59 protein-coding genes and 1 riboswitch (2 of these 60 only partly in view) are annotated in these 55,058 nt (G+C 69.1%); of the genes, 20 read left to right on the forward strand and 39 right to left on the reverse strand.

Annotated features, from left to right (window positions below):
- Both AC3ERS_RS13645 and AC3ERS_RS13650 read left to right on the forward strand, forming a co-directional pair.
- Positions 1-81 carry the 3' end of a metal ABC transporter permease gene (locus tag AC3ERS_RS13645; RefSeq protein ID WP_431967226.1) on the forward strand. The gene continues 789 nt to the left of window position 1, outside the view, so only the last 81 of its 870 coding nucleotides appear in the window; its start codon lies beyond the left edge, outside the window; it ends in the stop codon at positions 79-81.
- Positions 82-264: 183 nt separating this feature from the next.
- On the forward strand, positions 265-885 hold the full coding sequence (locus AC3ERS_RS13650) for a maleylpyruvate isomerase family mycothiol-dependent enzyme (RefSeq protein WP_431967228.1): 621 nt from the start codon (positions 265-267) through the stop codon (positions 883-885).
- A gap of 153 nt (positions 886-1,038) precedes the next feature.
- Here AC3ERS_RS13650 and AC3ERS_RS13655 read toward each other — a convergent pair whose 3' ends face one another.
- Positions 1,039-4,218, reverse strand: a complete 3,180-nt coding sequence (locus AC3ERS_RS13655; RefSeq protein WP_431967230.1) for an AfsR/SARP family transcriptional regulator — start codon at positions 4,216-4,218, stop codon at positions 1,039-1,041.
- A gap of 299 nt (positions 4,219-4,517) precedes the next feature.
- Positions 4,518-5,054 carry a hypothetical protein gene (locus AC3ERS_RS13660; RefSeq protein WP_488186843.1) on the reverse strand — a complete coding sequence of 179 codons (537 nt, stop codon included), beginning with the start codon at positions 5,052-5,054 and terminating at the stop codon, positions 4,518-4,520.
- Between the two features lie 229 nt (positions 5,055-5,283).
- On the opposite strand from AC3ERS_RS13660, the gene AC3ERS_RS13665 reads away from it, so the two are divergent.
- Entirely contained in the window at positions 5,284-6,453 is a 1,170-nt protein-coding gene (locus AC3ERS_RS13665; RefSeq protein ID WP_431967234.1) for an acyl-CoA dehydrogenase family protein, read from the forward strand.
- A 250-nt stretch (positions 6,454-6,703) separates the two neighbouring features.
- Positions 6,704-7,513: an enoyl-CoA hydratase/isomerase family protein gene (locus AC3ERS_RS13670; protein WP_431967236.1), complete on the forward strand. Its 810-nt coding sequence runs from the start codon at positions 6,704-6,706 to the stop codon at positions 7,511-7,513.
- Positions 7,514-7,546: 33 nt separating this feature from the next.
- Here the strand turns inward: AC3ERS_RS13670 and AC3ERS_RS13675 are convergent, their stop codons facing one another.
- The 6 genes from AC3ERS_RS13675 to carD all read right to left on the reverse strand — a co-directional run bounded on the left by AC3ERS_RS13675 (position 7,547) and on the right by carD (position 12,105).
- Positions 7,547-7,825 carry a DUF4190 domain-containing protein gene (locus AC3ERS_RS13675; protein WP_431967238.1) on the reverse strand — a complete coding sequence of 93 codons (279 nt, stop codon included), beginning with the start codon at positions 7,823-7,825 and terminating at the stop codon, positions 7,547-7,549.
- A 161-nt stretch (positions 7,826-7,986) separates the two neighbouring features.
- The gene (gene rlmB, locus AC3ERS_RS13680) at positions 7,987-8,970 is read right to left on the reverse strand and encodes a 23S rRNA (guanosine(2251)-2'-O)-methyltransferase RlmB (RefSeq protein ID WP_431967240.1); all 984 of its coding nucleotides are present in this window, start codon (positions 8,968-8,970) and stop codon (positions 7,987-7,989) included.
- Complete coding sequence (cysS, locus tag AC3ERS_RS13685) at positions 8,970-10,373, reverse strand: cysteine--tRNA ligase (RefSeq protein ID WP_431967242.1); 1,404 nt, start codon at positions 10,371-10,373, stop codon at positions 8,970-8,972. Before cysS ends, rlmB begins: the two co-directional genes overlap by 1 nt.
- Positions 10,374-10,440: 67 nt before the next feature.
- A complete protein-coding gene (gene ispF / locus AC3ERS_RS13690) occupies positions 10,441-10,908 on the reverse strand; it encodes a 2-C-methyl-D-erythritol 2,4-cyclodiphosphate synthase (RefSeq protein WP_431967438.1) in 468 nt (155 codons plus the stop codon).
- 13 nt (positions 10,909-10,921) lie between these two features.
- Complete coding sequence (gene ispD, locus AC3ERS_RS13695) at positions 10,922-11,614, reverse strand: 2-C-methyl-D-erythritol 4-phosphate cytidylyltransferase (protein WP_431967244.1); 693 nt, start codon at positions 11,612-11,614, stop codon at positions 10,922-10,924.
- A gap of 2 nt (positions 11,615-11,616) precedes the next feature.
- Positions 11,617-12,105 carry an RNA polymerase-binding transcription factor CarD gene (gene carD, locus AC3ERS_RS13700; protein ID WP_040686206.1) on the reverse strand — a complete coding sequence of 163 codons (489 nt, stop codon included), beginning with the start codon at positions 12,103-12,105 and terminating at the stop codon, positions 11,617-11,619.
- Between the two features lie 367 nt (positions 12,106-12,472).
- Between carD and AC3ERS_RS13705 the strand changes: the two genes are divergently transcribed.
- The 3 genes from AC3ERS_RS13705 (at position 12,473) to disA (ending at position 15,849) form a co-directional block, all read left to right on the forward strand.
- A complete protein-coding gene (locus AC3ERS_RS13705) occupies positions 12,473-13,189 on the forward strand; it encodes a copper chaperone PCu(A)C domain-containing protein (protein WP_431967247.1) in 717 nt (238 codons plus the stop codon).
- A 114-nt stretch (positions 13,190-13,303) separates the two neighbouring features.
- A complete protein-coding gene (gene radA, locus AC3ERS_RS13710) occupies positions 13,304-14,704 on the forward strand; it encodes a DNA repair protein RadA (protein WP_431967249.1) in 1,401 nt (466 codons plus the stop codon).
- A 23-nt stretch (positions 14,705-14,727) separates the two neighbouring features.
- A complete protein-coding gene (gene disA, locus AC3ERS_RS13715; protein WP_431967441.1) occupies positions 14,728-15,849 on the forward strand; it encodes a DNA integrity scanning diadenylate cyclase DisA in 1,122 nt (373 codons plus the stop codon).
- A 6-nt stretch (positions 15,850-15,855) separates the two neighbouring features.
- Here disA and AC3ERS_RS13720 read toward each other — a convergent pair whose 3' ends face one another.
- Positions 15,856-16,512 carry a DUF7974 family protein gene (locus AC3ERS_RS13720; RefSeq protein ID WP_431967251.1) on the reverse strand — a complete coding sequence of 219 codons (657 nt, stop codon included), beginning with the start codon at positions 16,510-16,512 and terminating at the stop codon, positions 15,856-15,858.
- Between the two features lie 123 nt (positions 16,513-16,635).
- A complete protein-coding gene (locus AC3ERS_RS13725; RefSeq protein WP_431967253.1) occupies positions 16,636-17,259 on the reverse strand; it encodes a carbonic anhydrase in 624 nt (207 codons plus the stop codon).
- Positions 17,260-17,358: 99 nt separating this feature from the next.
- On the opposite strand from AC3ERS_RS13725, the gene AC3ERS_RS13730 reads away from it, so the two are divergent.
- Positions 17,359-18,285 carry an HhH-GPD family protein gene (locus tag AC3ERS_RS13730; protein WP_431967255.1) on the forward strand — a complete coding sequence of 309 codons (927 nt, stop codon included), beginning with the start codon at positions 17,359-17,361 and terminating at the stop codon, positions 18,283-18,285.
- A gap of 24 nt (positions 18,286-18,309) precedes the next feature.
- On the opposite strand, the gene AC3ERS_RS13735 is transcribed toward AC3ERS_RS13730, so the two are convergent.
- Positions 18,310-19,053: an alpha/beta fold hydrolase gene (locus AC3ERS_RS13735; protein WP_431967257.1), complete on the reverse strand. Its 744-nt coding sequence runs from the start codon at positions 19,051-19,053 to the stop codon at positions 18,310-18,312.
- 71 nt (positions 19,054-19,124) lie between these two features.
- On the opposite strand from AC3ERS_RS13735, the gene mhuD reads away from it, so the two are divergent.
- From mhuD to AC3ERS_RS13755, 4 genes are all read left to right on the forward strand, one after another.
- Positions 19,125-19,442, forward strand: a complete 318-nt coding sequence (mhuD, locus tag AC3ERS_RS13740; protein ID WP_431967259.1) for a mycobilin-forming heme oxygenase MhuD — start codon at positions 19,125-19,127, stop codon at positions 19,440-19,442.
- Positions 19,443-19,496: 54 nt separating this feature from the next.
- A riboswitch (cobalamin riboswitch) is annotated at positions 19,497-19,678 on the forward strand.
- Between the two features lie 67 nt (positions 19,679-19,745).
- Positions 19,746-19,940, forward strand: a complete 195-nt coding sequence (locus tag AC3ERS_RS13745; protein ID WP_068055493.1) for a CbtB domain-containing protein — start codon at positions 19,746-19,748, stop codon at positions 19,938-19,940.
- Positions 19,931-20,764 (forward strand): CbtA family protein, encoded by an 834-nt coding sequence (locus AC3ERS_RS13750; protein ID WP_431967261.1) that lies wholly within the window; start codon positions 19,931-19,933, stop codon positions 20,762-20,764. The genes AC3ERS_RS13745 and AC3ERS_RS13750 overlap by 10 nt, the downstream gene beginning before the upstream one ends.
- A 35-nt stretch (positions 20,765-20,799) precedes the next feature.
- A complete protein-coding gene (locus AC3ERS_RS13755) occupies positions 20,800-21,264 on the forward strand; it encodes a hypothetical protein (RefSeq protein ID WP_431967263.1) in 465 nt (154 codons plus the stop codon).
- A gap of 46 nt (positions 21,265-21,310) precedes the next feature.
- Here the strand turns inward: AC3ERS_RS13755 and AC3ERS_RS13760 are convergent, their stop codons facing one another.
- The 4 genes from AC3ERS_RS13760 to AC3ERS_RS13775 form a co-directional block, all read right to left on the reverse strand.
- A complete protein-coding gene (locus AC3ERS_RS13760; RefSeq protein WP_431967265.1) occupies positions 21,311-21,751 on the reverse strand; it encodes an OsmC family peroxiredoxin in 441 nt (146 codons plus the stop codon).
- A gap of 90 nt (positions 21,752-21,841) precedes the next feature.
- Positions 21,842-22,297 carry an SRPBCC family protein gene (locus tag AC3ERS_RS13765; RefSeq protein WP_431967267.1) on the reverse strand — a complete coding sequence of 152 codons (456 nt, stop codon included), beginning with the start codon at positions 22,295-22,297 and terminating at the stop codon, positions 21,842-21,844.
- Positions 22,298-22,357: 60 nt separating this feature from the next.
- Positions 22,358-22,678 (reverse strand): DMT family transporter, encoded by a 321-nt coding sequence (locus AC3ERS_RS13770; RefSeq protein WP_431967269.1) that lies wholly within the window; start codon positions 22,676-22,678, stop codon positions 22,358-22,360.
- 1 nt (position 22,679) lies between these two features.
- Positions 22,680-23,327 (reverse strand): FMN-dependent NADH-azoreductase, encoded by a 648-nt coding sequence (locus AC3ERS_RS13775; RefSeq protein WP_431967271.1) that lies wholly within the window; start codon positions 23,325-23,327, stop codon positions 22,680-22,682.
- Positions 23,328-23,428: 101 nt separating this feature from the next.
- On the opposite strand from AC3ERS_RS13775, the gene AC3ERS_RS13780 reads away from it, so the two are divergent.
- Positions 23,429-24,037: a TetR/AcrR family transcriptional regulator gene (locus tag AC3ERS_RS13780; RefSeq protein ID WP_431967273.1), complete on the forward strand. Its 609-nt coding sequence runs from the start codon at positions 23,429-23,431 to the stop codon at positions 24,035-24,037.
- Positions 24,038-24,194: 157 nt separating this feature from the next.
- Here AC3ERS_RS13780 and AC3ERS_RS13785 read toward each other — a convergent pair whose 3' ends face one another.
- Positions 24,195-25,043 carry an ABC transporter permease gene (locus tag AC3ERS_RS13785; RefSeq protein ID WP_431967275.1) on the reverse strand — a complete coding sequence of 283 codons (849 nt, stop codon included), beginning with the start codon at positions 25,041-25,043 and terminating at the stop codon, positions 24,195-24,197.
- Complete coding sequence (locus AC3ERS_RS13790; RefSeq protein ID WP_431967277.1) at positions 25,040-26,125, reverse strand: ABC transporter ATP-binding protein; 1,086 nt, start codon at positions 26,123-26,125, stop codon at positions 25,040-25,042. The genes AC3ERS_RS13785 and AC3ERS_RS13790 overlap by 4 nt, the downstream gene beginning before the upstream one ends.
- A gap of 169 nt (positions 26,126-26,294) precedes the next feature.
- Between AC3ERS_RS13790 and AC3ERS_RS13795 the strand changes: the two genes are divergently transcribed.
- Positions 26,295-28,616: a sensor histidine kinase gene (locus tag AC3ERS_RS13795; RefSeq protein ID WP_431967279.1), complete on the forward strand. Its 2,322-nt coding sequence runs from the start codon at positions 26,295-26,297 to the stop codon at positions 28,614-28,616.
- A gap of 31 nt (positions 28,617-28,647) precedes the next feature.
- A complete protein-coding gene (locus AC3ERS_RS13800) occupies positions 28,648-29,310 on the forward strand; it encodes a response regulator transcription factor (protein WP_431967281.1) in 663 nt (220 codons plus the stop codon).
- Between the two features lie 33 nt (positions 29,311-29,343).
- On the opposite strand, the gene AC3ERS_RS13805 is transcribed toward AC3ERS_RS13800, so the two are convergent.
- Positions 29,344-29,961, reverse strand: coding sequence for a TetR/AcrR family transcriptional regulator (locus AC3ERS_RS13805; protein WP_431967283.1), 618 nt, complete (start codon positions 29,959-29,961; stop codon positions 29,344-29,346).
- 305 nt (positions 29,962-30,266) lie between these two features.
- Between AC3ERS_RS13805 and AC3ERS_RS13810 the strand changes: the two genes are divergently transcribed.
- The 3 genes from AC3ERS_RS13810 to AC3ERS_RS13820 all read left to right on the forward strand — a co-directional run bounded on the left by AC3ERS_RS13810 (position 30,267) and on the right by AC3ERS_RS13820 (position 31,992).
- Positions 30,267-30,521 carry a hypothetical protein gene (locus tag AC3ERS_RS13810; RefSeq protein WP_431967285.1) on the forward strand — a complete coding sequence of 85 codons (255 nt, stop codon included), beginning with the start codon at positions 30,267-30,269 and terminating at the stop codon, positions 30,519-30,521.
- Between the two features lie 11 nt (positions 30,522-30,532).
- On the forward strand, positions 30,533-31,339 hold the full coding sequence (locus AC3ERS_RS13815) for an LLM class flavin-dependent oxidoreductase (protein WP_431967287.1): 807 nt from the start codon (positions 30,533-30,535) through the stop codon (positions 31,337-31,339).
- 185 nt (positions 31,340-31,524) lie between these two features.
- Positions 31,525-31,992 carry a YfbM family protein gene (locus AC3ERS_RS13820; protein ID WP_431967289.1) on the forward strand — a complete coding sequence of 156 codons (468 nt, stop codon included), beginning with the start codon at positions 31,525-31,527 and terminating at the stop codon, positions 31,990-31,992.
- 64 nt (positions 31,993-32,056) lie between these two features.
- On the opposite strand, the gene AC3ERS_RS13825 is transcribed toward AC3ERS_RS13820, so the two are convergent.
- From AC3ERS_RS13825 to ftsH, 19 genes are all read right to left on the reverse strand, one after another.
- Positions 32,057-34,615, reverse strand: a complete 2,559-nt coding sequence (locus AC3ERS_RS13825; RefSeq protein WP_431967291.1) for an ATP-dependent Clp protease ATP-binding subunit — start codon at positions 34,613-34,615, stop codon at positions 32,057-32,059.
- Positions 34,616-35,283: 668 nt separating this feature from the next.
- Complete coding sequence (locus tag AC3ERS_RS13830; protein WP_431967293.1) at positions 35,284-36,228, reverse strand: esterase/lipase family protein; 945 nt, start codon at positions 36,226-36,228, stop codon at positions 35,284-35,286.
- A gap of 105 nt (positions 36,229-36,333) precedes the next feature.
- Entirely contained in the window at positions 36,334-36,915 is a 582-nt protein-coding gene (locus AC3ERS_RS13835) for an anthrone oxygenase family protein (protein ID WP_431967295.1), read from the reverse strand.
- 135 nt (positions 36,916-37,050) lie between these two features.
- Positions 37,051-37,674 carry an FHA domain-containing protein gene (locus tag AC3ERS_RS13840; protein WP_431967297.1) on the reverse strand — a complete coding sequence of 208 codons (624 nt, stop codon included), beginning with the start codon at positions 37,672-37,674 and terminating at the stop codon, positions 37,051-37,053.
- 292 nt (positions 37,675-37,966) lie between these two features.
- Complete coding sequence (locus tag AC3ERS_RS13845) at positions 37,967-38,326, reverse strand: histone-like nucleoid-structuring protein Lsr2 (RefSeq protein ID WP_357461563.1); 360 nt, start codon at positions 38,324-38,326, stop codon at positions 37,967-37,969.
- A gap of 154 nt (positions 38,327-38,480) precedes the next feature.
- On the reverse strand, positions 38,481-39,986 hold the full coding sequence (gene lysS, locus AC3ERS_RS13850; protein ID WP_431967443.1) for a lysine--tRNA ligase: 1,506 nt from the start codon (positions 39,984-39,986) through the stop codon (positions 38,481-38,483).
- Between the two features lie 298 nt (positions 39,987-40,284).
- A complete protein-coding gene (locus AC3ERS_RS13855) occupies positions 40,285-40,707 on the reverse strand; it encodes a rhodanese-like domain-containing protein (RefSeq protein ID WP_431967445.1) in 423 nt (140 codons plus the stop codon).
- 85 nt (positions 40,708-40,792) lie between these two features.
- Entirely contained in the window at positions 40,793-41,389 is a 597-nt protein-coding gene (locus AC3ERS_RS13860; protein WP_431967300.1) for a cysteine dioxygenase, read from the reverse strand.
- Between the two features lie 190 nt (positions 41,390-41,579).
- On the reverse strand, positions 41,580-42,374 hold the full coding sequence (locus tag AC3ERS_RS13865) for a type III pantothenate kinase (RefSeq protein WP_431967302.1): 795 nt from the start codon (positions 42,372-42,374) through the stop codon (positions 41,580-41,582).
- Between the two features lie 29 nt (positions 42,375-42,403).
- Complete coding sequence (panD, locus tag AC3ERS_RS13870; RefSeq protein WP_431967304.1) at positions 42,404-42,865, reverse strand: aspartate 1-decarboxylase; 462 nt, start codon at positions 42,863-42,865, stop codon at positions 42,404-42,406.
- A 16-nt stretch (positions 42,866-42,881) separates the two neighbouring features.
- Complete coding sequence (gene panC, locus AC3ERS_RS13875; protein ID WP_431967306.1) at positions 42,882-43,832, reverse strand: pantoate--beta-alanine ligase; 951 nt, start codon at positions 43,830-43,832, stop codon at positions 42,882-42,884.
- Between the two features lie 47 nt (positions 43,833-43,879).
- The gene (locus AC3ERS_RS13880; RefSeq protein ID WP_431967308.1) at positions 43,880-44,812 is read right to left on the reverse strand and encodes a Rossmann-like and DUF2520 domain-containing protein; all 933 of its coding nucleotides are present in this window, start codon (positions 44,810-44,812) and stop codon (positions 43,880-43,882) included.
- Between the two features lie 273 nt (positions 44,813-45,085).
- Positions 45,086-46,081 (reverse strand): DUF6779 domain-containing protein, encoded by a 996-nt coding sequence (locus tag AC3ERS_RS13885; RefSeq protein ID WP_431967310.1) that lies wholly within the window; start codon positions 46,079-46,081, stop codon positions 45,086-45,088.
- A gap of 178 nt (positions 46,082-46,259) precedes the next feature.
- Positions 46,260-46,736 carry a DUF3180 domain-containing protein gene (locus tag AC3ERS_RS13890; protein WP_431967312.1) on the reverse strand — a complete coding sequence of 159 codons (477 nt, stop codon included), beginning with the start codon at positions 46,734-46,736 and terminating at the stop codon, positions 46,260-46,262.
- Entirely contained in the window at positions 46,733-47,281 is a 549-nt protein-coding gene (folK, locus tag AC3ERS_RS13895) for a 2-amino-4-hydroxy-6-hydroxymethyldihydropteridine diphosphokinase (RefSeq protein ID WP_431967314.1), read from the reverse strand. The genes AC3ERS_RS13890 and folK overlap by 4 nt, the downstream gene beginning before the upstream one ends.
- Positions 47,278-47,715, reverse strand: a complete 438-nt coding sequence (gene folB, locus AC3ERS_RS13900; RefSeq protein ID WP_431967316.1) for a dihydroneopterin aldolase — start codon at positions 47,713-47,715, stop codon at positions 47,278-47,280. The genes folK and folB overlap by 4 nt, the downstream gene beginning before the upstream one ends.
- Entirely contained in the window at positions 47,712-48,539 is an 828-nt protein-coding gene (gene folP / locus AC3ERS_RS13905; protein WP_431967447.1) for a dihydropteroate synthase, read from the reverse strand. Before folP ends, folB begins: the two co-directional genes overlap by 4 nt.
- Before the next feature lie 62 nt (positions 48,540-48,601).
- Positions 48,602-49,210, reverse strand: coding sequence for a GTP cyclohydrolase I FolE (gene folE / locus AC3ERS_RS13910; protein ID WP_431967449.1), 609 nt, complete (start codon positions 49,208-49,210; stop codon positions 48,602-48,604).
- A 149-nt stretch (positions 49,211-49,359) separates the two neighbouring features.
- Positions 49,360-51,771, reverse strand: coding sequence for an ATP-dependent zinc metalloprotease FtsH (gene ftsH, locus AC3ERS_RS13915; RefSeq protein WP_431967318.1), 2,412 nt, complete (start codon positions 51,769-51,771; stop codon positions 49,360-49,362).
- A gap of 591 nt (positions 51,772-52,362) precedes the next feature.
- Between ftsH and AC3ERS_RS13920 the strand changes: the two genes are divergently transcribed.
- Positions 52,363-53,319, forward strand: coding sequence for a hypothetical protein (locus AC3ERS_RS13920; RefSeq protein WP_431967320.1), 957 nt, complete (start codon positions 52,363-52,365; stop codon positions 53,317-53,319).
- Positions 53,320-53,400: 81 nt separating this feature from the next.
- Here the strand turns inward: AC3ERS_RS13920 and AC3ERS_RS13925 are convergent, their stop codons facing one another.
- Positions 53,401-54,237 (reverse strand): DUF1266 domain-containing protein, encoded by an 837-nt coding sequence (locus AC3ERS_RS13925; protein WP_431967322.1) that lies wholly within the window; start codon positions 54,235-54,237, stop codon positions 53,401-53,403.
- Between the two features lie 153 nt (positions 54,238-54,390).
- On the opposite strand from AC3ERS_RS13925, the gene AC3ERS_RS13930 reads away from it, so the two are divergent.
- Positions 54,391-54,639: a DUF2277 domain-containing protein gene (locus AC3ERS_RS13930; RefSeq protein WP_431967324.1), complete on the forward strand. Its 249-nt coding sequence runs from the start codon at positions 54,391-54,393 to the stop codon at positions 54,637-54,639.
- Between the two features lie 7 nt (positions 54,640-54,646).
- On the opposite strand, the gene AC3ERS_RS13935 is transcribed toward AC3ERS_RS13930, so the two are convergent.
- Positions 54,647-55,058, reverse strand: partial view of a PucR family transcriptional regulator gene (locus tag AC3ERS_RS13935; RefSeq protein WP_431967326.1) — the end only. 902 nt of this gene lie beyond the right edge of the window; the window shows 412 of its 1,314 coding nt (coding positions 903-1,314); its start codon lies off the right edge, out of view; it ends in the stop codon at positions 54,647-54,649.

Genomic DNA, 55,058 nt, shown 5'->3' on the forward strand with positions numbered 1-55,058 from the left:
GTCACGGCGATCTCGTTCTCGATCTACGTGGTCTGCCGGGTGATCGGCAACCGCCGCCGCCAGCTGGCGCGATTTCGCTGAATCGGTGCCGATCGGTCGGGTAGGCCGCCGATCGTGCACAGCACGTCGTATACGGCTTGATGCGACACCGCATCTGGTTCGACGGCCCCAGTCGGCGATCGGATTTGAGCCGATTTGTCACCGACCGGGGTCGCTGGCACGCTGTGAGGTGCCGACGGCATCCGAGCGGCGTGGGGGATGGCGATGACCACGGAGATGAACGCAGAAGCGCGCGCGGAGCGGGCCGAACTGGCAGACCTGTTGGCGAGCCTCTCCGACAACCAGTGGCAGGCGCCAAGCCTCTGTTCGCAGTGGCGGGTGCGCGACGTGGCGGCGCACGTGATCGGCTACGGCGAGCTGACGCCGATGAGGTTTGCCTGCCGCCGCGCCCGCGGCTGGTCGCTGGCTCGGATCAATGCGGCCGATGTCGCGAGATACCTCGACGCGAGCCCAGAGCAGTTGGTCGAGCTGATCCGCGCTCGGCAGCAACCAGTCGGCCTGACCGCCTGGTTCGGCGGGCGGGTCGCTCTTGCCGAGGCGATGATTCATCACCAGGACATTCGGCGGCCCTTGGGACTGGCGCGAACAATCCCGCCGGTTCGACTGCGCGCGGCACTCGACTTCGTCCGCTTCGCACCGCTGATCCGGGGTGCGTGGCTGGTGCGTGGACTGCGACTGGTCGCCACCGACATCGACTGGACCTTCGGCGCCGGGCCGGAGGTACGCGGCACCGGTGAGGCGCTGCTCATGGCGATGGCAGCGCGGCCCTCGGCCCTCGATGATCTGACCGGTCCCGGACATACGCGACTCGTGCGGCGCGTCTGAGTCCCCGGACAGGTCGACCGCCTCGTCGTGCCGCGCTGAGCTGCGGCCCGACATACCGTCAGCGGCGGCGCGCCTCATGGCGATTGCGCTCATCATGTCGTTTGGGCAATGCGGCCGTGGACGTTACAACGCCGGTAATGGGCGGGGCGTGGGTCACTGGTCGGTGAGGCCTACCGCAGTGCGGAGGCGGGCTAGGGCTTCGGCCCTCGGTAGGGTCGCGCCATGATGGAAGGCGGCTTTGTAGGTTTCCTGACCTAGTCGGTCGGTGAGGGAGTTCGCCAAGGTGGTGAGGCGGGGTTCGCCCGCGTCGAAGTCGCCGCGGAGGGACGCGCTGAGGCCGAGGGCTTCCGCGGCGTCCTCGGGGGCGTTCTCGAGTGTGCGCAGTTCGGCGAGCAGTTCGGCGACGTGGGCGGTGTTGGCGGCGTCGGCCCAGGCGAACAGGCCCGCGGCAGCGCGGGGAAAGAGCGCGCGGGCCGCGGTCGCATCGCCCTCGGCGAGACGGTTGGCCAGGCGGGCGGCGGTGACGAGATCGGCGGCCATGGCGTCCGGGAGGCCGAGCCGGTCGGCGATCGCCGCGAGCTCGTCGATCGTGCGGTCGGCGGCGGGCACGTCGCCCGCGCGACGGTGCCATTCGGCGAGCGCGAAGAGGGTCTCCGCGGCGCTGCGCCGGTGGCCTCGCTCGGTGGCCTGCCGTCGCATCGCCTCGATATCGCGCAGCGCGCCGTCCAGGTCGCCCGCGCGCATGCGTTCGGCGGTGAGCCGGGCGCGGCAGTGGAACAGATCGTCTTGGCCGCCGAGTTCGCTGCTGACCGCGACGCCCTTCTCGAAGACCGCGATGGCGTCGTCGTGTTCGCCGCGCAGCGAGTGATCGCGGCCGACAGCCAGCAGCGCCATACCGAGCCCCCAGCGATCGCCCACCGCCGCGAACCCGCGCAGCGCCGCGGCACGGTCTTCGGTCCCCGCACGCCGATCGCCCTGTTCTGTCCACACGTGATCCCGGGCCCAGTGCGCGCAGGACCGCACCCACGGGTCCGGCGCGGCCAGCGCCCGATCGAGCACGCGTGCGCCGAGGTCGTCGGCGCCCGCCGACGCGGCGAGCAGCGGAACCCAGAGCAACAGGGCCGGGTGGAAGTCGAGCGCGCCCGCCACCTCGCCGTCCTCGATCAACGTCCGCACCGCGACGCTTTCCGTGATCGGCGCGCCCGCGAGCAACTGGATCAGCCGCAGTGCGGCCCGCTCGCGCTCGGGCAGCGCGTCGTCGAGGCGCAGTACGGCGGCGAGGAAGGTCTCGAACTGGGTGCCCATGCCGCGGATGCCCCAGTACCAGAACAACGCGCCGACGAAACGCGATGCGCGCAGGCCGTCACCGTTGTGGAGCGTGGATCGCAGTGCGGCTACCAGATTTTCGTGTTCCGCGTCGAGAATCGCCATGGCGCGCAGCTGGTCTCGGGTGCGCAGCGACGGCTCGTGCCGCTCGGCCAGCGCCAGGTAGTGTTCGGCGAAGCGATCGGCGAGGTCGTCACCGGTCTCCTCCAGCCGGTCGGCCGCGTAGGCGCGGATGGTCGCGAGCATGCGATAGCGCGGCTCGGGGTCGCCGGAGACCGTGAGGACGGACTTCTCCACCAGCGCGTCGGCCACATACAGCACGTCCTCGCCGGGCAGGGTCGCATCGGCGCAGATCTCCTCCAATGCCTCCAGCTTCGCGCCGCCGGGAAACAGCGAGAGTCTGCGCGCCAGTGTCCGTTCCGGCTCGGTGAGCAGGTCCCAGCTCCAAGCCACCAGGGCGAGCAGCGTGCGCTGGCGCGGTTGTGCGGTGCGGCTGCCCGAGGTCAGCAGCCGGAAGCGATCGTCGAGTCTGCGCGCGATCTGCTCGACGCTCATCGAACGCAGCTTGGCCGCCGCGAGCTCGAGCGCCAGCGGCAGGCCATCGAGCTGACGGCAGATGTCCACTACCGGCCCGGCCGTCTCGGCGTCCAAGACGAAATCGGGGCGGGCCGCGATCGCCCTGTCCAGGAACAGCCGCACCGCGGCGGCATCGGCGACACCGGCGAGTTCGACTGCCTCGCCGGGCAATTCGAGCGGACCGAGCTGGTACAGCGCCTCGCCGGCGATGGCGAGCGGCTCACGGCTGGTCGCGAGAATCCGCAGCTGCGGAAGCCTTTCGAGGAGGCCGTCGGCCAGTTCCGCGGCGGACTCGATCAGATGCTCGCAGTTGTCGAGCACCAGCACCGCGGGACCGACGTCGAGCAGTTCGGCGATACGGTCGGGTCCGGTGAGCGGCTGCGTCGGCCGGTTGTCGGACACCCGCAGGTCCCAGGAACCCAGCGCGCCGAGCACGGTGTCGGTCAGCTGTTCCGGGGTACTCACGCCGGCCAGCGGGACGAACCAGACCCGGCCGCGTTCGTGAGCCCGGTGCCGGGTGACCGTTTCGACCGCCACCCGGGTCTTGCCCGCCCCGCCGGGGCCGACCAGCGTGACGAGACGTCCCGCGTCGAGCAACTCGGCGACCCGCGCCAGCTCGCGTTCCCGTCCGACGAAATTGGTGAGCGGCAACGGAATTCGGTTCACCGTCGGCTCCGGTCGCGGCGCGGGGCGATCAAGCTCGCCGCGCAGCAGGGCCAGGTGGACCTCCCGCAGTTCGGCGGACGGATCGACGCCGAGTTCGTCGCCGAGCCGCTCGCGAATCTGTTCGTAGACGGCCAGTGCGTCGGACTGGCGGCCCGCGGCCGAGAGCGCGCGCATGCGCAGCCCGGCCAGTCGCTCGGCGAGCGGGCGTTCGGCGGCGGCCGCTTCCAGGTCGGCGAGGACGTCGGCGTGCCTGCCGAGTCGGATCTCGATGTCGTAATTGTCCTCGGCGACGGTGGATTTCAGCTCTTCCAGCCGCGCGACCGCGAGATCGGCGAACGGGGCGTCGCGCACATCGGCGAGCGCGGGCCCCCGCCAGAGCGCGAGCGCGTCGGCCAGCGTGGCTCCCGCCGCCGCCACCTTGCCCGCCGCCAGGTCGCGGCGGCCGTCGGCGGCGATGGACTCGAAGCGGTGCGCGTCCACATCCTCGGGGCGCACCGACAGCCGGTAGCCGCCGGGACCGAGTTCGAGTGTGCCCGCGCCGCGTAAGGCCTTGCGCAGCCGGGAAACCAATGCCTGCAACGCACCGGCCGCTTCGGCGGGCGGCTGCTCGCCCCACAGCCCGTCGACGAGCGCGTCCACCGAGACCGGCCGTCCCGCCTCCAGCGCCAGCCTGGCCAGCAGCATTCGCAGCCGCACACCACCGAGATCGAGAGGCGACCCGTCGTCGGCGAAGGCGGCGATCGGACCGAGCAGAGCAACACGCACGGCGTCCAGCCTGTCAGAAATGTCCGGGGCTGGATGACACACACCTTCCGAACGCCTCACACAGGCGGTGCCTATGCAAGGCGTGTGCATGGTGTGCGACAACGTCAGCGGTGAGGTGGTCGGGGATTGACCGTGCGCTGCCGGCGCATTGCAACCCGCTACGGCGACGCCGGCCACCACGGTGGCCGACTGTGGTGGCGGAGGGAGCTGGCTTGGTGGGCGGAGGCGGAGGCTGGGGTCCTGGATGCGACGAAACCCGGTCCCGCGCAATGCGGAACCGGGCTTCGGGTCGAGGTGCGTCAGGCGGCGATCAGAGCGACGAGGACCAGGATCGAGCCGCCGAAGACGATCGCGTGGCGGGCGTTCTGCAGCCACGGCATCACCCAGCGCGGGAAGGCGTTCTCGGCGGCCGCGAGGAAGCGGCGGGCGTCGATGCGGGCGAGTTCCGGGTCGCCGGTTTTGGCGAAGGCGTGCTCGATGCTCTTGGCGGCGGTCAGGTTGCTGTAGAGGATGACGATGTTGACGATCACCACGAGCACCTGGCAGATCCAGGTCAGCGTCTGGCCCCACGGGACGGCGGCCAGGTTCAGTCCGGCCAGCGCGACCATGACCAGCGCGATGGACAACGGCGCCCAGGTCTCGTGGCCGCCCGCGTCGAAGCGCATGCCGTGTTCGGCGAGCACGCCGGGCCGGACGCCCTGGCGGTTCAGTTCCGCCTCGGCGGCGGCCTTCGCGGCGGCGCCGTAGCGGTGGCGCACCAGGGGGATGCTCACGAAGGCGGCGGCGATCAGCAGTTGGGCGATGGCGGCGACGGTCAGCATGGTGGTTCTCCTCATCCGGTTCTTCGGTCCTGCGGGGCGGGGCCGGTGGGGCCCGCGCTCTCGATGAACCAAAGATGCGCGGCCCGGCTGACAGGCCGCCGACATCGCGCCGACAGGGCTTGTCAGTGCAGGTAGACGGGTCGCGACGCGCTATCGAACCTCTGTGATGGCAGCCGCCTTCAGTCAACGGCGGCGGGTTTCGTATGCTCGGACTCACCCGCCGCCGAACGAATGGTGACCAACGATGATCGACTTTTCGATTCCCGCCGAACTCGCCGCCGAACGCGACCGCGTCCGCCAGTTCGTGATCGACAAAATCGTCCCGTTCGAGCGCGATCCGCGCCTGACCGCGCACGGGCCCACCGACGAACTCCGCCAGGAGCTGGTGGAACTCGCCCGCGCGGAGAAGCTGCTGACGGTGCAGGCCCCCGAGGCGCTCGGCGGGCGCGGCCTGAGCCACGTCGAACAGGCCGTCATCTACGAGGCGGCGGGCTGGTCCACCCTCGGCCCGATCGCGATGAACTGCGCGGCGCCCGACGAGGGCAACATGTTCCTGCTGTCCAAGGTCGCGAATCAGGAGCAGATCGACCGCTACCTGATGCCGGTGATCAACGGACACCAGCGCTCGGTCTTCGCGATGACCGAACCCGAGGGCGCGGGCTCCGACCCGGCGCAGCTGGCCACCGAGGCCGTTTTCGACGGCGAGAACTTCACCGTCAACGGCCGCAAATGGCTGATCACCGGCGCCAACGGCGCCAAGACCTGGATCATCATGGCCCGCCTCGCCGCCAACCCGCACCTGCCCGAAGGGCCCACGCTGTTCCTCACCGACGGCGACCAGCCCGGCATCGTCATCGAGCGCACGATGAACACGATGGACCGCAACTACGTCGCGGGGCACGGCGTCGTCCGGTTCGACAACCTGGTGCTGCCCAAGTCGGCGCTGCTCGGCGAGGCCGGGCAGGCGCTGCGCTACGCCCAGCTGCGGCTGGCACCGGCCCGGCTCACGCACTGCATGCGCTGGCTCGGCGCGGCCGAACGGGCACAGAGCATCGCGATCCAGCACGCCAAGACCCGCACCGCGTTCGGCAAGCCGATCGGCGAACACGAGGGTGTGTCGTTCATGTTGGCGGACAACGAGATCGCGCTGCACCAGTGCCGCCTGACCATCTGGCACGCCTGCTGGCTCATGGACCAGGGCGAGAAGGCGCGGCACGAGAGCTCGATCGCGAAGTCCTACGTCTCCGAGGAACTGTTCAAGGTCGCCGACCGCTGCGTGCAGGTGCTCGGCGGCATCGGCATCAGCGACGAGACGGTGGTCGAAATGATCTTCCGCGACATGCGCGCCTTCCGCCTCTACGACGGACCCACCGAAGTCCACAAGTACGCGATCGGCCGCAAGATCCTGCGCTGACACTCCACTGGTAGCGCGGCACGCCCAAGGACCCAACGCTGTGTCCTCCGCGCTCCCCAACCATCGCGAGGGCGAGTCTGACGAGCCCGTTCGCGGCCGTCTCGCTTCCCAGCGGCCGAGATGCATGCGCCGCAGGCGCGAATCTCGGCTGCTGGGACGCGAGACACAAGGGGCCGCGAACCCGCGCGCGCCAGCGCGCCAACAGCACAGTGCCAGCGCGCCGACAACACACCCGTTACCATCCTGTGGCATGAGTTCGGAATTGCTCGTCGATGTCTCTTCGGGCATCGCCGTCCTCACGCTCAACCGGCCCGCCCAGCAGAATGCCTTCACTCCGGCCATGGCCGCTGAGCTCGGTGCGGCGCTGCAACGCTGCGACAGCGAGGATGCGATCCGAGCGGTCGTGATCACCGGGACGCCGCCCGCGTTCTGCGCGGGCGCGGATCTATCGAATCGGGTGGGCGAGGTCAGCGCCACCATCGAGCCTGCGCCGTGGCGGGTGCGCAAGCCCGTGATCGCCGCGGTCAACGGGCACGCGGTCGGCATCGGGCTGGCACTGGCGCTGCAATGCGATCTGCGGTACATGGCGCGCGACGCGGTATACGGGCTGAACCAGGTGCGCCGCGGTGTGCTCGCCGACGGCTACGCGCACTGGACCCTGCCCAGGCTGGTCGGCATGGCCAATGCCGCCGACATCATGCTGACGGGCCGCACCTTCGACGGTGACGAGGCCAAGGCGATGGGCCTGGCCAACGCGTGCCTCGCGGGCAGCGAGGTGCTGGATACCGCGCTGTCGGTGGCGCACGATCTGGTCAACGGTTCGGCGCCGCTGCCCGTGGCGTTGTCCAAGCGCCTGCTCTGGGAGGGCCTCGGGATGAGCCCTGCCATGGTCGGTCAGCTCGAGTCGGAACTCAACGCCCACGTCGGCAAGAGCGTCGACGGCGGAGAGGCGATGGCCGCGTTCCGCGACCGAAGGCAGCCCAACTGGACCGGGAGCATCAGTTCCGAATGGCCCACCTGGGACAGCAGCGCCGACGCCGAGCGGCCGATCCTCGACTGAGCTGGGGCCGTGACGGACTACATCCGGCAGTCGCTAAGCGTTGCCGCCCAGCGTGATCAGTAGGAACGCGATCGCCATCAGGACCATCAGCACGGTGCCGACGACGCCGAGGATGTAGCCGACCAACACCTGGGCGCGGCCGCCGATCGCGCCGCCGGACTGCTCGATCTGGTCGAGGGCGCGCTTGCCCAACGCCCACGCCACCGGGCCGAGCGCCCCGCAGCACAGGATGCTTGCCGCGCCGAGAAACAACACGGCCGTGGCATTCGGATGCTCGACCGGCGAACCGATGGGCTGGTTGGGTATCACCACTCGCCGAATTCTACGGGGCTCCCAGGGATCTCCGCGTATTTTGCGGATCGCGCAAGGCACGGGGCGTTTCGCCGCGGCCTGGAAGTGGGCCATCCGGCGCGGTGGCCCCTCCTCCTCGAATCATTTGTCGCGTACGGGCTTTCGGCCCCGCGCGCGAATCGTCAAGCGCGGCGCTGACGAGCGATCTCGGCGAGCACGACGCCTGCCGCCACCGACGCGTTCAGCGACTCGACTGCCCCCGCCATCGGGATGCTCAGGATGCTGTCGCAGTTCTCCCTGACCAGGCGCGAAAGCCCCTTGCCCTCGGAGCCGACCACGATCACCGTCGGCGCGGTGCCGTCGAACTCGTCGAGCGTGGTGTCGCCGCCCATGTCCAGGCCGACCACCTGGAAGCCCTGGTTGGCCCAATCCTTCAGCGTGCGAGTCAGATTCGTGGCCCGCGCGACCGGGAGCCTGGCCGCGGCGCCCGCGCTGGTGCGCCACGCGACGGCGGTGACGCTGGCGCTGCGCCGCTGCGGGATGAGCACGCCCTGGCCGCCGAACGCCGCCACGGAGCGGATCACCGCGCCGAGATTGCGCGGATCGGAGATGTTGTCCAGCGCGACGAGCAACGCGGGCTCGGCCGAGCCGCGCACCCGGTCCACCAGATCGTCCGGGTGGGCGTAGCGGTACGGCGGCACCTGCAGGGCAACACCCTGGTGCATGCCGCTGTTGCTCATCCGGTCCAGATCGGTGCGCGGCACCTCGAGGATGGAGATGCCCGCGTTGGCGGCGGTCTGCACGCTCTCGGTGAGCCGCTCGTCGTTCTCGGTGCCGACCGCGACGAACAGCGCCGTCGCCGGGACGCCCGCGCGCAGACATTCGACCACCGGGTTGCGGCCGAGCACCAACTCGGGACCGTCCTCGGTCTTGCGACCCGCGGGGCGGCCCGCCGCACCCGCGCGACCGGTCGGGCGTCCCTGAGCCGCCGCCTTGGCCTGGGCCTTGGCGCGTTTGGCCGCGGGATGCTTGGTCCGCGCCTCGGCGGGCGGTGTGGCGCCGCGCCCCTCGAGCCCGCGCCTGCGCTTGCCGCCGGAACCGACGACCGCGCCCTTCTTGCTTCCTGTCTTGCGCACCGCGCCGCGGCGCTGCGAATTCCCTGCCATCAGTTCGCCTTTCCGCGCCCGCTGCCCAGTGACCACTGGGGTCCCTCGGCGGTGTCGGTCACCTCGATGCCCGCGGCGACGAGGCGGTCGCGCACGGCGTCGGCGGTGGCCCAATCCTTGTCGGCGCGGGCCTGTTGACGACGGTCGAGCTCGGCGCCGACCAGCACGTCGAGCGCCTCCTGCGCCGCCGAGTTGTCTTCCGGGCTGTACCACTGCGGGTCGAACGGGCACACCCCGAGGATGTTCAGCATGGCCCGCACCTGCCCGGCCAGCTCCCGCGCGGTGTCGACCGCACCCACCTCGAGCGCCTTGTTGCCCTCGTGCACCACGTGATGCACCTCGGCAAGCGCGCGCGGCACGGCCAGGTTGTCGTCCATCGCCTCGGCGAACGCGTCGGTCCACTTGCCGACCGGGATCTCGCCGACCCGCTCGGTGACCCGGTGGATGAACGCCTCGATGCGCTGGTAGGAGGCCGCGGCGTCGTACAGCGCCTTGTCCGAGTACTCCAGCATCGACCCGTAGTGCGCGCTGCCGAGGTAGAACCGAAGTTCAACGGGGCGAACCTTTTTCAGCACGTTCGGCACGGAAAGCACATTGCCGAGCGACTTGGACATCTTCTCGCCGCCCATGGTCACCCAGCCGTTGTGCAGCCAGTACTGCGCGAATCCGTCGCCCGCGGCCTTGGACTGGGCGATCTCGTTCTCGTGGTGCGGGAACACCAGATCCATACCGCCGCAATGGATATCGAATTCCGGACCGAGGTAGAACTCGGCCATGGCCGAGCACTCCAGGTGCCAGCCGGGGCGGCCGGGGCCCCACGGCGAGGGCCAGCTCGGCTCGCCGGGCTTGGCCGCCTTCCACAGCGTGAAATCGCGCGGGTCGCGCTTGCCCGCGCCCGCGCTCTCGCCCTGGTGCACGTCGTCGAGCCGGTGGCCGGACAGCTTGCCGTAGTCCGGGTAGCTCTGCACGTCGAAGTAGACGTTGCCCTCGGAGGCGTAGGAGTGCCCGCGGTCGATGAGCCGCTGCATCAGATCGACCATCTGGGTGATGTGGCCGGTGGCCCGCGGCTCCGCGGACGGCGGCTGCACGCCGAGCATCTGGTAGGCCCGGTCGAAGGCGCGCTCGTAGGTCGCCGCCCACTCCCACCACGGACGGCCCGCCTCGGCGGCCTTGTTCAGAATCTTGTCGTCGATATCGGTGACGTTGCGGATGAAGTACACGTCGTAGTCGTGGGCCAGCAGCCAGCGGCGCAGCACGTCGAACGCGACGCCGCTGCGCACGTGACCGATATGAGGTTCCCCCTGCACGGTGGCGCCACAGAGGTACACCGAAGCACGGCCGGGAACCAGCGGCGCGAAATCGCGCATGGTTCGGCGTTCGGTGTCAAAAAGGCGCAGTGTCACGGCAGCCGATCTTAGCCGGTCGTAGCAGGGCGTTCGTCCCCCGGCTCGACCAAACCCCGCTGTGGTGCTATATGCGGGCTTGTAGCAACGCGGTGGCGATCGAGGCGACACCCTCCCCGCGTCCGGTCAGACCGAGCCCGTCGGTGGTGGTTCCCGACACCGAGACCGGGGCGCCGAGCAGTTCGCCCAGCACCCGCTGCGCCTCGGCGCGACGCGGCCCGATCTTCGGTTTATTGCCGATGACCTGCACCGCAGCGTTGACGATGTCGAATCCTGCCTCGTCGAGCAGCCTGCGTACCTCGGTCAGCATCGTCGCGCCGGAGACGCCCTCCCACTCGGGGCGGCCCGTACCGAACACCGCGCCCACATCACCCAGCCCGGCCGCGGAGAGCAATGCGTCACAGAGCGCGTGCGCGGCGACGTCGCCGTCGGAGTGGCCCGCGCAGCCGTCGGCGCCGTCGAACAGCAGACCCGCCATCCAGCACGGACGACCGGGTTCGAGGGGGTGCACGTCGCTGCCGATACCAACTCGCATGGTCACGACGTTCTCATACGCTGCGCGCCGCGTTGCACACCGTCTCGGCGAGCATGAGGTCCAGCGGGGTGGTGATCTTGAAGGCCATCGGGTCGCCGGGAATGGTGCGCACCTCGGCACCGAGCCGCTCGACGAGTCCGGCGTCGTCGGTCGCGAGCACGTTCGTCTCGTAGGCGGCGTGCAGGAGCTCGGCGGCGAAGCCCTGCGGGGTCTGGATCGCCCGCAGCGCGGCGCGATCGGGGGTGCCGGTCACCACGCCGTCCGGGTCGACGGACTTGACGGTGTCGACGACTGGAAGGGCGGGAACCACCGCTCGATGACCCGCCCGCAACTCGGCCGCGACCCGGGCGATCAACTCGGGCGGGGTGAGCGCGCGGGCGGCGTCGTGCACCAGGAAATATCCCGCGTCCGGCGCGGCGGCGAGACCGGCGCGCACCGAATCGGTGCGCTCGGCGCCGCCGACGACCACGCGCACCGCGTCCGAGGGCGGCAGCAGGGCGACTGCGCTCTCGGCCAGTTCGGCGGGGACGATCACGATGATCCGGTCTACCGCCCCGGAGGCCAGCAGGCCGTCCACGGCCAGCCGGACCATGGGTGTACCGCCGACTGCGACGAACGCCTTGGGCATGTTCTCGCCCAAACGAACGCCGCGGCCGGCGGCAGGAACCAAGGCAACGACAGGACTGTCGCTGTCAGAGTTGTTCACGGTCAGGAAGCCGCTGCGAGAACCTCGTCGAGCAGCGTCTCGGCCTTGCCGTCATCGGTACCCTCGGCAAGCGCGAGTTCACCGACCAAGATTTGGCGGGCCTTCGCCAGCATGCGCTTCTCGCCGGCGGACAGCCCACGATCCTGCTCCCGACGCCACAGGTCGCGGACGACCTCGGCCACCTTGTTCACATCGCCGGAGGCGAGCTTCTCCAGGTTGGCCTTGTAGCGGCGAGACCAGTTGGTCGGCTCCTCGGTGTGCGGCGCGCGCAGCACCTGAAAGACCCGGTCGAGACCCTCCTGGCCCACGACATCGCGCACGCCGACATATTCGGCGTTTTCCGCGGGTACGCGAACAGTCAGATCGCCTTGGGCGACCTTCAGGACCAGATACTCTTTTTGCACACCCTTGATGGTGCGAGTCTCGATTGCTTCGATCAGCGCCGCTCCGTGGTGGGGGTAAACGACGGTGTCTCCGACCTTAAAAATCATGTGTCCCGTGCCCCTTTCGATGTTCACAGTTTAACATGCGACTCGATAACGGCGCGATCAACTGTGCAGGTCAGGGCCACAACGAGCGGACCGAGGGGGTTGACAGAACCCGGTCGTTGTGCATTACGTTGTGCCAGAACGAGTTATCCACCGGCGCCACCTTGCCCGTGTCCCGCCAGGCGCCTCCGCACTCGGCCCGCAACCGCACCGCCGGGCCACCGAACCGTTATGCAACGGATGCCGACCGTCGGCGGTGTCGCCGGGCCGAGATCCCGGCCCGACCGATGGGTCCCCTGGGTCGACTACTACGCTGCCTAGTTACTACTCTCCGTAGCGGAGTGATCCCGGTCGACATGGAGGACAACCCGTGACTGCCCTGAAAGCTGTGACCGCCTCGTCGGTGGCGCGGAAGCCCCGTCTCATGGTGACTGTCGCCGCACTCGCCGCGGGCGCGGCGCTCGCCCTGTCCGGCTGCGGCGCGGGTCAGGTCTCCCAGACCGCGAACCAGGCCCCGGCGGTCAACGGCAACAACGCCGAGGTCGAGGACATCTCGCTGCGGAACGTGCACATCGTGTACCCGTCCGAGGGCTACACCAACGTCAAGGGCGGCAAGGCGCTCATCGCGCTGTCCATCGTGAACAACAGCGAGACCGTCACCGACGAGCTCACCAGCGTCACCACCGACCTCGGCCCGGTGAAGATCACCCCGCCGTCGGGTCAGTCCGCGGTGAAGCTGGAGCCGCAGCAGACCGTCGTCGCGGCGTCCGCCCAGCACAGCGACAAGAGCGCGACCGACTCGCACGGCACCGACACCCACGGCACCGACACCCACGGTTCGGACAGCCACGGCGCGCAGCCGACCGGACAGAAGACCGCCGATCCCGAGGCCAAGCCCGCCACCATCGAGATCACCGGTCTGACCAAGGACATCACCCCCGGCCTGACCTACACCGTCTCGTTCAACTTCAAGGAGAACGGCACCGTCCAGGTCCAGGTGCCGGTCGACGCGGGCACCGAGGCCGAGCGCCACGAGTCCGACAAGTCGGGCCCGGCCGAAGGCGGCGCCCACGGCGGCGGCCACTGAGCCGTCCGTCCGACGCGGACCGAGAACGAAGGCTGTCGCACCCGGTGCGGCAGCCTTTTCTATACCCGCCACGTCCGGCGGGGATCTGTCGGGCCCGGTACGTAAGGTGCGCCTGTGGCAAAGATAAAGCCGATCTTCCGGTGCTCCGCCTGCTCGCACGAGGTGGCGAAGTGGGTGGGCAAGTGCCCGGACTGCGGGGCGTGGGGCACGGTGGACGAGGTGGCCGTCTCGGCCGCGTCGGCCGCTGCGCCGGGGAGGCGCGCCATGCTGCCGAGCACCGCGGCGGCCCCGATCTCCACAATCGATTCGAAGGTCACCAAGGCGAGGCCGACCGGTGTCGGCGAGCTGGACCGGGTGCTCGGCGGCGGGGTGGTCGCGGGCTCGGTGGTGCTGCTTTCCGGCGAACCCGGTGTCGGCAAGTCGACGCTGCTGCTCGAGGTCGCGCACCGGTGGGCGAAGCAGCGCGACGAGAAGTCGCTGTACGTGACGGCCGAGGAGTCCGCAGGGCAGGTCCGGCTGCGCGCGGACCGCACCAGCGCGGTGCACGAACGGGTGTACCTGGCCGCTGAGTCGGATCTGTCGATCGTGCTCGGACACGTCGAGCAGGTGCGGCCGACGCTGCTGGTGGTCGACTCCGTGCAGACCATGCTCGCGCCGGACGTGGACGGGGTCATCGGCGGCGTCACCCAGGTGCGCGCGGTGACGGCGGCGCTCACCTCGCTGGCCAAGGCGAGCGGAATCGCCGTGCTGCTGGTGGGGCACGTGACCAAGGACGGCAACGTGGCGGGCCCGCGCACCCTCGAACACCTGGTGGACGTGGTCTTGCAGTTCGAGGGCGACAGGAACTCCACGCTGCGCATGGTGCGCGGCATCAAGAACCGCTTCGGCAGCGCCGACGAGGTGGGCTGCTTCGAGTTGCACGAGGACGGCATCGCGGGCGTCGACGACCCGTCGGGGCTGTTCCTGCACCACCGCACCGATTCGGTGCCCGGCACCGCGGTCACCGTCGCGATGGATGGCAAACGGCCGCTGGTCGGCGAGGTACAGGGCTTGACGGTGAAGACCGAGATTCCGGCGCCGCGCCGCGCGGTCAGCGGGCTCGACTACAACCGAGTCGCCATGGTGCTCGCGGTGTTGCAGAGCCGCGGCCGGGTCTTCCTCGGCAAGCACGACGTCTACGCGGCGACAGTCGGCGGGATGCGGCTCGTCGAACCCGCCGCCGACCTGGCCATCGCGCTGGCCATCGCCAGCGCCGAATCCGACACCGCGCTGCCGCCGGGCTGGGTGATACTCGGCGAGGTCGGCCTCGCGGGAGAGGTACGCAAAGTGACCGGCCTGGCACGTAGGCTTGCCGAGGCTCAGCGACTCGGGTTCACCACCGCGCTGGTGCCGCCGGGGCTGGATCGAGTGAAGGGCGGGGGCATGAAGATTCACGAGGTGACCGACGTCGGCTCGGCGTTGCGGATCAGCGGTCTGCGGGCGCGGCGGGCGGCACGGACCGAGGCGGCCGAGTGATTCCGGGGCGGTGGGCCGCGTATCTGCTCGGCAAGCCGGCCCCCGTCGCGCCCCGTCCTCAGGTCCCGGTCACCAGGAACCGGCTCGCCGAGATCGTCACCAGGCTCGCGCCGGGCACGCCGCTGCGGGACGGACTGGAACGCATTCAGCGCGGCCGCACCGGCGGCCTGATCGTGCTCGGCCACGACGACGACGTCGAGCGCCTCTGCGACGGCGGCTTCGAGCTGGACGTCGAATTCGCGCCGACCAGGTTGCGCGAGCTGTCGAAGATGGACGGCGCGGTGGTGCTCTCCACCGACGGCGCCCGCATCCTGCGCGCCAACGTGCACCTGGTGCCCGATCCGAACCTGCCGAGCGCGGAATCCGGCACCCGGCATCGAGCCGCGGAACGGACGGCCGCCCAGACCGGCTACCCGGTGATCGCGGTGAGCAAGTCGATGCGCACGGTGACGCTGTACGTCGACGACGTGCGCCATCTGGTCGAGCCCTCGGCCACCATCCTGGGCAGGGCGAACCAGGCGCTCGGCACGCTGGAGCGCTACAAGGCCCGCCTGGATCAGGTGTGCGAGCAACTCTCCGAGAGCGAGATCGAGAACGTCGTCACCCTGCGCGACGCGTTGTCCGCGGCCCAGCGCCTGGAACTGGTGCGCCGCCTGGCCAAGGAGATCGAGCAGAGCGTGCTGGAACTCGGGGCGGACGGTCGCCAGCTCGCGCTGCAATTGGAGGATCTGGTCGGCGACAGCGCGTGGCTTCGCGAGCTGCTCATCCGCGACTACCTGGCGGACGAGCCCGCCCCGGCCACGGTGGATCGCGCGCTGGCGGGCCTCGACCTGCTCACCGACGCCGAACTGCTCGACCTCACCAATCTGGCCGCGCCGTTCGGCCATCCGAACACCATCGAGGCGCTCGACCTGCCGATGCGTCCGCGCGGCTACCGGGTGCTCACCCGGATCCCCCGGCTGCGCTTCACCCACATCGAATCGCTGGTCGACTCGTTCGGCTCGTTGCAGGGGCTGCTCGTGGCCACCGCGAGCGATCTACAGTCCGTCGACGGGATCGGGGTGCCGAGGGCGCGGCAGATTCGCGAGGGACTGACCCGCCTCGCCGAAGCGGGCGTGGACAATTCGTTCGACCGGAACCGGTGAAGCCGCTCAGGCGATGTTGAACGGCTCGGCCGCGCTGCGCACCGAACCTAATTGCGCGACAACCGAATACGCCCCTGGCGGGACCGGAACACGCTCGCCCGCGCAATTCGGTTGCGAGGTGGAGCCGGACCAGGTGACCTGGAACGCGGCCTGTTCACCGCGATTCATGTTGCGCACGTCGGGCTGACCGTCCGGGTAGCAGTCCGTGCTCGACCACAGCCTGCGGCTGCCGTCGAGGGTGTACACCGAGATCTGCTGCAGCCCGGAGCCGACATCGCGCGAGCAGGTCACCGAGGAGATGTTGGTGATCACGATGCCGAACACCGGCTGCTCACCCGCCTTATAGGTGGGCTGCTCGACGGTCACCTTCACCGCGAGCGATTGATCGGGGCACTGCCCCGCCGCCGCCGGAACCGCGCTCGGCACCGGACTTCCCGAAGACTTCGGCGCGTCGGCCGGGGACTTGGCCGCATCGCCCGACTTCTTCACCGACGAGGTCGAACTCGACGCGACCGGTTTGGCGTCACCGGGCGAGCCGCCACCGCGGACGGCCATCACCGCCAGCCAAATCACCAGCGCGAGCGCCACGACCAGGATCCCGATGGCGAAAACGCGACGACGCCAGTAGATCTCCGGAGGCAGCGGTCCAGTCGGTTCCAGCACGATTCAAACTTACGGGCAGCACCGGGCGCGGTGTCTCAGGACCTCGGCGTGTCGGATGGGACGACGCCACGGTGCCGGGTGTATGACACCCGGCACGCTGGGGAAACTCCGCACGGAACCGGTTCAGACGACCTCGCCGATGTTGCCGACGACACGCTGCAATTGGACCTGACCTTCGGCCAGTTTGTAAGTCACACAGGCGATGGCCAGCTCGCCGGTCGCGACCCGCTGGGAAATGATCATCGACCGCTGCATCAGCAGCCTGCTGGTCTCCACGACGTGCCTGGCCTCCATCTCGTCCACGCTGGAGAGGCCCTCGCGGCGGCCGATCAGGATGGAGGGCGACACCTTCTCGACGACGCTGCGGATGAATCCGCCTGGCACCTCGCCGCCGTCGAGCGCGTCGATGGTCGCTTTCACCGCGCCGCAGCTGTCGTGTCCGAGGACCACGATCAGCGGCACGTTCAGGACCTGCACGCCGTACTCGATCGAGCCGAGCACCGAACTGTCCACCACGTGGCCCGCGGTGCGCACGACGAACATGTCGCCGAGCCCTTGGTCGAAGATCAACTCCGCCGCCACACGCGAGTCGCCGCAACCGAACACGATGGCGGAAGGATGCTGACCGCCGACGAGCTTCGCCCGGTCGGCAGCCCCCTGACTAGGATGCAACAGCGTGCCGTTGACGAAACGCTCGTTGCCCTCGCGGAGGGACTTCCAGGCGCTGATCGGGTTTGAATCAGACATACCGACCATTGTGCACAACGCGTTCGCTACCAGCGAGTCGGTTTCGTTACGGGTCGGCAAATATGGACTGTCCGCCGAGCGGCGGAGACGGTGAGGGCAATGCGTAGCGGCACTGGTCGGGCCACCCCGGCCCGGCAACAACCCGGCGATCGCGGCATCGACCCCGACGCGCTGTTGGACTGGTACACCGAGACCGCCCGCGACCTGCCGTGGCGACGCCCCGGCGTCACCGCGTGGCAGATCTTGATGAGCGAGATCATGCTGCAGCAGACGCCGGTGGTGCGGGTCGAGCCGATCTGGCTGGAGTGGGTGGCGCGCTGGCCGGTGCCGTCGGCGATGGCCGCGTCCTCCCAGGCCGAGGTGCTGCGCGCATGGGGCAAGCTCGGCTATCCGCGGCGGGCGCTGCGGCTGCACGAGTGCGCGCGGGTGCTCGCGGCCGAACACGGCGACGAGGTCCCCGCCGACGTGGACGTGCTGCTCGGGCTGCCGGGCATCGGCGCGTACACCGCGCGGGCGGTCGCCTGCTTCGCCTACGGCCAGCGCGTGCCGGTGGTGGACACCAACGTGCGCCGGGTGGTCGCGCGCGCCGTGCACGGCCGCGCCGAGGCGGGCAACCCCGCGGCACGCGACCTGGCCGAGACCGAGGCACTGCTGCCCGCGAAAATCGACCGCGCCGCACGGTTTTCCGCGGCGCTGATGGAGCTCGGCGCGACGGTGTGCACCGCGCGCACGCCCGACTGCGCGCGATGCCCGTTGCCCGTCTGCGCCTGGGTGACCGCGGGCCGTCCGGTGTCGGAGGTGGTGCGCCGCACCCAGAAGTACGAGGGCACCGACCGCCAGGCGCGCGGCCGCCTGCTCGATGTGCTGCGCGCCGCGAGCGGCCCGGTGGAACGGATGCGCCTCGACCTGGCCTGGACCCGGGATCCCGGCCAACGCGACCGGGCGCTGGATTCGCTGCTGATCGATGGGTTGATCGAGCAGACGGCCGACGGGCTGTTCGCACTCGCCGGTGAGGGAGATAGTTAGCGGCGCCGCAGGTCGCGGCGCGGATCAGGCCAGAACCCGGCCGAGAAAGCGCTCCACCTCGGCGCGGTAGCGCTCCGGCTGATCGTCGTGGACCAGATGCCCGGCGTCCGGGATCAGCACGTACTCCGCGTTCGGATTGGTCGCGGCCATCTCTCGCATCTGCCCGGCCGGGGTGATGGTGTGCTCGCCCTCGATGAGCAGCACCGGGACGCGCACCGCCCGCCACTGCTCCCAGAAATGGCGGGTGCCCCACTCTTCGGAGATGTCACGGAAGGTCGCGACCGAGCCGTGCAGCCGGTACCCGTCCGGCCCGTGCTCGAAGGAGTTCAGGAAGTAGCGCCCGGCGACCGGCCCGAAGTACTCGAGCACCGACTCGGCGTCCGGGAACGGCTGCGGCCACGCCTCGATCATGGCGGCCCAGTCGGCGGCGGTGCGGCCGGTGAAATCGGGGGCGATGTCCTCGACCACCAGCGCGCGCACCCGCTCCGGATACTGCGCGGCGAAGACCCAGCCGTGCAGCGCCCCCATCGAATGACCGATGACCACTATCGGCTCGGTGATCTCCTCGGTGGCTTCGGCGAGATCGGCGACGAACGCCTCGGTGGTCAGTTCCTGCGGCGCCGGCCGACCATGGCCCGCCGCGTCGAAGGTGTAGACGTGCCCGTGGCGGCGCAGCCAGTCCAGCTGATCGCCCCAGGTGCGTGCGCTGCCCATCAATCCGTGCAGCAGCAGGATCGGGACGCCTGCTCCGCCTTCGTCGTACCACATCGGCTCGATTGTGCCCCCGGGCTCGTCCCGGCGCGCGCCCGCCCGCGCACGGGCGACGTATTGTCGAGGTCATGGCTGTTGTGAAGATCAACGCGATCGAGGTCCCCGAAGGCGCAGGACCCGAGCTGGAGAAGCGCTTCGCGCACCGCGCGCATGCGGTGGAGAACTCGCCCGGCTTCCTCGGCTTCCAGTTGCTGCGCCCGATCGCGGGCGAGAACCGCTACTTCGTCGTGACCCAGTGGGATTCCGAGGAATCCTTCGCCGCGTGGCGGGACGGTCCCGCGCGCGCCGCACACGCGGGCAGCGGCGACAAGAAGCCGGTCGCCACCGGCGCTTCGCTGCTCGAATTCGAGGTCGTCCTCGACGTCGCGGCCAAGCCCGCGTCCTGAACCGAACGGGTAACGACTCGCCCACACCGTGGTCAACAGGTTTCGATCGTGTTGACGACGGGCGCACGATGGTGTCACAGTTCGAGGTGACCAAGCGAGGGTGATGCGGTAATTCCGGTGTGATTCCGGAGCGGTCGCGCCACTGTGTTCCACGCATCGAGTCCGGTCCCAGCCGTGCAGGCCGGGGCGGGCGCGGTGCCGGAAAGCCAGACACCGGCACCGTCGCACCACCCATCTCACGGGACGCGAAAGCGTTCCCCCGGACGCGAAGTCCGGTCGGGACGTATCCCTAGGAGGACTCGAATGGCCATCGCGCATACACCGAGCCGGGCAACCGAATCTCTGGCAACCGTGCTCGTCACGGTAGGTGTCGTTCTTCTCGCACTGCTCACGCTGTACCTGGTCGGCTTCGATCAGGGCGCCATCTCGCGCAGCGGGATGTTCATGCACGAGCTGATGCACGACGGACGTCACTTGCTGGGTGTTCCGTGCCACTGAATCAACCCACCCCGCCGACTCCGTCGGCTGCCGTCCCCCCGGCAGATTCCCTCAAAACCCTGCTGCTGCGCGGCCTGCTCGCCGGTCTGATCGCCGGCCTGCTGGCCGCCACAGTGGGCTATTTCGTCGGCGAACCCAAGGTCGACGCCGCCATCGCCATCGAAGAGGCGAACGCGGCCACCGAGGAGTCGCACCACGCTCCCGAAGAACCCGCCGCGGGCCACTCCCACGGTGACGAGGAGGAGCCGCTGGTCAGCCGGTCCGGACAGAAGTTCGGGCAGTTCCTCGCGCTCGGCCTCAGCGGTCTCGCCTTCGGCGCGATCTTCGCCTCGGTCGCGCATTTCGCGCGGCGCCACACCGACCTGTCCGGTCCGAAACTCGCGATCGGACTCGGAGTAGCGGGTTGGGCCGCGATCGTCGCGGTGCCGTTCTTCAAGTACCCGGCGAACCCGCCCGCGGTCGGCGATCCGGAGACCATCAACGATCGCACCCTGCTCTGGGTGGCCTCGGTGCTGCTCGGCCTCGCGGCCGTGGGCGCCGCGGTGTACGCGTACAAGCTGCTGCGCGGGCAGCTGGACACCGTCCGGCTGATCGCGGGTGCGGCGGCGTTCGCGCTGATCACCACGCTGGGCTACGTCCTGCTGCCCGGTGTCGACGAGGTGGCCGCCGACTTCCCGCCGAGCCTGCTGTGGCAGTTCCGGGTCGCGTCGCTGGCCGTCTCCGCCACGCTGTGGGCGGCGCTCGGTCTCGGATTCGCGGCGCTCACCGAGTTCGCGCAGCGCACTAGCACCCCGGTACGGGGTGAGGTCGCTACCGCGGGCTGATCCGCGTCCAGAAGATCTGGGGCAGTGTCGGTTTCATGACCGGCACTGCCCTTTTTCGTTCCACCCGCGCTGTACCGCGTCCGGTGGCGCTGGCCGCCGCGGCTTTCGTCGTCGCCCTGCTCGCCGGGGTCGCCGAGGCGCTGGCGCGGGCGGCGATGACGCTCGATCGCCCGGACGCCGACGTATCGGGCCTCGCCCTCGAATCGGCTGTGCGCGGCGCGATCTACCTCGTCGTGTTCACGGTCGTGGTGCGGATGACGCGCGGCGGCCGGATCGCCAGGCTCGCGCTCGCGCTCGGCCTCGGCGTCCTCGGTCTGGCCTCGCTGCTCGTCGAACCGCTGACGACGCTCGCGGCCGACGGGCTCGACCTTTCTGTCACCGCGAGCTCGCTCACCCTCGGAACCCTGCGCGCGATCCACGTGCTCGCCGTGCTCGTCGCGATTCCCGCCATGTACGCACCCGGCGCTCGCGAGTACTTCGCCCGCCGCGCGACCCCATGACTCCCCGCACTTCCCGCCGACGCGAGAGGTGCGGAGAATCAAGCGGTCACGCCAGGGCGGCGTCCAGGCTGATGGTGTCCACGCCCGCCAGCGCCTTGGAGACCGGGCAGCCCGCCTTGGCGGCCTCGGCGGCGGCCAGGAATCCGGCGGCGTCCAGACCGGAGACCCGGCCGCGGACGGTCAGCTTGATCGCGGTGATGCGGAAGCCGCCCGCCGGGTCGGGGCCGAGGGTGACGTCGGCGGTCACGTCGAGGCTCTCGGGAGTGCCGCCCGCGTTGCCGATCTGCGCCGAGAGCGCCATGGCGTAGCAGGAGGAGTGCGCGGCCGCGATCAGTTCCTCGGGGCTGGTGGTGCCATCGGCGAACTCCGCGGAACGCTTCGGGAACGAGACGTCGTACTTGCCGACGCCCGAACTGGCCAGCTCGACCTGACCGGAGCCGTCCTGGAGACCACCGGTCCATGCGGTGCGGGCGGTACGTGTTGGCATCATTGTCCTTTCACCAAGTGAGCCGAACTTCGCACGCTAGAACCTACCCGCACACCCGAGACCACGGGCACCGCTTCGGCGAGCCAGCCGTCAGCCGATCGCGCCGAGCTTGCTGTCGAGCTGCTCGAGCACCTGCGGCCACGCTTCGCGGTGCCGGTCTCGGGCCGCCTCGCTCGCAAACCCGGCGTGGCGCAGGCGAAGCCGGATGCCGCGCGGTTGTTTGAGGAACTGCACGCTCACCACGGTCTCGGCGCCCTCGGTGCCGCCTTCGCCGGTGACCCAGGTCAGCTCGACGAGGCGCTCGGGCTCCAGCCGCAAGAAGCGCCCGTAGTGCGGGTTGCGCCTGCCCTCGAATTCGGTCTCGAAGAAGAACGGCTCGTTCACCTCGGGCCTCATCCGCACCGAATCCGGGGCGGCGAACCAGATGTCGAACCCCTGCGTCCACGCGGCGTAGAGCAGGCCGGGCGATGACTTCATCACCCGCTCCACGGTGAGCTCGTGGGGCCGTGTGGACAGATCCGGGAGGCGAACTGACTGGTCGACCATCACCGGACCATACCCGCGCGGCCCCAGCCCCCACAGCATTTGCCCCGTGACCGGCTGCGGTCACTCGGGATTGGTCACCCTCGCCAGCACGATGCCGCCGAGGATCAGCGCGAGCGCGAGCACCCGGCCCGCGCTGAGCGGGTCACGGTGCACGACGATGCCGAGACCGATCGCGCCCACCGCGCCGATGCCGGTGAACACGGCGTAGGCGGTGCCGACGGGCAATGTCTGCATGGACCTGGACAGCAGATACACCGCCAGGCTGCCCAGCGCGAAGCACACCAGGGTGGGCAGCGGCCGGGTGAAGTTCTCGGTCGGTTTGATGCTCTGCGACCAGACGATCTCGACCAGACCCGCGAGACCCAATGTCAGCCAGTTCATTTCAGTACATCCCGCCGAGCGATCGCGCGGTGTCGAGCGCCTTCGCGTAGGAGCCGTCGTGTTCGGCGCGACGGTCGGCCAGCGCGGGGTCCTGGCGCGAATTGGCCAGTTCGGCGTGCACGAAAACGGTGTCGGTCACCGCGAAGTGGCCCGCGAAGAAGTCGCGCAGATAGCGCTCCTGATAGTCGAAGGCTGCCTTGGGCGCACCGGGCGAATAGCTGCCGCCCCGCGCGGAGACGACCACGAATCGACGGTGGCCCAGCGACATTCGCGGGAAGGTGAGCTGGTCCAGCCAGGCCTTCAGCGCGGCGGGAATCGAGTAGTTGTACATCGGGGTGCCGATCAGGATCACGTCGGCGGCGAGCACCTCGTCCAAGAGCGGGCGAAGAACCTCGAGCGCCGCGGCCTGCGCCGGAGTCGTCACCAGTGCGTCGAGCTCGGCAGGGTCGAAGCCGCCGCGCGCGAGCACCGCGTCGCACAGCTCGGTCCACGCCTCGCCGATGAACGGCACGGGTCGCGCGGCGAGATCCCGGTATCGGTACTCGCCGTCCGGGTGTTCGGCCCGCCAGGCCGCGGCGAACTCCGCGCTCAGCTCCCGGCTGATCGAGCGCCGCCGGGCGCTCGCGTCGAGGTGCAACAAGGTGCTCATGATTCAACCCTTCAATCAAACGGACACATCGTCCAGTTGCGACGCTAACAATCAACCGGACAGATTGTCCACTTATTCCGGATTCGGCTAGAGTCGCTGTCATGGATGCCCGATCCGACCTGCTCACCGGCGCTCCGCTCGACCATCCGCCGAGCGAACGCGCGGACGCGGCACGCAACCGCGCCAAGGTCCTCGCCGCCGCCGCGGAGCTCTTCGCCCGGCGCGATCCCCGCACGGTGACCATGGACGACATCGCCAAAGCCGCCGGCGTCGGCCGCGGCACGCTGTACCGCCGCTACCCCGACACGAATTCGATCGCCATCGCCCTACTGGACGAGCACGAGCGCGCCCTCCAGGAGCGCCTGCTGCACGGCGACCCGCCGCTCGGGCCCGGCGCACCCCCCGCCGAGCGCCTGGCCGCTTTCTACGAGGCGATGGTCGAACTGCTCGACAATCACGCCCACCTGGCGCTCGGCGCCGAAACGGGCGGTGCGCGCTTCACCACCGGCGCGTACGGCTTCTGGTACGCCCACGTCCGCGCACTGCTGCTGGCGGCGAACATCGACGAACCAGACGCGCTGATCGATCCCCTGCTGGCCCCGCTCGCCGCCGAGGTCTACACCGCACAACGCGAGCGCGGGCTCACGCCGTCGGCCATCGCCCAAGCCCTGACCCACATCGCCCACGCACTCCTGAACAAACCCCGATAGACCCCGATAGACCCCGCCGCGCTTCGGCAGCGCGGACCTGGGTGGGCCGACTGTCGATGGAAGAACAAGCACGGCGCGTCGCACATCGAATACACGCCTCGCGGACCGTGGAAGGCCTGCGAGGCGCGGAAACCCTTTGCGAAGCTGGGCTTCCCGATCAGGTCAGGTCGCGGCGGTGGATGAGGGTGAGGGTGGCCGCCGCGAAGAAGACAGCGTAGAGGGCCAGCAGAGTCAGGGATTCGGTGCGGGACAAGGTGTCCAGGACGCCGGGGGTGGCCGGACCGCCTACCGTGCGCATGGCCCCGGCGAGGGAGCCCGCGGCGGTTCCGGGGAGGCGGTCGGTCAGCGCGGCGATCGGGGCGAAGATCGCGGACGTCGCGCGCAGGAGGTTCTCCACGACCAGCACCCAGACCAGGCCGAGACCGACGGCGAGGGCGGGGCCGCGGGCGAGCGCGCCGATCAGGGCGCCCGCGAGTGTCCACATGCCGAGAATGGCTGTGCCGGTGAGGAGTCCGTCGAAGACGCGGGCCGCGCTCGGCAGCGCGAGGGATTGCGACTCAGTGCTCGCGATCAGGGCGGCCACTCCGGTGTCCACCGCGAACGCCACGCACACCAGCGCGACGACCACCAACGCCAGGCCGATCAGCAGTCCGCCGACCGCCGCCGACCGCGAGGGCCCTTGGGTGAGCACGGTCTTCCAGGTGCCCCAGCCGTATCCGCTCCCGACGGCCAGCGCACCGAGGATCAGCATGAGCGCGCCGCCGAACATCGCCATGCCCTGGGTGAACACCTCGGGCACCGCCGCGGGCAACATCTGTTGCAGCAGCACGTCTTTCGGAAGCCCGTCGGACATCGCGCTCTGCTCGCCGGAGGTGTAGGCCAGATAGTTGAACAGGTAGGAGAACGTGAGGTTCAACAGAATCCACGTCCCCAGCACGATCCAGAACGCGGGCCAACCGCGCAGCCGCAACAGTTCCGCGCGGGCGCTCGCCACCAGGTCGGTCATCGCATCGCTCCTTCGGTGATCTCGAAGAACACTTCCTCCAGGGACCTCTCGTCCACGCGCAGCTCGAACAGATCGGCTCCGGCATCGATGACAGCGCGGGCGACCACCGGCGCGGCACTCGCGTCCACCTCGATGCGGATGCCCGCGCTGCCGAGCAGTGCAGCTGCGTCATCGGAAAGCGCCACCCTCCCCTCGCGCAGCGCAGATTCGCCGCGCAGCGCTACCTCACCCCTGCTCAGCTGCAATTCGCTGCCGCGCAGCGCTCTCTCGTCCTTCCGCAGCGGCAGTTCGTCACTGCGCCGCGCGGATTCGCCGCCGCGGGGCGCTATATCGGCAACGCGTAGCACCACCTCCGCGCCGAGCGCGCCCCGCACCGCCGCGATCGCCGATTCCATCGGCTCCGCGCGCAGCAACAGGGAAGCGGCGCCGCGTAATTCGGCCACCGTGGACTCGGCGATGAGCTTGCCGCCGGAGATGACGCCGACTCGATCGCAGATTTCCTGCACCTCGGTCAGCAGGTGGCTGGACAGCAGCACGGTGTGCCCGTCGGCGGCCAATTCCGTGATCAGCTCTCGCATTTCGGCCATTCCCGCTGGATCGAGGCCGTTGGTGGGCTCGTCGAGGATCAGCAGATCGGGGCGGCCGAGCAGGGCCGCGCCGACTCCCAAGCGCTGCTTCATGCCGAGGGAGTAGGTGCGGAACTTGTCGTCGGCGCGATCGGCGAGGCCTACGCGGTCCAGCGCGTCCGCCACCTCAGGGCGGCCGAGCCCGCGATATTTCGCGAGAACTCGCAGGTTGTCGCGGCCGGAGAGGTACGGGTAGAAACCGGGGCTCTCGATCAGGGCGCCGATCCGGCGCAGCACCGCGGGGTCGCCCGGTGCGCCGCCGAGCACGGTCGCGACGCCCGCGCTCGGCCGGATGAGCCCGGCCAGCATGCGCAGCGTGGTGGTCTTGCCCGCGCCGTTCGGGCCGAGGAAGCCGTAGATCTCCCCCGCGGCGACGCGCATGCCGACATCGTCGACGGCGAGGTGCTCTCCGTAGCGTTTGGTCAGCCCGGAGGTGACCACGATGGAATTCGTCATGCCTCGAGAATCCCGCGCTGAGCTGGTGCGACGCATCCGTCGCGCGGCGATGCCCGGCGTACGTATCGCGACCTGATCCACCCGCCGCCTCCGTCCGCGCCCCGGACGTAGGCGGGGAATACGTGCGGTGACGGACGCCGATCGGCGGTCGGCCGCTTAGGCTGCAAGGGTGAGTGCGCCAGGCATAGCGAATCGTGGCTCGGTCGTATGGGACTGGGGCCTCGCGTTCATCGTCGCGGTAGTCCAGTTGGCCGGGAGTCGCGGCGCCAATATGCACCAGACCGGCACGCAGTCGCTGGATGTGCTCGGCTACCTGCTGCTGCTCGCCGGGCCGATCGCATTGCTCTTCCGGCGCACTCAGCCGTTGCCGGTGCTGGTTGTCACGCTCGCCGCGTGCGGGATCTACCTGGCCCTCGGCTACGGATACGGTCCGATCTTCCTTTCGCTGGTGATCGCCTTCCTCACCGCCGCGACGATCGGATCCCGTTGGTGGACATATCCGCTCATGCCCGTCGGCTACGCGGCCTTCGTCTGGCCGCTGCCCGCGCTGCTCGGCAAATCGGTGAACGGCTGGCAGATCTTCGGGATCATGGCGTGGCTGATCGTGCTCGTCGGCGCGGCCGAGGGGTTGCGCCAGCGCAAGGTCGCGCTGGAGGCCCGCAGGCAGCGCGTGGAGGCCGCCCGGCGCGACGAGCAGCTGCGGCGCGAACGCCGCGCCACCGAGGAGCGGCTGGCCATCGCCAGGGAACTGCACGACGTGCTGGCTCACAGTCTTTCGCTGATCAACGTGCAGTCCTCGGTGGCGCTGGAACTGTTCGACAAGAGGCCGCAGCAGGCACGGACGGCGCTGGCCGCGATCAAGGCGGCAAGCAAGGAATCTCTCGCCGAGGTGCACACGCTGCTGGAGACCATCCGCACCGGTGCGACGATGGATGACCCCGAACCCGAAGCGAATTCGATCGAGGCGGCCCGTTCCTCGCGCGGTCGCCGCGGTGTCCGGCGCGGCGCGGCCGGCGAACGGCGGGAATCCGACGCGGCGGACTCCGGCAGGCTGCCGCGCAACGCCGCACCGGCCCGCAAGCAGGAAGCGCCGCGCGCGCCCGCCCCCAGCATCGCAGATCTGGACACGCTGCTCCAGCGGGCTCGCGACGCCGGACTGACCGTGCAGACCCGCGTGATCGGCGAACCGCAGAAGCTGCCCAGTGTGATCGATGTGGCCGCGGCCCGGATCATCCAGGAATCCCTGACCAACGTGGTGCGCCACGCACCCGGCGCGAGCGCGACGGTCACCGTCCGCTACGCCGCCGGTTCGGTGGATCTCACCATCGACAACACCCGTCCCACCGCGCCCGTGCTCCGGTCCGGTTCGAGCGGCGGCAACGGCATCATTGGCATGCGCGAGCGGGCACACGCCCTCGGCGGCGCGCTCACCGCGGGCCCGCGGCCCAGCGGCGGATTCCGGGTCGCGGCCCGGCTGCCCAGCCAGACCGAGCCCGTGCAGCGTCCCGCACCCCGGCCCGCCGAACCATCGTCCCGGCCCGCCGAACCCGCGCCTCCGGCGACCGGGTCAACGACCGGGACCGAGACCGGGACAACGACCGCGACTGGGACCGGGACAACGACCGCGACTGGGACCGCGACAGCGAGGAACGGGGTCTCGGCGGACACTACAACGGAACAGAAGGAGCGCAACGGCTCCGCCTCGGCCTCCTCCGGCGGCGCGGATATCTCGTCCCCAGGCAAGGCGACCGAACCGGCAACGCAGAACGTCACCGCGTCCGTCGCCGACTCCGCGGACCCGAATGTTCGCAACGGCTCCGCGCGCCCGGTCCCCGACGACGCGGAGGCCCCGATCGGGCCGCGAACGCAGAACGACGCCGCCACCGAAGACACGAGCCCCGCGACCGACGACCCGCAGGCCCGCAACTGCACTGCCACCAAAGCCACGGATCCCGCGACCGACGACCGGAACGCCCGCAACAGCACCACCGTCGCAGACTCGAACACCGCGACCAACAACCCGCAGGCCCGCAACAGCGCCGCCGCAGGCTCGGACACCGCAACCAACGACCGAACAGCCTGCAACGGCACCACCGACGGAAACTCGGGCGCCTCGACCGACCACCCGAAGGCCAGCAACGGCATCACCGCCGCAGATACGAACACTGCAACCAACGACCGAACAGCCCACAATGGCACCACCGACGCGGACTTGGACACCACAACCGACGACCGAACAGCCCGCAACGGCACCACCGCCGCAGACTCCGACACCCCGACCAACGACCGAACAGCCCGCAACGGCACCACCGCCGGAAACTCCAACACCCCGACCAACGACCGAACGGCCCCCGACGACGGAGACTCGGACGCGGCGACCGACGACCGGAAGGTCCGTACCGGCTCCGCGCCGGCGTCCCCCAGCCACGCGAGCGCGACCGAACAGAGTCCGCGCAGCTCAGCGCCTTCCGGAGACACCGCGGAGACATGATGGACGAGCGCGCACCGCGATGGGAGGCACGATGAGCATTCGGGTGCTGGTCGCCGACGATCAGGCGCTGGTGCGCGGCGGCTTCGTCGCGCTGTTGAACGCGCAGGACGACATCGAGGTGGTCGGCGAGGCCGACAACGGCGAGCAGGCGGTGCGCATGACCCGCGCGCTCCGGCCGGACGTGGTGCTGATGGACATCCGCATGCCCGTGCTCGACGGACTGTGCGCGACCAGGATGATCGCCGAGGACCCCAAGCTCGCCGAGGTCCGCGTGGTGGTGCTGACCACCTTCGAGCTGGACGAATACGTCTTCGAGGCGATGCGTTCCGGCGCGACCGGCTTCCTCGTCAAACACACCGAACCCGCCGATCTGCTGCGAGCCGTGCGCGTGGTGGCCGCTGGCGACGCCCTGCTCTCCCCTGGCGTCACCCGCCGCCTGATCGCGGAATTCTCCGCGCACGCCAAACAACCGCCGCCCGCCGCGCTGAACGAACTCACCGACCGCGAGCGCGAGGTGATGACCCTGGTCGCCGAGGGCCTCACCAACGCCGAAATCGGCGAACGCCTGTTCATGAGCCCCGCAACGGCCCGCACTCACGTGAGCCGCATCCTCACCAAACTGAACGCCCGCGACCGCACCCAGCTGGTCGTCCTGGCCTACGAATCCGGCCTGGTCCGCCCGGGCTGGCAGTAACCGCTCCCAGCCCGCCCCGGGGCGGCAGCCCCGCTATGAGTGCCCGGTCGTGGACGTGGTGTTGGGGTGACCGCACAGGAACGCCGCTGCCACTTGGGCGGCGTCGTGCAGGCGGGAGGGGGCGTAGGGGGTGCGTTCGAGGACCCAGACGCCTTGGAGGAAGACCAGGAGGAAGCGGGCCAGCGCACGTGGATCGCGGTCGGCGGCCAGTTCGCCTTGCTCGGCTGCGCGCGTGAACGCCGAGGTGAACGCGGTTTCCCAGCTTGCCCAACCGGATTCGACCAGTTCGGCGATATCGGGGTCTCGGGCGGCGAGTTCGACGGCGGTATTGGACACCAAACAGCCCAGGTAGCGGTGTTCGACGCAGGCTTCGGTGACGAAGCGGTCGATGAGCGCTCGGATGGCGGGCAGGGCAGGACCCGGCTGCGAGAGTGCGGTGGTGATCCGTTCGTCGGCCAGTTCCAGATAGCGCTGCAGCGCCTTGGTGAACAGTTCGTGTTTGCAGCCGAAGGCGGCGTAGATGCTGGCCTTGGCTATGCCGAGATGTTGCACCAGATCTGCCATCGAGGTGGCTTCGAACCCGCGCTGCCAGAACAGATCCATGGCGAGGTCCAGTACGACGTCCGGGTCGAATTCCTTGGTGCGCGCCATGTTTCGAGATCCTACTATTGCGACCGATCGGTCAAATATGTGAACATGGGCCGTCACACACACCGCTGACACGCGCGCGGTTCAGCGTCCACGTCACGCGGCATGGCGCGTCTGTGCCGCGTGACTCGGCGTCTGCGTCGGGCGTAATGCGCACGCAGTGAATGTCGGGCAATTCATGAGCGGCGGATATCGGCAAACCGCCAGTTGTTCGGGGTTGCCGGGTCGAGGAGTACGTCGGCAGGCGTAGCTGGATCAGGGACGCGCGGCCGATGTGTCGGATGGGTTACGACGCGCACGCTCGGAGCATGACTCTTTTCACGCAATCGGAAGCACTCACTCTGCTGGCGGACCATTATGACGGCGGCTGGCATCCGTGGCCGTTCTTCTGGATCTTCCCGCTATTGTTCTGGCTCACCTTCCTCGTCCTGATATTCCTGGCGCGCAACCGCTTCCGCCGACACACCGGAATCGGCGTGCTGCGCGACGCTTTCGCGCGCGGTGAGGTCACCGAGGCGCAATATCGGGAGCGGTTGGCCGTACTCCGCGAGACCGGGCGCTGAAAGGCGACGTGATGAAGTTCGGCATGATCGTCACCCCGCGTTCGGGTGCGCAGTGGGTCGACGCGGTGCGGGCGGCCGAAAAACAGGGCTACCGAACGATTCTGCTGCCCGACACGTTGTACACGCCGTCGCCGCTGCCGATGCTGGCGGCGGCCGCTGCGGTCACCGGCACGGTGCGGCTGCGTCCCAACGTGCTGGCGGCCCCGCTGCGACACAGTGCCGCGCTGGTGCGAGAAGTGGCTGCGCTACAGCTGCTTTCGGACGGACGCTTCGAGCTCGGCATCGGCGTGGGCCGTCCGGATGCGGCGGGCGAGGCCGAGAGGCTCGGCATGCCTTGGGGTTCCGCGCAGGGGCGTCGCGAGCAGCTGCTCGAGGCGGTCGCCGCGGTCCGCGCGGCCGTCGATCCCACCCCGGAGATCGTGGTTGCGGCGAGCGGTCCACGCATGCTCGCCGCCGCGGCCCAGATCGCCGACCGCATCGTGCTCGCGACCCAGCCCGGCGCCACCGAAACGGAATGGGCCGAGATGGTGCGCGTCGTGCGCGAGAACACCGACCGCGACATCCCTTTCACCCACCAACTCTTCGGCATCGGCGACCGCGTGCCGTTCTGGCTCGAAAAACACCTCGGCCTCACCACCGACGGACTGCGTGACGCGGGCGCGGCCGCACTGCTGCCGGAAGATCCGGCCGAAGCCGCCGACCTGATCGAATATCGAAGGGAGAAGTACGGAATCGACGAGCTCGTGGTCCCCGACGAACTCGCTCGAGACTTCGCACCGAACCTGCACCGCTGCGACACATCGGCCGCGGATCGATAGGCGGCGTGCACTACACGGCGCTGGGCCGCCCGATCGGCTCGGTCCGAAGCGTCGCACTCTGCGGGCCCGTCCGTCTCCCGGCGAGACCTGTCGGTCGAGTCGATTACATTCCGTCTCGATCATCGAGGAAGACAATCGGATCGGAATTCGGCGGCCCCGGCGAATTCCGTGGGAGCGGGGAAGCAATGGGAGTGATCCTGTCGTTCACCAAGGTCACGAGCGAGCAATTGAGCTGCCTGATCGTGGCGAGTCCACAAGCGCAGGAGGAGCTCTCGCAGCTCGAGCGGACCGACGGCGATCCCAGCGGCTATCTGGACAAGGCCTGGGACGGGCTGCGCTACCTGCTCGAGGCGGCCGCGACAGGGGTTGATCTGTGCGATGACAGCCTGCCCCTCGACGAGGACGAGGAGTACTACGGATGGCCCGCCGAGTTGGTCGGCCGGACGGCCGAACGGCTGCGGGCCACACCGTTCACCGCGCTCGCCGCGCACTACGATCCCGCCGCCATGGACGAGGCGAACATCTACCCGCGCATCTGGACCAGGGACGGCGACGCGGGACTCGGCTATCTCCAGTTCCACTACGCGACTCTCGCCGCCTTCTTCGCCGACGCCGCGAAGTCGGGCTCCGCGGCGGTCATGCACTTCGGCTGAGCGAGAACACGGCAAAAGGCCCGCCCCCAACGAATTCGTTGGGGGCGGGCCTTCTCGTCGTTACTTACTCGCCGGAGGCGGCCTCGGTGGCGTTGCCCTCGCCCGCGCCGGTCAGCACGACCTCGGGCTTCTCCTCGACGGCCGTCTTGGTCAGCTTCGCCTTGCCGGTGAAGGTGAACTTGGCGTCCTCGCCGGAGCCCTCGCCGTCCCAGCCTTCCACATCCACAAGGATCGTTTGGCCTGGGCCGATCTCGCCGAAGAGGATCTTCTCCGACAGCTGGTCCTCGATCTCGCGCTGGATGGTGCGGCGCAGCGGCCGGGCACCGAGCACGGGGTCGAAGCCACGCTTGGCGAGCAGGCTCTTGCCCTTCTCCGTGAGCTCGATCGCCATGTCCTTGTTCTTCAGCTGCGTGGCGACGCGGCCGATCATCAGGTCCACCATCTCGACGATCTGATCGGTCGTGAGCTGGTGGAAGACGATCACGTCGTCGATGCGGTTGAGGAACTCGGGGCGGAAGTGCTTCTTCAGCTCGTCGTTGACCTTGAGCTTCATCCGCTCGTAGTTCGAACCCTCGTTGTTGGACTGGGTGAAGCCCAGGCCCACGGCCTTCGAGATGTCCGAAGTGCCGAGGTTCGAGGTGAAGATCAGCACCGTGTTCTTGAAGTCCACGGTCCGGCCCTGGCCGTCGGTGAGGCGGCCGTCCTCCAGGACCTGCAACAGGGTGTTGTAGATCTCCTGGTGGGCCTTCTCGATCTCGTCGAACAGCACGACCGAGAACGGCTTGCGGCGCACCTTCTCGGTGAGCTGGCCGCCCTCCTCGTAGCCGACGTAGCCCGGAGGGGCACCGAAGAGCCGCGAGGCGGTGAAGCGGTCGTGGAACTCGCCCATGTCGATCTGGATGAGCGCGTCGTCGTCGCCGAACAGGAAGTTCGCCAGCGCCTTGGACAGCTCGGTCTTACCGACACCGGACGGGCCGGCGAAGATGAACGAGCCGGACGGACGCTTCGGATCCTTCAGGCCGGCACGAGTGCGGCGGATCGCCTTGGAGACGGCCTTGACGGCGTCCTCCTGGCCGATGATCCGCTTGTGCAGCTCGTCCTCCATACGGAGCAGACGGGTGGTCTCCTCCTCGGTGAGCTTGAACACCGGGATACCGGTCCAGTTGGCGAGGACCTCCGCGATCTGCTCGTCGTCGACCTCGGCCACGACGTCCAAATCACCGGAACGCCACTGCTTCTCACGCTCGGCGCGCTTGGCGACGAGCTGCTTCTCCTTGTCACGCAGCCGCGCAGCCTTCTCGAAGTCCTGCGCGTCGATCGCGGATTCCTTCTCACGGCGCGCGTCGGCGATCTTGTCGTCGAACTCGCGCAGGTCCGGCGGCGCGGTCATCCGGCGGATGCGCATCCGCGCGCCCGCCTCGTCGATCAGGTCGATCGCCTTGTCCGGCAGGAACCGGTCGTTGATGTAGCGGTCGGCCAGCGTCGCGGCGGCGACCAGCGCGCCGTCGGTGATGGACACCCGGTGGTGCGCCTCGTAGCGGTCGCGCAGACCCTTGAGGATGTTGATGGTGTGCTCGACGGTCGGCTCGCCCACCTGGACCGGCTGGAACCGGCGCTCCAGGGCGGCGTCCTTCTCGATGTACTTGCGGTACTCGTCGAGCGTGGTGGCGCCGATGGTCTGCAGCTCGCCGCGGGCCAGCTTCGGCTTCAGGATCGAGGCCGCGTCGATGGCGCCCTCGGCCGCGCCCGCACCGACCAGCGTGTGCAGCTCGTCGATGAACAGGATGATGTCGCCGCGGGTGTTGATCTCCTTGAGCACCTTCTTCAGGCGCTCTTCGAAGTCACCGCGGTAGCGGCTGCCCGCGACCAGCGAACCCAGGTCGAGGGTGTAGAGCTGCTTGTCCTTGAGCGTCTCGGGCACCTCGCCGTTGACGATCGCCTGCGCGAGGCCCTCGACGACGGCGGTCTTGCCGACGCCGGGCTCGCCGATCAGCACCGGGTTGTTCTTGGTGCGGCGGCTCAGCACCTGCATGACGCGCTCGATCTCCTTCGAGCGGCCGATGACCGGGTCGAGCTTGCCCTCCAGCGCGGCCTGGGTCAGGTTGCGGCCGAACTGGTCGAGCACCAGCGAGGTGGACGGGGTCCCGGCCTCGCCGCGGGAGCCGGACTCTACCGGCTCCTTGCCCTGGTACCCGGACAGCAGCTGGATGACCTGCTGGCGGACCCGGTTGAGGTCGGCGCCGAGCTTGACGAGCACCTGCGCCGCGACACCCTCGCCCTCACGGATGAGGCCGAGCAGGATGTGCTCGGTGCCGATGTAGTTGTGGCCGAGCTGCAGCGCCTCACGCAGGCTCAGCTCCAGCACCTTCTTGGCGCGCGGGGTGAACGGGATGTGACCGGACGGGGCCTGCTGACCCTGGCCGATGATCTCCTCCACCTGGCTGCGCACACCCTCCAGCGAGATGCCAAGAGACTCCAGCGACTTCGCCGCGACACCCTCGCCCTCGTGGATGAGGCCAAGCAGGATGTGCTCGGTGCCGATGTAGTTGTGGTTGAGCATCCGGGCCTCTTCTTGGGCCAGGACAACGACACGCCTCGCGCGGTCGGTGAACCTCTCGAACATCGCTCCCTCACTCTCCTGCTCAGACCTTCAGTGGCGTCCGACGCTTCAGTGCTGTGCGCAACCTGTGGTCGTCAGCCTGCCATGAAGCCCGGGGCTTGCGGCCCCCGCCATCCACTCTAGTTGGCGGGGGTTCGCGCCGCCTCCAGTCCACCCTATTGGGGACCAGCGACAGCACGGTCATTCACTCATAACGTGAGCGTTGCGGGTTTCGTTTCCGATCCGGTTTTGCCAACAGCGAACAGTCGCAGACCCCGCCGGTGCCGCCCCGATCCAAGGCCGTCGTCGCCCTTGAACGCCCGTTGCAGTGAAAACGACCGAATCCGTCCCGGTGTTCCCGAGAAGCCCGGCCCTCGGCGAAAGCGAAGCCGCGCACGTCGAACGCCACCGGTCTTCCGCCCCTCGAACCCCACCCTGTCCGACCGTAGGCGGACGCACGACCAGCATCGCGAGGGTCCCGCGCTCGAACCGGACACCGCCGTGGCGGAGGCGCCGACAGGGCATCACCGGAGGACCTCCGGCTACCAACCCAGCCACAGCTGAAGCGGGACCACCCACGCCCGTCGAACGCTCCGAGCCGAAGTTCGTTCGTCAACCAGCGTGTGGCCGAGGCGAGCGCGCAGGCACGCACGACAAGACCGTGCGCGGCCGGAACGAAGGCGAAAGACCGCCTAGCCCGTGAACGGCGGGACGTACTCGCACGGCACCTGCCGCGGGTGGGACGGGTCGAGCGCGTTCAGGACGAATTTGGCCGCTCGCGGGCTGCCCGCGATCCCCGCGTGTTCGGAGTAATCCTGGGCGCATCCGTCCTGGACCACGACATTGGTGACATTCGGCCCGGGAACCAGGCCTGCCGTGTACGGGACGACCGACTGGTCGAGCCGGGTCGCGATATTCGTGTAGTCGACGGCGGGGTGATAGACGCCGTCGGCGTTCATCAATTTCAGGAATGGGGAGCCCGCGATGACCTGGGCGCAGGCCTGGCACCACCAGGCGCCCACCGCGAGGTCGAACGCCGCGGTCACGCCGAGGCGGGCGGCGTAGGCGGCCGCGTCGCCGAGACCCGCCGCGTTGCTCCCGAGCCACGGTGGCGCGAGGCCGACCAGCTTGTCCACCTTGCTCGCGCCGCCGAGCCGCTTGATGTAGTAGTTGCCGATGAAATTGCCCTGCGAGTGGCCGATGAGGTCCACCTTCGCGGCACCGGTCGCGGCAAGCACACGGTCGACGAAGGCGGCGAGCTCGGGCCCGCTCTGCTCCATCGGCCGCAGACCACCGACCGCGGACATCGGCCATGGCAGGGGATGCGCACCGTAGGTCAGTGCGTACACGCAGTAGCCCTCGTTGGCGAGCAAGGGCGCGTACACGCCCCAATTCGTCTGCGCCCCACCGCCGGTGCCGTGCACGAGGACCACCGGATTGGGGTGCTGGGCATTCGGACGGCAGGACCAGTTGTTCGAGCCCGGCAGCGATCCGCCCGGGCGGGACAGCTCGGCCGGGATGCCCGAGAAGAAGTCGTAGACGACTGGATAGCGATCGGCGTTCGCGGAGCCGGCCGCGCTGATCCACAGCGCGGCCAACATGAAGACAACAACGAACGGAACTGGAACACGTCGCATGGAGCCTCCAATTCTGGAAGTTGCTGAGAAGAAGCTACCGAGGACGTGTCCCAGTTACTGCCGATACCGGCGGGTAACTTTCGTAACCCGCCTACGGCCTGCGAATCAGCCGAGCCGGTGCGTCGCCGCGGCCGGCGCGGCGAAGGCGGTGACGCGCCGCGCGTCGTCCGAGCCCGCGGCTTCGCTCTTGCCCTGCTGGACGCCCGCCGCGAACAGCGCGCCGCACAGCACCAGGAAGGCCAGCGTGTGCACGACCGCGCGGATCACGTTGTAGCGCACCCAGGCGGACTCGTAGTCGGCTCGGACGGCGGCCATGTCGGCGATCTGCGACGGGTCGCCCGCCGCGGCCAGCTGGTCGTTGAGCGGGACGTTGAAGCCTGCGGTCACCGCGAAGGCGATCACGTTGAGCACCACGGCGATCGCGATCCAGACCAGGGTCGCCCGGTGCTCCTTGCCGAGGTGCAGCACCGCGGCGAGGATGGCGAATCCGACGGCGCCGAGGAACGCGATCATGAACCAGGGATTGATGATGACCACGTTGATCTTCTGCATCAGGTCGACGATGGTCCGGTCGTCGGAGCGGTTCAGCGCGGGCATCACCGAGATGGCGTAGGCGTAGAACACACCCGCGGTCAGACCCGTCGCCAGCACGGCCGCCACCAGCGCGGTTATTCTCAGCGCGAACATTCGATTTCTCCTGCCTCACAGTCCGGTCCGAGTCGTTCGGTCCGGCGTCGAGGACAAGTCAACCGTGAACGGGCCCGCCGCTCCATCTTCGAGACGCTCGGCTGCTTAAGCGGGCGTCCACGGGCGCGATGCGGTTCAGAGATCCCGGTCCGAGATGATGCCGCTCTGCATGGCCAGCGCCGCCAGCCGCACCCGCTTCTGGTTCTGCGGCAGGCTCTCCACTCCGAACTTGGCGAACAGCGCGCGCAGGTGGGTCTTGATGGCGTCGACGCTCAGGAACAGTTCCTCGGCGATCTGCTGATTGGAGGCCGGGGTCGCGAAGCCCGTGCCGTTCTTGTACGGACGGCACAGCGCGACGAGCACCGAGCGCTGGGTCTCGGTGAGCGAACGGAGCGTGGGAATCGAGCCGGTGGAGGTGCGGGTGGCGTCGTCGGCGACGGCGCCGAAATCGTGGAAGGAGACCAGCGAGGTGCCCACCCGGATCTTGTCGCCGGCCATCAGCCGGCGCCTGCCGACCACGCGCTCCCCGTTGACGAAGGTGCCGTTACGGGAAAGACCGTCGTCGACGATCGTCCAGTGCGCGCCCAAGTATTCGATCGACGCGTGCAGCCGGGACACCTCGGCGTCCCAGCGCAGCGCCAGATCGGCCTGCGGTGAGCGGCCGATGGTGACGCGCTGCTGATCCGGGCTCAACAAGAGCTCCTGCTGACGGCCCGAATCATCGGTGAATCGCAACAATGATCCGACGAATCCAGTCACTGCGCCGATACCTCATCTCTCCATACCGCCAGTGACGACCTTCGCACGTTTCCATGGTGCCCCGTCCGGGTATCACGAGCAAGATCGTCAACCCAGTCGACATCCTCGTCTCGCCCGCGGCCCGAGCGAATGCGAAGGTGCGCCTGACCGGCGCCGCCGGACGAAGTCCGTCCCGAGCCTCGCGCATGGCCGGAGCGAATGCGAAGGAACGCCCATATCGAAGAACTATCACAAACGCTGCTGCCGCCCGGGCGTCGCACGATTCGCCCAGGCGGCAGCGGTCGGAAAAGAACTAGCCCTTCGCGGCCTTGTTGTACGCGTCGGTGATGTCGGCGGAGATACGGCCGCGGGCGGAGACCTTGTGGCCATTCCGGCGCGCCCACTCGCGAATTGCCGCACTTTGTTCCCGGTCGATGGAGACCCGGCTCTTCGGGGCGGCGGCGGTGCCCGCGGCGGCCTTCACGCGGCGGCGGCCGCTCACCCGACGCGCGCTGGAAACCCACTGCTCCAGCCCGTCACGCAGCTTCGCGGCATTTGCCGACGACAGGTCGATCTCGTACGACACACCGTCGATCGCAAACTCGATGGTCTCGTCCGCGATGGACTCACCGTCGACATCGTCGATCAGGCTAACGGTGACCTTCTTTGCCATGAGATGAACGTCCTCTCGAAATCGTGCGACCCGCATACTAGGCCGATTACCCGAGGCAAGAATACCTCGAATTCGGAAAATTCCAAGACGAGACTTCGGCTATCGAAACGAACCCGACTCTGTTTGATTTGCGTGTTCGCCTGCCGCTGCCTGGTTACGCTCCGGCACCGTCTCCGCGCCGGTCGCTCACACCTCGCTGAGTGACCGGACGCACAATTGGGAACAGTATCGTTTCGCGGATTCCCAATCCCGTCAGTGCCATCAACAACCGATCGATTCCCATACCGGTTCCCGTTGTCGGCGGCATGCCGTGCTCCATCGCGGCAAGGAAGTCCTCGTCCAGCGCCATTGCCTCGTCGTCGCCCTGCGCGGCCAGCCGCGCCTGATCCACGAACCGCTCGCGCTGGATCACGGGATCCACCAACTCCGAATAGCCGGTGGCCAACTCGAAGCCACGGACATACAGATCCCACTTCTCGGTAACTCCGGGCTTGCTGCGGTGCTGCCGAGTCAGCGGTGAGGTCTCGACCGGGAAGTCACGCACGAATGTCGGCGCATAGAGCTTGTCGCCGTACTCGTGCTCCCACAGTTCTTCGACAAGTTTGCCGTGACCGTAGCCCTTGCCCTCCGGAATTTCCAGTCCAACCCGATCGGCGAGTGCCAGCAATTCCTCGACCGAAGTTTCCGGGGTGACTCGGACACCGAGCGCATCGGACAGCGAAGGGTACATCTCGACGGTTGCCCACTCGCCCCGAAGATCGTATTCGGTACCGTCCGCGAGGGTTACCACCTGTGTGCCGAAAGCCTCTTGCGCGACTTCCTGCACCAATTCCCGGATCATCTTCGCGGAGTCGTCGTAGGTGCCATAGGCCTCATACGTTTCCAACATTGCGAACTCCGGCGAATGCGTGGAGTCGGCGCCTTCGTTGCGGAAGTTCCGGTTGACCTCGAAGACCTTCTCCAAACCGCCGACCACGCAGCGCTTCAGGAACAGTTCCGGCGCAATGCGCAGGTAGAGGTCCATATCGAGGGCATTGGAACGGGTGACGAACGGCCGGGCCGCCGCGCCGCCGTGCAGCGTCTGCAGCATCGGCGTCTCCACCTCGAGGAACCCGCGGCGTTCCAGCGCGGCGCGCAGCGCACGCACCACAGCGACCCTGGTGCGGGCCATCTCCCTGGCCTCGGGACGCACGATCAGGTCGACATAGCGCTGCCGGACCCTCGACTCCTCGTTCATCTCCTTGTGCGCCACCGGCAACGGCCGCAGCGCCTTCGCCGACATGGACCAGGAATCGGCCATAACGCTCAATTCGCCCGTGCGCGAGGCGATGACCTCACCGTGCACGAAAACGAAGTCACCGAGGTCGACATCGGCCTTCCAGGCCGCCAGCGCGTCCGCTCCGACGCCGTTGAGGCTGATCATGGCTTGCAGCTTGGTGCCGTCGCCCTCCTGCAGCGTGGCGAAACACAGCTTGCCGGTATTGCGCAGGAAAATGACGCGCCCCACGACGCCGGCCTGCTGACCGGTCTGGGTGTCGGCGGGCAGATCGGGAAAGGCGGCCCGAATATCGGCCAGTGTGTGCGTCCGCGCGACGACCACGGGGTACGCCTCGACGCCGCTCGCGAGCAGCCGCTCACGCTTCTCCCTGCGAATCCGCATCTGTTCCGGAACGTCGTCTGCTTCCGGGGCGGGACGGCTGGTTTGCGCCGCAGGAACCGAACCCGCGGAGCGACCGGACGAGGGCGTGTTCGGGGTGCTCACATCGGACAACCCTAGCGTGCACCGGAAATCGTTTTGCGGCCTGCCCGGGCTCCGCCCGATAGTAACGAATCGGCATCGGTTTTCGGCACGCACCCCGGGCGCGTTTCAGCGGGCCGCCTTCGGAACGAAAGCCGCCGGAAAACCGAAACCGATTGCGCTACCTCCTATTTCGAGATAGAAGGAATCGCGCGGTGAATTACAACGAGGCGAGCGAGGTGACCTCACGAGCGAAGTGCGGCGCCCGGCTGGCAATGGTGAGCAGGCCCGCCGCCTTGAGCGCCTGGTAACCGCCGATCAGATCGGTGGCCCTGTGTAGCCCGAGTTGTTGCAGCGAGGCGGCGGCCAGGCTGGAGGTGTAACCCTCGGAGCAGACGACGATCCATTCCACATCGTGATCCGCGGCCAGTGCCAAACGCGCCGAACTGGTCGGATCGAGCCGCCATTCCAGCACATTCCGTTCGATCACCAAGGCGCCGGGCAGCGTTCCCTCCCGGCCCCGCTGCGCCTGCGGACGGATGTCCACCAGAATGGCGCCCCTGGCGAGCGCCGCGGGCAATTCGAACGCGTAGATCCTGTCGAGTTGAGCACGCGCGTTGTCGAGCATCTGATCGATGGTCAAACTGCTCATGCCTGCACCTCGCTGGCGCTCGGTTCCGGCATGCGCAAGGCGCGCTGACTCATGGTTCGCTCACTTCGTTCGCTCATCAGATATCACCTTCGGGCTGGTCGGTGAGGACGGTTCGGGTGCGCCGCAGGGTGCCGTGGCCGGTCACCTCGTAGTAGGACATGGCGGTCAGCGGCGGGGAATACGCGTGCACGCTCAGCGTCGGGTCGAGCGGGCCCGCGGATTCCGCGGCGGCCGGTGCGCGCATCACGTCGTGCACCCAGCCGATGGGGAAAGAAGCCTGATCGCCCGCGGTCAGCGTGCGGCTGCGCAATTCCGTTCCATTCCAACGGAATTCCGAGAGAGCGCCACTGAGCACGGTGAGCGCGCCCAGCGATCCGGCGTGATCGTGCAATTCGGTGGACTTGTCCGGCGTCCAGCTGATCAGCCAGACGTCGACCTCGTCGTCGGAGAGCAGCCGGGTCGCCCAGCGCTCGTCGGCGGGCCAGACGCCGCCCGTGGGCAGCAGATGGTCGTAGCGGCCCGCGAGCACGTCCTCGGCGCCCTCGTCGGTCAGCCGGAGCAGATCGGCGGGGCGAAGCCGGGTCGGGAGTGCGGGCGCAACTGCGCGATCCACCGGCGGCCGGGCCGACAGGCTGTCACGTGCTGACGTAAGGGAAAGAACAGAGGAACGCATGAGCGCATCTCCAGGAGGTGGGGATCGGTCGAGGGACTCGCGGTCGGCCTCGATCGGTCGAGGCCGGAATCAGCCTCGACAACACTCCTGGGTGCTCACACGGAAAGACACGTCGGCGAGTCTAGCAGCGGTGTTCGCGGGAGCAACAGTCCCTCCCGGGGTGATCCACACCCCACCCCGGGTTCCGCGATCAGGATTTGCGGCGCTGCTGGTTGCGTTCGTAGACCAGGCGCAGGCCGGTCAGCGTCAGGTGCGGCTCGTGGTGTTCGATCGTCTCCGATTCCGGCACGATCAACGGCGCGCTGATGCCGGTGGCGACCACGGCCACATCGTCGCCCGCGAAGGCGTCGAGTTCGTCGCGGATCCGGTCGATCAGACCGTCCACCAGCCCGGCGAATCCGAATACCGCACCGGACTGGATCGCCTCCACGGTGTTCTTGCCGACCACCGAACGCGGGCGCGCCAGCTCGACGCGGCGCAGCGCGGCTCGCTCGATGAGCGCTTCACTGGAGATGGCGACGCCCGGCGCGATGACGCCGCCGAGGAACTCGCCCTTGGCGGAGACCAGGTCCACGGTGGTCGCGGTGCCGAAATCGACCACGATCGCGGCCGAGCCGAAGCGCTGCTGGGCGGCGAGCGCGTTCACGATCCGGTCCGCGCCGATCTCCTTCGGATTGTCCACCAGCAGCGGAATGCCCGTCCGCACACCGGGTTCCACGACCACGTTCGGCACGTGCGACCAGTACCGCTCCAGCATGGCGCGCAGTTCGTGCAGCACCGGCGGCACCGTCGACAGTGCCGCGACGCCGATCACCTCGTCCAGCTGGGCGCCGACGAGTCCGCGCACCTGCATGGCGAACTCGTCCGCGGTCAGCAGTGGATTGGTGTGCATCCGCCAGTGCCGCGCCAGCTTGGCGTGCGAGCCGCTGCCGGAGAACAGGCCGAGCTCGATGCTGGTGTTGCGGACGTCGATGGTCAGCAGCATTGCTCACCCGACTTTCGAATTCGGCGCCGTCAGGCGAAAACCACGGGGATGGCAGCCGGCGAAGCCGGCGGGGCGGGTGAGCGCAGCGAGCGTGGCGAGGTGAGGCCGGAGCCCTCAGGGGCGTGCGCCGGATCGGAGCCGAGCTCGATCGGGCGGTTGCGCTCGTCGACGAAGACGACCTTGGGGTCGTATTCGGCGATCTCCTTTTCGTCCATCATCCCGTAGGCGATCAGGATCACCAGGTCGCCGGGGTGGACCAGGTGCGCGGCGGCGCCGTTGATGCCGATGACGCCGGAACCGCGCTCACCCGCGATCACGTAGGTCTCCAGGCGGGCGCCGTTGTCGATGTCGACGATGCAGACCTGCTCGCCCTCGAGCAGATCGGCGGCGTCCAGCAGATCCTGGTCCACCGTCACCGAGCCGACGTAGTGCAGGTCGGCGTGGGTCACGGTGGCGCGGTGGATCTTGGACTTCATCATGGTGCGCAACATCTTCGTCGTCGCCTTTCTAGAAAGCTGCCGGTTCCGGCTGGGATGCGAGAGTGGGGTGGCCGTCGATCGGGGCGCCGAGGGTGACGGCGACGTTGTCGATCAGCCGGGTGGCGCCGACCTTGGCGGCCACCAGCAACCGGGCATTGCCGGAGACAGGGGCCGGGCCGAGGGTCGAGGAACGCACCTCGAGGTAGTCGACGTCGACGCCGGGCACGGCATCGAGCACGGCGCGGGCGGCGGCCACCACGCCCTCGGCGCCCAGGCCGCCCGCGTGCCTGCCCGCCGACAGCGCCGCGGAGAGGGCGAGCGCGGCCTCGCGCTGCGCCGGATCGAGATAGCGATTACGCGAGGAGAGCGCGAGACCGTCCTGCTCGCGCACGGTCGGCACCGCGACGATCTTCACGTCGAAGTTCAAGTCGCGCACCATCTGCCGGATCAGCGTGAGCTGCTGGTAGTCCTTCTCGCCGAAGAACGCCTCGCTCGGCCGCGCGATCTGCAGCAGCTTGGCCACCACGGTGAGCATGCCGGCGAAATGCGTCGGGCGGCTCGCGCCCTCCAGCTCCGCGCCGACCGGGCCGGGCTGCACCGTGGTGCGCGGACCGTCGGGGTACATGTCCGACGCGCTCGGGGCGAACACCAGGTCGACGCCCTCGGCGCGCAGCAGCTCCACGTCGGCGTCCAGGGTGCGCGGGTACTTGTCCAGGTCCTCGTTCGCGGCGAACTGCAGCGGGTTCACGAAGACGGAGACGATCACCACCTGATTGGTCCGCTTCGCGCGGCGCACGATCTCCAGGTGTCCCTCGTGCAGCGCGCCCATGGTCGGCACGAGACCGACGGTGCGGCCGACGCCGCGCAACGCCTTCGCCACCGCGGCGACCACGCTCGGGTCGTGGTGCACGGTCAGTTCGCCGGCCCGGTAGGCGCTCTGCTCGATTCGGCGCTCCCGGGGCCCTCCGTGGTTACGCATGCTGCCTCCTCCGGGCCCGTCGCTCGCGCCGGGCAACTTCGGATCCATCAACGGCGTCCTTCCAGAAGCTCGATCAGGGCGGGATTGGTTTTGGCTCGTTCGGCGGTGCGCAGCGACATGGCGCGATACCCGGCGGCGAGCCTGCCGTCCACGGCGGCAATGGCGTCGAGGTGGGCCGCGACGGCCTCGGCGTCACCGCGCGCCACCGGGCCGGTCAGCGCGGCCTGGCCGCGGCGCAGCGCGTTGTCCAGCGCCGCCGACGCGAGCGGGGCGAGCAGCCGCTCGGCCAAGCCGTTCGGCTGGTCGTCCACGATCTGCTGCCCGAGCAGACCGGGACCGGACAGTGCCTCGCGCAACGCGTCCACCGCGTCGAGCACGACCGTCACCAGATGATTGCTGCCGTGCGCGAGCGCCGCGTGATAGAGCGCCCGGTGCTCCTCCGACACGCGCACCGGCTCGCCGCCCATCTCGATCACCAGCGACTGCGCGATCGCATAGCCGATGTCGTCGGCGGCGGTGATGCCGAAGCAGGCATTGCCCAGCCTGCTGATGTCCTCGTCGTGGCCGGTGAAGGTCATCGCGGGGTGGATCGCCAGCGGCAGCGCGCCGACCTCGGCCAAGGGCGCGAGCACGCCGACGCCGTTCGCGCCCGACGTGTGCGCCACGATGGTGCCGCGCCGCACCACGCCCGCGGACGCCAGACCGCGCGCCAGCCCCGCCAGCTCGGTATCGGGCACCGCCAGCAGCAACAGCTCACTGCGCGCGGCGACCTCCTCGACCGGCAGGATCTCCGAATCGGGCAGCCGGAGCCGGGCACGATGCTTGGAGGCATCGGAAATGGCCGAGACGCCGAATACGACGTGCCCGGCTCGCTCGAGCGCGGCGCCGAGCGCGGAACCCACTCGTCCCGCCGAGACGATTCCCACCGTCAGGCGTGCGGGCGCAGGGTCGAAGCCCGAAGCCGCGTTGTCAGAAGTCACACTTCTCGAGGTCAACACTGTCCTCTCGATGTCGTTCCAGTCCCGCGCCGCGGGTACCAGACGTTACGACCCGAGGATATCGGCCCGAAGTTTGCCGATGCCATGCCCCCCGACCGTGATTTGAAGAACAGTGTCTTTGGCGCGCTGGCGCGCGCGGGTTCGTAAGACTCGCCCTGGGGGTGGCTGGGAGTCCGGGGGTCGGCCTGTTTGTTCCTAGGTTTCGCGACTGGCGTGCGCAGCGTTCGTGTCGCTTGCCAACGGTCGTGAAGGTTGTCAGCCGTGGCCGTTCTGTTCCGACTGGAGGTTGGCCATGATCTCCGCGACCGAGAGGCGGCGGGAGGCGTTGCCGGAGTCGGTGTCGGGGTCGACGCGGCGGCGACGGCGGGAACTCGCGGTGCCGACGGTGGGTGCGGGCTGCGGGGTGGGTAGTGGTCCGATGGTCGGGCGCGGGGCGGAGTCGCCGTCCATCGGGGGGAGGCGCGGCGGGACGGACGATTCGGCGGGCGCTTCCTGGCGCTCGACCGGGTCGGTGAAGGCGTCGGACCAGCCGCCGGGGACGCTCGCCTGCTCGGGAGTGTGGGTGCGGTGGTCGGTCGCGTCGTTCCGGTACCCGTTCTGGTACTGGGCGTTCGGGTATCCGGCGTCCTCGTAGTCGGCGTACTCGTCGTCGCGGTAGTCGCCTTCGGGGTAATCGGCTTCGGAGTAGTCGTCTTCCGGGTAGTCGTCGACCGAGACGACCGCGGTCTCGGCGGTGACCGGCTCGTCGAAGGGACTTGCGAAGACGGGGGGCGCCGGGTGACCGGGTTCGAAGATCGGGGTCACCGCGCTGCGCGAGTGCTGCTGGTGCGGACCGGCCCATCCGTTGGCATTCGCGGAGCTATCGTTCGCCGGATCGCCGTAACCGCTCGTCAGCTCCTGGATTCGGGTGGCATCGGCGCGCAGTGCCGGGCGATCCATCGGCAGATCGCCGTCGAAGAGGCGTTGCAGACTCTGCCGCAACACCGTCAACTCGGCCCGCAGCGCGGCCATCTCCGCCGCGTCGGCGCCCACTTCCTCGCGCACCCTGGTCTCGACCCCGAGCTCGTATTCACGCCGCGCGGTGATCTCGCGCTCGAGCTGCAGTTCGTACACCGTCTGCAGATCACGCACCTTCGCCTTGTCGACATCGGCGTCTTTGCGGTACTTGGTGGCGGCCAGCGCGCCGATCGCGGCCGCCCACAGGGCGGCGATCAGACCGATCCTGATGAACTGCAGGCTATTGCTGAACACCAGGAAAACACTGGCAATCAGACCGAGCAGTATCACAGCGCCGACGAACAGTTTTCCCGCTTGATCCCGTCGTGGACGGGAAGTGCTGCTACGGGAGGGTGAAACCATGCACGCCAGGGTAGCGGGGTTGGCGGTCCACGCCCAGAAACTGGTCTGTCGCTTCCATTCGGAATATTCGCTAAGTAGTTGCCGGTTCGTCCGGCGGCTCGTCGGGCGCCCGGCAGCAATACTCGAGCCACAGCGCGGCGGCCACCAGCGCGATGCCTGCCAGCATGCCGACGATCGCGCCGGGCGAATCGGCGGCGGCCGCGCGCAGGGTGCCGCGCTGCGGGAAGACCCAGCACAGGAAACCGAGCCAGACGCCTGCCGCGATCGAACCCACCTGTAGCGACGCCTTCGCCAGCGCCACGGCGCGCGCCACGGTGATCGGATGCAGCTGGTGCCGACCGTCCCCGATCTCTTGGTCGTTGACCCTGGCGCGGATGACGAAGGCGAGCGCCACCTCGATGGCGGCCACCGGATACAGCGAAGCGCCCGCGTAGACGGAGATCGGCGGGAAGTTCGCGTAGGCGACCCTGGTGGCGATCCACGCGACGACCGCGGCGATCAGCACGTTGGCCCCGAGATCGAGCGCACGGGTCGGCTTGAGTTTCACGACGCGGCTCCCCCCGCGGTCCGGTGCAGCGACAGCTCGGTCCGGTGCACGCCTGCGCGCTCGTCGGCGGCGAGCGCGGCGAGCCATTCCCGGATCGGCCGGTCCACGCCCTCGACGGTCAGCCGCGCCTCGGGTTCCACGTCCAGCCACGGGATCAGCACGAAGGCTCGGTTGTTCGCCTGCGGATGCGGCAGCGTCAGCTCCGGATCGGCGCTGACGCACGGCACCGGCCCCGACGGACCAGGCTCGGCGCACCACACCACGTCCACGTCGAGAGTGCGTGCGCCCCAACGCACCTCGCGCACCCGGTGCGCGGCCCGCTCGAATTCCTGTCCACGGCGCAGCCAGCCGAGACAGTCCAGCTCCGGATCGTCCACCAGCACTACGGCATTGAGGAAATCGCCTTGGTCGACGCCGCCCCACGGCGCGGTCGAGTAGACCGGCGACACCGCGACGACGCGATCCGCGAGCCCGTCGACCACACTGCGCAGATGCGCGAGGCGATCCCCCATGTTCGAGCCGATCGACAGGACGGCGCGACTCATTCGGCGCCCTCGCGGACGCGTGCGGTCACCACGCGAACATCGGCGAAGGTGTGCGGGATGGGGGCCGACGGCTTGTGCACCACCGCCTCCACCGCACGGATGCGCGGATCGGTCATCACATCGTCGGCGATCTCGGCGACCACCGTCTCGATCAGATTGCGCGGTGTGCCCTGCACGATCCGCACCGCACGCTCGGCCAGCGCGCCGTAATCCACCGTGGCGGCCAGGTCGTCGGAGGCCGCGGCCGCCGTGAAATCCACCCACACGGTGAGATCGACCACGAACTCCTGGCCGTCGCGGCGCTCGTGCTCGAAGACCCCGTGGCGTCCGAACGCGCGCAACCCGCGCAGCTCGATCCGGTCCGGCCCGGACGGTAGAGCGCGATGCTCCCCCGGTCGGCCCTCGTGGGTCACCGGTGCGGTGGGCGGGTTCATCCGAGGGCTCCTCGCGAGGTCGGCCGGGCGGCACGCTGCCAGGCGTCGGTGACGGCGATCGCGTCCAGCGAGGCGCGCACGTCGTGCACGCGAACTCCCCAGGCGCCGTGCAGAGCGGCCAGGGCCGAGACCGTGGCGGTGGCGACCTCCCTGCCGTCCGGCGGCCGCGGGCCGTCGGCGTCGGCGAGCAGGGCGCCGAGGAAGCGTTTGCGTGAAGCGCCGATGAGTATCGGCAGGCCGTCGGCGACGAATTCGGGCAGCGCGCCGAGCAGCGCCCAGTTGTGGTCGGCGTTCTTGGCGAAACCGAGACCGGGATCGAGGATCAGCCGCGACGGGTCGACCCCCGCGGCGGCGGCCAGCTCGACCTGCGCGGTCAGCTCGGCGCGCACCTCGGCCACGACGTCGTCGTAGTGATCCGCTGGGCCGGTGTGCCGGTAGTCCGCGCCCGCCCGCCAGTGCATGAGGATCCACGGAACATCAGCGGCGGCAACGACTTTCACCATCTCGGGATCGGCGCGACCGCCGGAGACGTCGTTGATCACCGAGACGCCCGCGTTCAGCGCCGCCTCGGCCACACTCGCCCGCATGGTGTCCACGCTGGTCGGCACGCCCGCCGCCACCAGACCGCGAATGACCGGCGCGACCCTGGCCGCCTCGGTCTCCGGGTCGACGCGGTCCGCGCCCGGCCTGGTCGACTCACCGCCGACGTCGATGATGTCGGCGCCCGCCCGGTACAGCTCGATGCCGTGCTCGATCGCGAGGCCACGATCGAGATAGCGCCCACCGTCGGAGAACGAATCGCTGGTGACGTTCACGACGCCCATCACCACGCAGCGGCGGCCGCCGCGCGCTATGACGTTCGTGCGACCGGACACCGCGGCCTCCCTCACCGGCGCAGGATCAGTTCGAGTGCCTCGGCGCGCGAGGCGGCGTTGGTCTGCAGCAGGCCGCGCACGGCCGACGTGGTGGTGCTCGCGCCCGGCTTGCGGATGCCGCGCATGGCCATGCACAGGTGCTCGGCCTCCACCACGACGATCGCGCCGCGCGGCTCCAGCTTGCGCATGATGGCGTCGGCGATCTGGCTGGTCAGCCGCTCCTGCACCTGCGGACGTTTGGCGTAGAGGTCGACCAGCCTGGCCAGTTTGGACAGGCCGGTGACCCGGCCGTGCTCGCCCGGGATGTACCCGACGTGGGCGACGCCGTGGAAGGACACCAGGTGATGCTCGCAGGTGGAGTACATCGGAATGTCGCGCACCAGCACGAGCTCCTGGTGTCCCTCGTCGAACGTGGTGTTCAGCACCGCGTCCGGCTCCTGGTAGAGCCCGGCGAAGGTCTCGCGGTAGGCGCGCGCCACGCGGGCGGGCGTTTCGATCAGGCCGGGACGGTCCGGATCCTCACCGATCGCGATCAGCAATTCCCGAACGGCAGCTTCGGCCCGGTCCTGGTCGAACGGCCGCCCCGTCTCGAGTGCGACCAGTTCGGACCGGGTCGGCACAGGCGCGGAATCGTAGCGCTCGACCTCGTCGCGACCGTTGAGCGCCGAGCCGACGGCTTGGTTGTTGGCCGACAATCGAGGACACCTCCAAAATCTCGGGCGCCGGCAATCACTCGGCACCCCGATGGTCGAGCGTAATCGGCGCCCGCTCAGCGCCGTCCGTTCGGTCCATCCCACTCATGGTTCTCGCCCTCGCCGCGCTGGCTGGAACGACCCGGCTCCTCGTAGCCGTCGTGGCCGTAGCCACCGCGCTCCTGGCCGGAAGCGTCCTGCTGCGGGTTGCTCCACGGCTGGTAGCCGTGCCGGGACTCGCCCGGCTCGCTCCAGCCGCCGCCGTAACCCGGCTGGCCGGCGGGCTGCTGCGATTCCTCCCGCGGCGGCCAGCCCGGGGCCGACCAACCGGCCGGAGCGCCGTAGTCCGGACGCGAGCCGTGCGTGCCGCCCTGACGCGGGTACGCCTGGGTCGGCGCATGCGGCGCCGGGTAGCCGCCGGACGCGGGCTGGCCCGGGTAGCCGTACTGCGGCTCGGGGTGGCGGCCGCCGTCCTGCGGATAACCGTTGGCGGGCACGGCCTCCCGCTGAGTGGCGGCGGCCAGCGACGGCTGCACCGGCTCCGGCGGCCAGGACTCGCCGCGTTCGGCGGCCATCTCGCCCGGCGTCTTCACCGGCGGCTTGTCCGAGGGGACGCGCTCGCCGAAGTCGTTGAACGCGGTGATCCTCGGGCGCTTCTCCACCGCGGCGAGGACCTCCTCGAGATCCTTGCGGTGCAGGGTCTCGCGCTCCAGCAGAGCGGTGGCCAGGTCGTCGAGCACGTCGCGGTACTCGTTCAGGATCGCCCACGCCTCGGTGTGCGCGGCCTCGATGAGGTTGCGCACCTCCTCGTCGATCTCGCGTGCGACCTCGTGTGAGTAGTCCGAGCCCATGCCCATCGACCGGCCGAGGAACGGGTCGCCCTGCTCCTGGCCGTAGCGGACGGCGCCCAGGCGCGCGCTCATGCCGTACTCGGTGACCATCGCGCGGGCGATCTTGGTGGCCTGGTCGATATCGGAGGACGCGCCGGTGGTCGGCTCGTGGAACACCAGTTCCTCGGCCGCGCGGCCGCCCATCGCCATGACCAGGCGGGCGATCATCTCCGAGCGGGTCATCAGGCCCTTGTCGTCCTCGGGCACCGTCATGGCGTGGCCGCCGGTGCGGCCGCGGGCCAGGATGGTGACCTTGTAGACCGGCTCGATGTCGGGCATCGCCCAGGCCGCCAGGGTGTGGCCGCCCTCGTGGTAGGCGGTGATCTTCTTCTCGTGCTCGCTGATGATGCGGCTCTTGCGGCGCGGGCCGCCGATCACGCGGTCGACGGATTCCTCCAGCGACTCACCGGTGATGACCGCGCCGTTCTCGCGTGCGGTGAGCAGCGCGGCCTCGTTGATGACGTTGGCCAGATCGGCGCCGGACATGCCGACGGTCCGCTTGGCCAGGCCGTCCAGGTCGGCCTCGGTGGAGATCGGCTTGCCCTGCGAGTGCACCCGCAGGATCGCGCGGCGACCGGCCAGGTCGGGGTTGCTTACCGGGATCTGCCGGTCGAAGCGGCCGGGGCGCAGCAGCGCGGGGTCGAGGATGTCGGGGCGGTTGGTCGCGGCGATCAGGATGATGCCGGTGCGGTCGCCGAAGCCGTCCATCTCGACGAGCAGCTGGTTCAGCGTCTGCTCGCGCTCATCGTGACCACCGCCGAGGCCGGCGCCGCGCTGGCGGCCGACCGCGTCGATCTCGTCGACGAAAATGATGCACGGGCTGTTCTGCTTGGCCTGCTCGAACAGGTCGCGCACGCGGGAGGCGCCGACACCGACGAACATCTCGACGAAGTCCGAACCGGAGATGGTGAAGAAGGGCACACCCGCCTCGCCCGCGACGGCGCGCGCGAGCAGCGTCTTACCGGTGCCGGGCGGGCCGTAGAGCAGAACGCCCTTGGGAATCTTCGCGCCCAGCGCCTGGTAGCGCACGGGGTTCTGCAGGAAGTCCTTGATCTCGTAGAGCTCTTCGACGGCCTCGTCGGCGCCCGCCACGTCGGCGAACGTGGTCTTGGGCATGTCCTTGGACAGCTGCTTGGCCTTGGATTTGCCGAAGCCCATCATGCCGCCGCGGCCGCCGCCCTGCATGCGGGCCATCACGAAGATGAACAGGCCGAGCAGGATCACCATCGGCAGCACGAACAGCAGGATCTGGGTGAACCAGCTCTCCTGCTTGACCTCGGTGTTGTAGGGCGCGCCGGACTTCTGCACGGCGTCGAAGATCTGCGCCGAGGTCTCACCGCCGCCCGGGTACTTCGCGATGATCTTGTTCTGGCCGCCGGTCGCGTCGTTGCCGTTGTTCAGCTCGATGCGCAGCTGCTGTTCGCGGTCGTCGATCTGGACGTTCTTGACGTTGCCCTTGTCGTCCAGCTGGCTCAACGCAACGGAGGTATCGACGCTCTTCCAGCCGCGCGTGTCATTGCCGAAGTAGCTGAACGCATAGATCACGAGCAAGATGCCCGAGACTATGGCCAGGGTGCGGAACACTGTCTTGCGGTTCATAGAGCGTAGGCCGGGCGGCCAGTCCTTTCCGGTGTCTCCGGGTTCTGCCTAGCGAAACGTCGGGCGCGTCGTGGTGCATTCCGCCCGGTCCTACCCGATTCCGGGAGGGTTCGGATGCGGACAAGCCACGTTACCGCGTACGGTCTACTCGATACATCGCGCAGTTCGGCAGTTGGTGCAGTTCGACAGGTAAACGGTCGGAGGACGACGGTGGTTCCCGATTCCTCGCTCCGGTTTACCTCGAGTGGTCACAATCATGGCATGTTCGGCCTATCGTGAGCGACGACACAACATCGCGGCGCGACCGACGGGCACAGAGGCGGACCCCAAAAGGCCCCGGGAGCGCCGCGCGAAACAACACAGCGGCGTGAACGATGGGCACGAAGGCGGCAGCTTGTGTACGACCCCGAAGGGCCTCGGGAAGACCGCGCAATACAACCGCACGCAATACCAGACAGCGGTGTGAACGATGGGCACGCGGCGCCGCGGAACAGAGACGACAGCGGCGCGCGAGCGACACAGGGACGTGACGGCTCGCATCACGACGAAGAGCCCCGGGAACACCGCACCTCGGACAAGAGCGCAGGGGGTATGGACATAGTCGAGCTACGGACACCCACAGCGATAGTGCGCCACGGCCGCGGACGGCTGATCGTTCTGCGACCGGGCAGCGAGGGCGAGCGCGTCTTGGACGTGCCGGTCACCGACCTGCTCAAGGTACGACTCAGCCGACGCGCGGACGATGCCGTCGTCATCGAGATCTATCTGCGCTATCCGACGCCGGTGCTCACGGGCGTACCCGCCGACCGCACGCCGCTTCCCGTACTGATCGCCGAGCACGACGTGCCCGCGGCGGCCGAGATCGTGGAGCGGATCAACGACCAGATCATGGCCGCCCAGCGCATCGACGTGGCGGCGCCCGACCTGAGCCCGCCCGCGCCGACCTGGACCAAGACCGGGCCGACCCGCGCGGACGTGGATCGCGCGGTGCGCAGGATGGCGCCGCGGCGGGAGGCCAAGCCCGCGATCGCGGCGCTGCATCGCTACGTCACGGCCGACGAGTACGTACTGGAGACCGCGGTCACCGTGGCGCACCCGCCTGTCGGCACCGGTCCCGGCCTGCTCGCCGTGACCACAGGACGCCTGCTGTTCATCTCGATCGGTCCGGGCGACCGCTACGCGCACGAGCTGCCCATCCCGGCGGTGCTGTGGGCCAGGTCCACCGAGGGCGCGCCCGTTGCGCCGGGCGAGATCGGCGCGGCACGCGGCGAGACCGGCGTCGAGGTGCACGACGGCAACCTCACCATGCACTTCACCGGCACTGACCGCGCCGACACCGAGCGGGTGACGTGCGCGGTGAACTTCGCGGTCCGCCGCGACTCCGCCGACGGCGCGGCCGGGCCCGCCGATCCCGGTGTGGCGCAGCTGTATTCGGAATGGGAACTGCTCGTCGAGCGGCATTCGCTCGGCATGGTCGACGACGGGCAGTTCCAGCGCTACGGCCGCGGAATCCTGCGTTCCCTCCCGGACTCCGTAGCGACTCCCTGACCGCTCATGCCTGCGCCTCGCTGACGCTCGGCTCAGGCATGCGCGGAGCGCGCTGGCACATGGTTCGCTCACTACGTTCGCTCACGCCTGGTCCGGCCCCTTGTCGTTCAGCGCGATGCGGCGCCAGGGGCTGGTCGGGCGGGTCCACAGCCGAAGCAGTTCCATGCGCCGGTCCACGCCGCCGTTCTTGAGTTCGGCCAGGTCCTCGCAGGCCTGCCAGTAGGTCCAGCCGGCGAGATAGGCGTCGCCGAACTGGCGCCAGTTGCGGTATTTGCGCTGCGCCAGCGGCAGTGCGCGCATGAGGTATCCCCAGGCCACGTCGGCTTCCAGATAGCCCGCCGTGAACGCCATGCGCGCGACCGCGACGACGCGAGCCAGATCCCAGGCGTGGATGTCGGTGGGCAGCGGGCGAGCCAGGTGGTCGGTGAAGCCGATCTTGATGGCCTGGGACCAGATGTCGTAGTCGCGGACCAGCGCCTCGGGGTTGTCCATGCCGCGGAACGAGCCGACCTGGCGCAGGAACGCGCGATGCCGGTCGGCGCGTTCGCCGAAGCGGTCGCGTTCGCTGGCGTTGATCGACGCCATGACGAGCGGATGCACCATCGCGTAAAGGGGAGCGTGCATACCGTCCAGCAACTGCTCCATCGACGCCTGCGCCTCGGTGCCGTCGGTGATGCCCCAGGCGCCGGTGAGGGTGTCGATGGCCAGCTCCCTGCGATCACCGAGCGGATGCTCCCGTTCGGGACCGAGCAGCAGGGCGTCGTGGAAGGCGTCCCAGCGGGCGGAGTAGAAACCGCCGAGCGAGAGGGCGCGCAGCTCGTCGTCGGATATCGCGGCACCGGACCAGTGGTCCTCTTCCCGCTTGTCGAGCTCTTCGTACGGGAAGGTCGTCAACGTGGGTATACCGCGGGGTGGCATGCCTCCGATTGTTCCCCATGGATCCGCTCTGGGCTGTGCTTATCGCCGACGCGTCCGCATCTTCGCGAGCGATGTCCCCAACTTCGCGAGAGAATTTCGACGCGCCTGTTTCTTGCCCTGACGCATCGGCGGACAGAGGGCTACTGTGCACGCATGTGTAAGAGCATCACCGTCCTGCGTGGCCTGGAACCTGCCGCTACCGAGCAGGAAATCTACGCTGCCGCACTGCAGTACGTGCGCAAGGTCGGTGGGGTTTCCGGCCTCAGCAGCACGACCAAAGCGGCCGTGGACAAAGCGGTGGCGACCATCGCCGCGGCGACAACGACGCTGCTCGCGGAGCTGCCGGACACCACAATCGCGCCGTCCACCGAACCGGCGGTGCGGCGATCCGAGCTGGACTAGACAGGGCCTAGACCCCGTAGGCCTCCACGCAGGCGAGCGCGACCTCCAACGGCAGGCTGCGCTGCTCGATCGGATGGCCGAGCAGTTCCTCGATCCGCTGGATTCGGTAGCGGACGGTGTTCTTGTGTACCCCGAGCAGTTTCGCCGTGGCCTCCGGGCTGCGATGACTGGCGAGGTAGGCGTGCAGGGTCCGGCGCAACCGGACCGCGTTGGCGTCGGAGCCGGCGAGCTCGCGCAGCTCGCGGTGGATCAGGCCGCGCATGGCGGCCTCGTCCGCTCCGGCGAGATAGGCGATCTCGACATCGCGGTAGGCGGTGACGCGCGTCCCGTCACCGGGGGCCAGCTCCGCGACGTGCCGCGCCGCGACCGCTTCCCGATGGCTGGAGCGGAAACCCTCCGCCCGCGCGGCGGGCACCCCG

The sequence above is a fragment of the Nocardia sp. bgisy134 genome, from assembly GCF_057708325.1.

What these genes read in the sequence shown, in the direction of transcription:
- folK (WP_431967314.1), bottom strand. Translation starts at nt 47,281, where the DNA reads ATGAGTCGCGCCGTCCTGTCGATCGGCTCGAACATGGGGGATCGCCTC.
- AC3ERS_RS13845 (WP_357461563.1), bottom strand. Translation starts at nt 38,326, where the DNA reads ATGGCAAAGAAGGTCACCGTTAGCCTGATCGACGATGTCGACGGTGAG.
- AC3ERS_RS13770 (WP_431967269.1), bottom strand. Translation starts at nt 22,678, where the DNA reads ATGAACTGGCTGACATTGGGTCTCGCGGGTCTGGTCGAGATCGTCTGG.
- AC3ERS_RS13760 (WP_431967265.1), bottom strand. Translation starts at nt 21,751, where the DNA reads ATGCCAACACGTACCGCCCGCACCGCATGGACCGGTGGTCTCCAGGAC.
- AC3ERS_RS13930 (WP_431967324.1), top strand. Translation starts at nt 54,391, where the DNA reads ATGTGTAAGAGCATCACCGTCCTGCGTGGCCTGGAACCTGCCGCTACC.
- folB (WP_431967316.1), bottom strand. Translation starts at nt 47,715, where the DNA reads ATGAACCCGCCCACCGCACCGGTGACCCACGAGGGCCGACCGGGGGAG.
- rlmB (WP_431967240.1), bottom strand. Translation starts at nt 8,970, where the DNA reads ATGGCAGGGAATTCGCAGCGCCGCGGCGCGGTGCGCAAGACAGGAAGC.
- AC3ERS_RS13660 (WP_488186843.1), bottom strand. Translation starts at nt 5,054, where the DNA reads ATGAGGAGAACCACCATGCTGACCGTCGCCGCCATCGCCCAACTGCTG.
- AC3ERS_RS13825 (WP_431967291.1), bottom strand. Translation starts at nt 34,615, where the DNA reads ATGTTCGAGAGGTTCACCGACCGCGCGAGGCGTGTCGTTGTCCTGGCC.
- AC3ERS_RS13815 (WP_431967287.1), top strand. Translation starts at nt 30,533, where the DNA reads ATGAAGTTCGGCATGATCGTCACCCCGCGTTCGGGTGCGCAGTGGGTC.
- panD (WP_431967304.1), bottom strand. Translation starts at nt 42,865, where the DNA reads ATGTTGCGCACCATGATGAAGTCCAAGATCCACCGCGCCACCGTGACC.
- AC3ERS_RS13765 (WP_431967267.1), bottom strand. Translation starts at nt 22,297, where the DNA reads ATGGTCGACCAGTCAGTTCGCCTCCCGGATCTGTCCACACGGCCCCAC.
- AC3ERS_RS13725 (WP_431967253.1), bottom strand. Translation starts at nt 17,259, where the DNA reads ATGTCTGATTCAAACCCGATCAGCGCCTGGAAGTCCCTCCGCGAGGGC.
- AC3ERS_RS13925 (WP_431967322.1), bottom strand. Translation starts at nt 54,237, where the DNA reads ATGCCACCCCGCGGTATACCCACGTTGACGACCTTCCCGTACGAAGAG.
- lysS (WP_431967443.1), bottom strand. Translation starts at nt 39,986, where the DNA reads ATGCGGATTCGCAGGGAGAAGCGTGAGCGGCTGCTCGCGAGCGGCGTC.
- panC (WP_431967306.1), bottom strand. Translation starts at nt 43,832, where the DNA reads ATGCGTAACCACGGAGGGCCCCGGGAGCGCCGAATCGAGCAGAGCGCC.
- AC3ERS_RS13865 (WP_431967302.1), bottom strand. Translation starts at nt 42,374, where the DNA reads ATGCTGCTGACCATCGACGTCCGCAACACCAGCATCGAGCTCGGCCTG.
- folP (WP_431967447.1), bottom strand. Translation starts at nt 48,539, where the DNA reads ATGGGCGTCGTGAACGTCACCAGCGATTCGTTCTCCGACGGTGGGCGC.
- AC3ERS_RS13830 (WP_431967293.1), bottom strand. Translation starts at nt 36,228, where the DNA reads ATGCGACGTGTTCCAGTTCCGTTCGTTGTTGTCTTCATGTTGGCCGCG.
- AC3ERS_RS13755 (WP_431967263.1), top strand. Translation starts at nt 20,800, where the DNA reads ATGACCGGCACTGCCCTTTTTCGTTCCACCCGCGCTGTACCGCGTCCG.
- AC3ERS_RS13800 (WP_431967281.1), top strand. Translation starts at nt 28,648, where the DNA reads ATGAGCATTCGGGTGCTGGTCGCCGACGATCAGGCGCTGGTGCGCGGC.
- AC3ERS_RS13835 (WP_431967295.1), bottom strand. Translation starts at nt 36,915, where the DNA reads ATGTTCGCGCTGAGAATAACCGCGCTGGTGGCGGCCGTGCTGGCGACG.
- AC3ERS_RS13780 (WP_431967273.1), top strand. Translation starts at nt 23,429, where the DNA reads ATGGATGCCCGATCCGACCTGCTCACCGGCGCTCCGCTCGACCATCCG.
- mhuD (WP_431967259.1), top strand. Translation starts at nt 19,125, where the DNA reads ATGGCTGTTGTGAAGATCAACGCGATCGAGGTCCCCGAAGGCGCAGGA.
- AC3ERS_RS13735 (WP_431967257.1), bottom strand. Translation starts at nt 19,053, where the DNA reads ATGTGGTACGACGAAGGCGGAGCAGGCGTCCCGATCCTGCTGCTGCAC.
- AC3ERS_RS13775 (WP_431967271.1), bottom strand. Translation starts at nt 23,327, where the DNA reads ATGAGCACCTTGTTGCACCTCGACGCGAGCGCCCGGCGGCGCTCGATC.
- AC3ERS_RS13730 (WP_431967255.1), top strand. Translation starts at nt 17,359, where the DNA reads ATGCGTAGCGGCACTGGTCGGGCCACCCCGGCCCGGCAACAACCCGGC.
- AC3ERS_RS13920 (WP_431967320.1), top strand. Translation starts at nt 52,363, where the DNA reads ATGGACATAGTCGAGCTACGGACACCCACAGCGATAGTGCGCCACGGC.
- AC3ERS_RS13820 (WP_431967289.1), top strand. Translation starts at nt 31,525, where the DNA reads ATGGGAGTGATCCTGTCGTTCACCAAGGTCACGAGCGAGCAATTGAGC.
- ispF (WP_431967438.1), bottom strand. Translation starts at nt 10,908, where the DNA reads ATGCGAGTTGGTATCGGCAGCGACGTGCACCCCCTCGAACCCGGTCGT.
- AC3ERS_RS13670 (WP_431967236.1), top strand. Translation starts at nt 6,704, where the DNA reads ATGAGTTCGGAATTGCTCGTCGATGTCTCTTCGGGCATCGCCGTCCTC.
- AC3ERS_RS13650 (WP_431967228.1), top strand. Translation starts at nt 265, where the DNA reads ATGACCACGGAGATGAACGCAGAAGCGCGCGCGGAGCGGGCCGAACTG.
- AC3ERS_RS13860 (WP_431967300.1), bottom strand. Translation starts at nt 41,389, where the DNA reads ATGCGTTCCTCTGTTCTTTCCCTTACGTCAGCACGTGACAGCCTGTCG.
- AC3ERS_RS13810 (WP_431967285.1), top strand. Translation starts at nt 30,267, where the DNA reads ATGACTCTTTTCACGCAATCGGAAGCACTCACTCTGCTGGCGGACCAT.
- AC3ERS_RS13790 (WP_431967277.1), bottom strand. Translation starts at nt 26,125, where the DNA reads ATGACGAATTCCATCGTGGTCACCTCCGGGCTGACCAAACGCTACGGA.
- ftsH (WP_431967318.1), bottom strand. Translation starts at nt 51,771, where the DNA reads ATGAACCGCAAGACAGTGTTCCGCACCCTGGCCATAGTCTCGGGCATC.
- AC3ERS_RS13745 (WP_068055493.1), top strand. Translation starts at nt 19,746, where the DNA reads ATGGCCATCGCGCATACACCGAGCCGGGCAACCGAATCTCTGGCAACC.
- AC3ERS_RS13665 (WP_431967234.1), top strand. Translation starts at nt 5,284, where the DNA reads ATGATCGACTTTTCGATTCCCGCCGAACTCGCCGCCGAACGCGACCGC.
- AC3ERS_RS13785 (WP_431967275.1), bottom strand. Translation starts at nt 25,043, where the DNA reads ATGACCGACCTGGTGGCGAGCGCCCGCGCGGAACTGTTGCGGCTGCGC.
- carD (WP_040686206.1), bottom strand. Translation starts at nt 12,105, where the DNA reads ATGATTTTTAAGGTCGGAGACACCGTCGTTTACCCCCACCACGGAGCG.
- AC3ERS_RS13805 (WP_431967283.1), bottom strand. Translation starts at nt 29,961, where the DNA reads ATGGCGCGCACCAAGGAATTCGACCCGGACGTCGTACTGGACCTCGCC.